Here is a 54,184-nt window from a genome sequence, read left to right on the forward strand (position 1 = left end):
CCCCCCCCCCCCCCCCCCCCCCCCCCCCCCCCCCCCCCCCCCCCCCCCCCCCCCCCCCCCCCCCCCCGCCCCCCCCCCCCCCCCCCCCCCCCCCCCCCCACTCCACTAGGGACGCACGTGGCGCAGCGCGAAGTCCAGGGCCAGCTCGACCTGCCGGATCGTCTCCTCGATGACCAGCGAGCCGTGGCCGGCGTCGAACCGGTAGACCTCGTGCGGCTTCTCCAGCCGCGCCAGCTCGCCGAGGTAGTTGTCGATCTGCCGGATCGGGCAGCGCGGGTCGTTGGCGCCGGCCACCACGAGCACCGGCGCGCGGACCGCCTCGACGTAGGTGATCGGCGACGACGTCACGTACCGGTCGCGGACCTCGTCGGGCGAGCCGCCGAACAGCGCGCGGTCGTAGGCCCGCAGGCCCTCCATCTCGTCCTCGTAGGCGGCCAGGTAGTCGGCCACCGGGACCTCGGCGATGCCGGCCGCCCAGCGCTCCGGCTGCGTGCCCAGGCCCAGCAGGGTGAGGAAGCCGCCCCAGGAGCCGCCGCTGATGAGGGCGCGGGAGGGGTCCAGGAACCCCTCGGCGACCAGCGCGTCGTACACGGCGGCGACGTCCTCCAGCTCCGTGGGGCCCGGGCGGCCGGTCAGCGCGTCCCGCCAGGCGCTGCCGTAGCCGGTGGAGCCGCGGTAGTTCACGTGCACCACCGCGTAGCCGGCGTCGACGTAGGCCGCCCGACGGGCGCGGTAGGAGTCGTCGTCGGCGGCCTCCGGCCCGCCGTGCACCAGGAACGCGGTCGCGTACGGCGGTTCGCCCGCGGGGCGCACCAGCAGCGCGTGCACGTCCCCGCCCGGCCCGGGCACCCAGCGGTCCTCGACCGGGTAGGCCGCCGGCGGCTCCTCGCCGGGAGCGGCCAGCACGACCGGCCCGTCGGCCCGCCGGATCACCGGCGGCCGCTCCGCGGACGACCAGGCCAGCTCCACGGTGCCGTCCGGCCGTGCGGTGGCCCCGCGGACGACGCCGCGCGGGGTGTCCAGCTGTTCGAGGGTCCCGTCGGCCAGGTCGTAGCGGTACAGCTCGCTGCGGGCCGCGTGGTCGTGGCCGACCAGGAGCGCCGACCCGTCGGGGTACCAGCCGGCCGTCACGTCGCCGGGCAGGTCCAGCACGATCTCGGTCTCGGCGCCGGTCGCCAGGTCCCAGACCAGCAGCTCCTCGCGCCCGCGCCGCTCGTGCCCGACGAGCAGCCGGCGGTCCCCGGTGAGCGGGGCGAACTCCAGGGCGTGCAGGCCGCGCCCTTCGCCGTCCCACTTCTCCGCGACGACCGCCGGCTCCTCGAGGGTGGTGTCGGCCGTCCGCAGGACCCGCAGGGCCGGGTAGCGCGGATCGCCGTGCTCGGAGTGCGACACCACCAGCAGGTCCTCGTCGTAGGTCAGCGCGTCGACCGAGGCCGGGTCGGGATGCCGGTAGACCACGCGGGCCGGGCCGCCGGCCGGCGCCAGCCACAGCTCGCTGCCGTCGTCGGTGGAGCGGCCGACCGCCACCACGGTGCCGCCGATCTCCAGCCCCGCCGGGTAGGCCGGGCCGACGTCGGGGAGCGCGACCCGGTCCTCGCCCCCGGCGAAGGGCTGCACCATCCAGACGCCGAACTCGTCGCCGTCGGTGTCGGCGAACCACCAGATCGCCTCGCCGTCGGGTGAGAGCGTCGCGATCAGCGTGCCGTTGGGCCGGTCGGTGACCTGTCGGTGGGCGTCGGTGCCGCGGTCCCACGCGTACTGCTCGACGACCCCGCTGACGTCGGAGGAGTACAGGCTGCGGTGCGGGGCCTCCAGCGCCCAGTCGGGCAGGCTCACCCGCGGGGCGCGGAAGCGCGCCTGCCAGCGGGCGGTGACCTCCGGGGAGAGGGCGGGGGCGGTGGCTTCGGCTGTCACCGGGTCATCTTCCCCCGGCGCCGGCCCCTGCCTCCGCGCCGGCCCGGGGCCGTGCGGCCGGGGCGTCGACCGGACTCACGACGCCGCGCCGACCGGACCCCGGGGGGAGAGACGAGTCAGGGGCCGCCTTCCGGCGGCCCCTGATCTGGTCGGGGTGACAGGATTTGAACCTGCGGCCTCGTCGTCCCGAACGACGCGCGCTACCAAGCTGCGCCACACCCCGAGGCGTGCGGCGACCACTCTACCGCCCGCCCCCCGTGCCCCCTCTGCTGGGTCTCGCTCAGGCCGGGCGGGCGGCGAGCGTCAGCAGCGTCGCCTCCGGCGGGCAGGCGAAGCGGACGGGCGCGTAGGGACTGGTCCCGAGGCCGGCGGAGACGTGCAGCCAGGTGCCGTCGGGCCGCTGCGGCGTCGGCTCGGTCCACCGGCTGACCCAGCGCACCCGGGCGCGGTCCAGGCCGCAGTTGGTGACCAGGGCGCCGTAGCCCGGTACCCGGAGCTGGCCGCCGTGGGTGTGGCCGCACAGCAGCAGGTCGTAGCCGTCGGCGGCGAACCGGTCCAGCACCCGCGGCTCGGGGGCGTGCACCAGCCCGATGCGCAGGTCGGCGCCCGGATCGGCCGGCCCGGCCACCTGGTCGTAGCGGTCACGCTTCAGGTGCGGGTCGTCCACGCCGGCGACGACGATCCGCCGGCCGCCGACGGTGAGCTCCCCGCGGCGGTTGGTCAGGTCCAGCCACCCGCGGCGGGTGAAGCCGTCGCGCAGGTCCCGCCAGGGGAGCGGGTCGCCGAGCACGCGCTTGTGCTTCTTCTTGAAGTACTTGAGCGGGTTCTTCGGCTTGGGGGCGTAGTAGTCGTTGGACGACGTCACGAAGACCCCGGGCAGGTCGAGCAGCCCGTCCAGCGCCCGCAGCGTCGGGGGGACGGCGTCGGCCCCGGCGAGGTTGTCGCCGGTGTTCACGACCAGGTCCGGGCGCAGCCCGGCCAGCCCGGCGAGCCACTCCTGCTTGGACCGCTGGCCGGCGGTCATGTGGACGTCGGAGACGTGCAGCAGCCGCAGCGGTGCCGATCCCGGGGCGAGCACGGGCACCTCGAAGCGGCGCAGCGTCCAGCGGGTCCGTTCGTAGAGGCCGGCGTAGCCCAGGGTGGCCGCTCCGCCGGCGAGGGCCACGGCGGGGGCGGCGGTGTACCAGCGCATGTCCAGCCAGGGTACGGGCCGGGCAGGTGGCCCGGCCGTGTCAGGCTGGGCACGTGCCCGATGCCTCCTCTCCCGCCGCGACCGACCTGAAGAAGCGGCTCCGCGCCGACCTCACGACCGCGATGAAGGCCCGCGACGAGCTGCGCACCGCGACCCTGCGCATGGTGCTGGCCGCGGTCAGCGCGGAGGAGGTCAGCGGGAAGGAGGCGCGGGAGCTCTCCGACGCCGAGGTGCAGGCCGTCGTCCGCCGCGAGGCCAAGAAGCGGCGCGAGGCGGCCGAGGCGTTCGCCGGGGCGGGCCGCGCCCAGCAGGCCGAGCGTGAGCGGGCCGAGGAGGGCGTGCTGGCCGGCTACCTGCCCGCGCAGCTCGACGACGCCGACCTCGCCGCCCTGGTGGCCGACGTCGTCACGACGACCGGTGCCGCCGGCATGAAGGACATGGGCCGCGTCATGGGCGCCGCCACCGCCGCGGTCGCGGGCCGGGCCGAGGGCGCGCGCGTGGCCGCCGAGGTCCGCCGCCAGCTGGCCTGAACGCACCGCGCGCCCCGCCGGGAGCCGGCGGGGCGCGCGAGATCGAGCAGCGGGGGAGGCGTCAGCCCCCGCCGGGACCGGGGCCACCGCCTCCGGGACCGCCACCACCCGGACCGCCGCCACCCGGACCGCCGCCACCCGGACCGCCTCCTGGCCCACCGCCCGGGCCGCCGGTGCCGTTGCCGCCGCCGGGCTGGCCGCCACCGTTCGGCGCGGTGGTGGTGGGCGTGGACTGCGTCGGCTCGGGCTCCGGCTCGACGTAGGCCGAGCCGTTGCTGACCTGGATCGTCACGACCTGGTCCTCGACGGCGCGCGAGCCGGCCGAGGGGCTGGTGCCGACCACGGTGCCGGCGGGCTGGTCGCTGTCGGCCTGCTCGACCTGGAACCGGAACCCGGCCGAGGTGAGCGCCGACTGGCAGCCGCTCACCGTCGAGCAGCTCGGCACCGCGCGGGTGTTGCCGTTCTGCACCACCGGGTCGGCCTCCGGGAAGGGCACCACCGGCTGGCCGCCGAGGACGGGCTGCATCGCGTCGTGCCAGATCGTCGCGCCCTTGCCGCCACCGAAGCCGCCGACGTTCTGGTTCCGCTTCGGGTTCAGCACCATGACGCTCGCGGCGTACTGCGGCGTGTAGCCCACGAAGGCCACGGAGAAGTTGCTCTGCGAGGTCCCGGTCTTGCCGGCGATCTGGTGGCCCGGGATGTACGCGCGGGCACCGGTCTGGCCGCTGTGGCCCGGCTCGACGTCCTTGCGCAGCATCTGGTTCAGGGTCGTGGCCACGCCCGGCGGGATGGCCTGGGCGGTGCAGTTGTCGGTGCGCACCACCGGCTCGCCGTCGTCGCCGAGCAGCGGCTCGCCGTTGCGGTCGAGCACCTGCTCGACCGGCCGCGGGTCGCACTGCGTGCCGTTGGCGGCCAGCGTCGAGTAGGCGCTGGCGAGGTCCAGCGGGCTGGTCGCCTCGGCGCCCAGGGTGAACGAGCCGCGGTTCTCGTCGATGATCTGGTCGGCCGGCGTCGCGGCGAAGTTCATCCCCATGCGCTCGGCCATCCGCACCGGGGCCTCGACGCTGCCCAGCGCGTCCTCCAGGGCGAGGAAGTAGGTGTTCGAGGACATGTAGAGCGCCCGCTCCATGTCCAGCGTGTTCGGGTAGTTGCCCGCGTTGCCGACGGAGTACGGCCGGCCGCCGTTCCGGTACACCCGCGAGACGTAGGGGTCGCTGGTGGTGATCGTGTAGTACTGCGAGTAGCCCTGCTCCAGCGCGGCGGCCGCGGTGAACGTCTTGTACGTCGACCCCGCGCCCTGGCTGTAGGCGGTGTTCAGCACCACCGACTCGCACTCGGGCTGGTCGCAGCCGAACCGCCGGTTGACGCTCATCGCCAGCACGCGCCCGGTCCCCGGCTCGACGGCGGTGTACATGCCGGCGAGCTCGTCGCCCATCGGCAGCGTGTTGAGCACGGCCTGGTCGCCGGCGACCTGCATGTCCGGCCGCAGCGTCGTCTGGATGGTCAGCCCGCCGTTCTGCAGCAGGTCCTGGCTGATGCCGAGCGTGCCGGTCAGGTACTGCTCGAGGTAGGCGCAGAAGAACCCGCCGATCGCGGCGTCGATGCAGCCGTTGGGCGGCGCCTGGCCGGGCACCACGGCGACCGGCGTGCCCGCGATCGCGTCGTGGTCCGCCTGCCCGATCAGCCCCTGACCGAGCATCCGGTTGAGCACCTGGTCCCGGCGGGCCTGGGCCCGCTCCGGGTTGTTGATCGGGTCGTCCTTGGCCGGGCTCTGCACCAGCCCGGCGAGCATCGCCGCCTGCGGGAGGGTCAGGTCGGCGGCGCTGACGCTGAAGTACCGCTGCGCGGCGGCCTGGATGCCGTAGGCGCCGTTGCCGAAGTACACGATGTTCAGGTATCGGGTGAGGATCTCGTCCTTGGAGTAGGTCTCCTCCAGGGCGAGCGCCAGCCGCGCCTCGCGCAGCTTGCGGGAGACACCCGCGGTGCCCTCCTGCTGGATCGCCGCCGTCCGCTCCTCGGCGCTGCTCGCGGTCTGCAGCAGCGTCTGCTTCACCAGCTGCTGGGTGATCGTCGAGCCGCCCTCGCGCACGCCGCCGGCGGCGACGTTGGTCACCAGCGCGCGCACCGTGCCCTGCACGTCGAGACCGTTGTGCTCGTAGAAGCGCGAGTCCTCGACGGCGACCAGGGCCTCCTTCATGACCGGCGCGATCTGCTCGCTGGTGACCACGGTCCGGTTGTTCGCGTAGAACATCGTGATCAGCGAGCCGTCCGCGGCGAGCACCCGGCTGTTGCCGGCGGGCGTCGCGTCGGTGAGCTCGACCGGCAGGGCGTCCAGCAGGGACGCGGAGTTGCGGGCGGCGAGGCCGGTGCCGCCCACGAAGGGCAGCAGCATGCCGGCCAGCAGGGCGCCGGCCAGGACGATGGACCCCGCGAGCTTCGCCATCACGACGGAGCGCTGGGGGGCAGCTGAAGTCGACATCGCCGACGAATGTACGGTGCCGCGCCGCGGCGACCCCCGGATCAGCCGCGGCGCGCGGGCAGCACCCTCGTCCTCGGCACCCCGGTCGGCGTGTCGCCGTCGGGACCGGTCAGCTCGGCGGCCATCTCCCGCAGCCCGTCGAGGTCGTGGACGTCGCCGGCGGCGGCCGGGACGGTGCGCACCGGCACCTCGGGGTGGGCGCTGGTGAAGCGGTCGGCGAGCCGCTGCTCCCGCGTGGCCAGCTGCATCCGCTCGGCGTGCACGCGCAGCGCCCCGGCGGCCAGCTCGGCCCCCTCGCCGCCGGCCTCGGCGACCTCCTCGGCCGCCGCCTCGGCGCGGGTGGCGCTGAGCGCGCTGGTGGCCGGCGGGTGCGTGCGGTTGAGCACCAGCCCGGCCAGCGGCATGCCCTCGGCCGACAGCCGGTCGACGAAGTAGGAGGCCTCGCGCAGCGCGTCGGGCTCCGGCGTGGCGACCACGACGAAGTACGTGCCGGGTCGGCGCAGCAGCTCGTAGGTGGCGGTCGCCCGCTCCCGGAACCCGCCGAACATCGTGTCCAGCGCCGAGACGAACGCGGAGATGTCGCGCAGCAGCTGGCCGCCCAGGATCTTGCTGATGATCCGGCTGAACACCATGAAGCCCGCGCCGACCAGCCGGATGCCCGCCCGCCCGCCGGCGCGGGCCGGCGCGGTGAGCAGCCGGATCATCGTCCCGTCGAGGAAGCGGCCCATCCGGTTGGGAGCGTCGAGGAAGTCCAGGGCCGACCGCGACGGCGGGGTGTCGACGACGATCAGGTCCCACGTGTCGGTGGCCCGCAGCTGCCCGAGCTTCTCCATCGCCATGTACTCCTGCGTCCCGGCGAAGGACGACGACAGCGACTGGTAGAAGGGGTTGGCCAGGATCTGCTCGGCCCGCTCGGGCGTCGAGTGCGCGGCGACGACGTCGTCGAACGTCCGCTTCATGTCCAGCATCATCGCCGAGAGCTCGCCCGGGGACTCCGGCGTGCCCAGCCCCGGGACCTCGATCCTCCGCGGCTCGTTGTCCAGCTCCGCCAGCCCCAGCGACTGGGCCAGCCGGCGGGCCGGGTCGATGGTGAGGACGACGACGGTGCGGCCGGCCTCGGCCGCGGCCAGCGCCAGCGCCGCCGACGTCGTCGTCTTGCCGACGCCGCCCGCGCCGCAGCACACCAGGATCCGGGTGTCGCGGTCCTCGATCAGCGCCGCGAGGTCCATCGGCAGGGCCGGTCGCGGCGGCGCCTGCCGCCCGGCCGGCCGTGCCGCCGGCTCGGCGCTCACGCGGCGACCTCGGCGTCCAGGTGCCCTTCCAGCCGCTCGGCCAGCTCGTACAGGCAGGACAGGTCGATCGGCCCGGTGAGCATCGGCAGCTCCACGGTCGGGCGGCCGAGCGCGGCGACCTGGCCGCGCAGCGCGTCCTGCGCCGCCCACCGCCGGGCGTGGTCCACGGACTCGGCGGCCAGGGCGTCGGCGAGCGCCGCGCCGTCGGGCAGGTGGGCCGAGGCCAGGGCCGGGGCGAGGTCGGCGCCGGTCAGCCGGCCGGCGGCGACCGCGGCCAGGCTGCCGGCGGGCAGGACCGGCTCGGTGGCCATGTTGACGATGACCGAACCGACCGGCAGACCGGCTGCGGCGAGGTCGGCGATCGCGTCGGCGGTCTCCTGCACCGGCATGTCCTCCAGCAGCGTCACCAGGTGCACGGCCGTCTGCGGCGACTTGAGCACCGCCATGACGCCGTCGCTCTGCGTCTTGATCGGGCCGGACCGGGCCAGGTCGGCCATCTCCCCGGTGACGTTGAGGAACCGGGTGATCCGGCCGGTCGGCGGGGCGTCGACGACGACGGCGTCGTACACCCGGTGCCCGTCGCGGCGGCGGGTGACCGCCTCCTTGATCTTCCCGGTGAGCAGCACGTCGCGCAGGCCCGGGGCGATCGTCGTGGCGAAGTCGATGGCCCCCATCTTGCGCAGCGCCCGGCCCGCCCGGCGGAGGTTGTAGAACATCTCCAGGTACTCGAGGAGGGCCTCCTCGACGTCGATGGCCAGCGCCTTCACCTCGCCGCCACCGCGCGCCACCGCGACCCGGCGCTCCTCGTAGGGCAGCGGCGGGGTGTCGAACAGCTGCGCGATGCCCTGCCGCCCCTCGGTCTCGACGAGCAGCACGTGCCGGCCGTCGGCCGCCAGCGCGAGGGCGAGGGCGGCGGCCACGGTCGTCTTGCCGGTCCCGCCCTTGCCGGACACCACGTGGCAGCGCACGGGGAAGGGATCGGTGGTCACCTGGGCAAGGGTAGGGACCCCCGCGGCCCCCAGCACTCGCACGCACCTGCGCTAGCGTCGCGGCCATGAGCGACGCGGCCCGGCAGCGGTGGGAGTACGCCACCATCCCCCTGCTGATCCACAACACCAAGGCGATCCTCGACTCGTGGGGGGTCGACGGCTGGGAGCTGGTCACCGTGCTGCCCGGTCCCGGCGGCGCCGAGCAGCTCGTCGCCTACCTCAAGCGCCCGGTGAGCTGAGCCCGGCCGTGAGCACACCCCAGGTCGGGAGCTGGACCGCGCGGCTGGCCGAGCTCGGCGTCCGGCTGCCCGCGGTGGCCGCCCCCGTCGCGTCCTACGTGCCCGCCGTCCGCACCGGGCAGCTCGTGTTCACCTCCGGTCAGCTGCCGTTCGTCGACGGCGGGCTGCGGCGCACCGGCAAGGTCGGCGGGTCCGTCGACGTCGAGGACGCCGCCCACGACGCCAAGGTCTGCGCGCTCAACGCGCTGGCCGCCGTCGACGACCTGGTCGGGCTGGACTCGATCGTGCGCGTGGTCCGGGTCGTCGGGTACGTGGCCAGCGCCGAGGGCTTCACCGGCCAGCCGCGCGTCGTCAACGGCGCCAGCGAGCTGCTGGGCAAGGTGTTCGGACCGGCCGGCCAGCACGCCCGCAGCGCCGTCGGCGTCGCCGAGCTGCCCCTCGGGGCGCCGGTCGAGGTCGAGCTCACCGTCGAGATCCGGTGACGGCGCAGCCCGCGACGCCGCGGCAGGCCGCCACCGTCCTGCTGGTGCGCGACGGCACCGCCGGGCTCGAGGTCTACCTGCTGCGGCGCACCAGGGGGATGCCCTTCGCCGGCGGGATGACCGCCTACCCCGGCGGCGGCGTCGACCCGCGCGACGGTGACGTCGACGTCGCCTGGGCCGGCCCTCCGCCGGCCGCCTGGGGCACCGCCCTCGGCTGCGACGAGCGGCTCGCGCGCGAGCTCGTCTGCGCGGCGGTGCGCGAGACCTTCGAGGAGGCCGGCGTCCTGCTCGCCGGGACGGCGGACTCCGTCGTCCCGGACGTGACGGGGGACGACTGGGAGGCGCAGCGGCAGGCCCTGCTGGCCCGCGAGCTCTCCCTGGCCGAGCTGCTCGCCACGCGCGGGCTGGTGCTGCGCTCGGACCTGCTGCGGCCCTACGCGCACTGGATCGCCCCGCCGCGGGAGCCCCGCCGCTACGACACCAAGTTCTTCGCCGCCGCGCTGCCGGTCGGGCAGGACGCCCGGCACGTCTCGGGGGAGGCCGACGAGGCGGTGTGGCTGACGCCGTCGGCGGCGCTGCACGAGGCGTCGGCCGGGCTGCGGCCCATGCTCCCGCCCACCCTGCACACCCTCGGGCAGCTGGAGCGCTACCCGGACGTGGCCGCCCTGCTCGCCGGCGCCCCGCCGGAGCCGCTGCACCCGATCACCCCGCGGTTCGAGAAGACCCCCGACGGGACCTGGGCCGTCCTCCCCGACGGCACGAGGCTCCGGCTGGTCGTGCCCTTGCCTTCGTGACGCTCCGCGTCACACCGCGGCCAGGTGCCGTCCCCGGCCTGCGCTGAGCCTTGCGCGACGGCCGGCGTCCGCAGGACGCCGTCGGCTGCTGAGCGTTGTCCCGCGGGCGGCCACGAGCCGCCCATGAGTGGCCGATGACGGGACGACGCTGATCGCGGGACGCGAGAGGCCGGGCCCCCCGGCGGGGACCCGGCCTCTCCAGGCTCAGGGGTTCAGCGCGCGCGGCGGCGCAGCCGGTCCTCGTCGAGGACGACGACCGACTTGCCCTGCAGCTGGATCCAGCCGCGGTGCACGAAGTCGGCCAGCGCCTTGTTCACGGTCTCGCGCGAGGCGCCGACGAGCTGGGCCAGCTCCTCCTGGGTGAGGTCGTGCTTGACCCGCAGCCCGTCGCTCTCGCGGCTGCCGAACCGGTCGGCCATCTGCAGCAGCGCCTTGGCCACGCGGCCGGGGACGTCGGTGAAGATCAGGTCGGCGACCGAGTCGTTGGTCCGGCGCAGCCGGCGGGCGAGGACCTGCAGCAGCTTCTCGCCGATCTCCGGGTGGCTGTCGATCCACGGGCGCAGCACCGTCTGCGGCATGCGGGCCAGCTTGACGTCGGTGACCGCGGTCGCCGTGGCGGTGCGCGGGCCGGGGTCGAACACCGACAGCTCGCCGAACTGGTCCGACGGGCCCATGACGGCCAGCACGTTCTCGCGGCCGTCGGGGGAGCGCTTGGACAGCTTGATCTTGCCCGACATGACGATGTACAGGCTGTCCCCCGGCTCGCCCTCGTTGAAGACGACCCGGCCCCGGGGCAGCGTGATCGTCTCCAGCCGGCTGATGACCGGTGTCACGGCCTCCTCCGACAGGCCCTGGAAGAGCCCGGACTGGGCCAGCACCTCGTCCACTACGCGTCCTCTCGACCGATCGCTCGGCACACGGCGTTCCGCACCGGCGACGGGCCGCGTACGGGCAGCGGTCGCCGATCTCACCCCGAGTCTAGTGGGGCTGTGCGCGCGGTCACCCGATCGGGGACCGGCGGCGCACCCCCGACGGGTGAGCCGGGCCCGCCCGCACCGGCGCGGACGGGGTCCCTCGTCAGACCAGCGGGGACCGGGCCCGCTTCACGCGCCGCCGCTGCCGCCAGCGGCCCATCGCCCGGCCGACGCCGGAGTTGTGCAGGGTCTCCACCTCGCCCGGCGTGGCGGTGCCGACGAACGCGGCGACCTCGCGCGGGCTGGCCGGGCGCCGCAGCGGCTCCTCGACGCGCTCCATCACCAGCAGGAAGGCGATGAGCAGCGGCGGGAACAGGATCACGACGAGGGCGACCACCGGTACCTCCTCCTCCGGCCCGGGAACGGCGGCGTCCGTGACGCCCTCGCGTTCCGATACCCCCGTGTCGGGCGTCCATGCCCGGGGCGGTGCCGTGGGCGATGATCGCACGCCGGCGCCGTCGGTCCCGCCGCATACCCTCGGTCGCGTGTCCTCGCCGGCCTACGCGCGTCCCGTCCCGCCCCGCTCCGCGCCGGCTCGCCGCACCGCGGCCCGCGGGGGTGTGCCGTACGACCCCGACGAGACGCCGCTGGCGCGCACCCGGCGGGCCCGGCGGATGGCCCGCGAGCTCGCCGTGATCCACCCCGACGCGCACTGCGAGCTCGACTTCACCAACGCCTTCGAGCTGCTCGTCGCGACGGTCCTGTCGGCGCAGACGACGGACAAGATGGTGAACAAGGTGACGCCGCGGCTGTTCGCGCGCTACCCCGACCCGGTCGCCCTCGCCGGCGCCGACCGCGCCGAGCTGGAGGAGATCCTCAAGCCGACCGGGTTCTTCCGGGCCAAGGCCAACTCCGTGCTGGGGCTGGCCGCGGCGCTGGTCGAGCGCTTCGACGGCGAGGTGCCCGGCCGCATGGCCGACCTGGTCACCCTGCCCGGGGTGGGGCGCAAGACGGCCAACGTGGTCCTGGGCAACGCCTTCGACGTCCCCGGCCTCACGGTGGACACCCACTTCGGCCGGCTGGTGCGCCGCTTCGGGTGGACGGCGGAGGAGGACCCGGTCAAGGTCGAGGCCGAGATCGCCGAGCTGATCCCCAAGCGGGAGTGGACCATGTTCAGCCACCGCGTGATCTTCCACGGCCGGCGCGTCTGCCACGCGAAGAAGGCCGCGTGCGGCGCCTGCGGGCTGGCCCGCTGGTGTCCCTCCTACGGCATCGGCCCCACCGATCCGGAGAAGGCGGTGGAGCTGGTGAAGACCCCGGCCGCCTCGGACACCGAGTGAGGCGCGCGATCGCCGCGGCCGCGCTGGCCGCCGTCGTCGTCCTCGCCGGGTGCACCGGGGACGGCGAGGACGCGCCGGGCGGACCGCCGGGGTCCGGCTTCGGCGACACCGTCCTCGGCGCCTGCGCCGAGCAGCCCGACCGGCCCGCCGCGGGCGCGCAGACACTGCCCGACCTGCAGCTCGAGTGCCCCGGCGGCGGCGCCCTCGACCTGGGCCGTGCACTCGGCGAGCCGACCGTGGTGAACCTGTGGGCGAGCTGGTGCGGCCCGTGCCGGGAGGAGCTGCCGCTGGTGCAGGGGCTGGCCGACCGGGCCGGCGACCGGCTGGGCGTGGTGGGCGTCATCAGCCGGGACGGCGCGCCGCAGGCGGAGGCCTTCGCCGAGGAGGCCGGGGCGACCTTCCCCTCCGCGTTCGACGGCGACGGCGATCTGATGGCCGAGCTGGGCATCGGCGCGCTGCCCTACACCTACTTCCTGGATGCCGAGGGCGGGATCGCGCACGTCCAGGTCGGTCCGGTCCGGTCGGTCGACGAGCTGGTGGCGCTCGTCGCCGAGCACCTCGGGGTGCAGCTGTGACCGCCGCGCACCGGGCGGACGACGACGCCGGCCTGCCGGAGTTCCTGCGGCGGCTGATGGCCTCGGCGGGGGACCTCCCGCTGCGCCACCGCATGCAGGAGCGCACCGCCACCGCGCGCCGCTCGGCGGTGCTGGTGCTCTTCGGCGAGGGCCCGCACGGCCCCGACGTCCTGCTCATCGAGAAGTCCGCGCACCTGCGCACCCATGCCGGCCAGCCCGCGTTCCCCGGCGGCGGGGCCGACCCCGGCGACGACTACCCGGTCGGCACGGCGCTGCGCGAGGCGCAGGAGGAGGCGGGCGTCGACCCCGCCGGCGTGCGCGTGCTCGGCACGCTGCCGGAGCTGTTCCTCGGCCCCTCGGACAACCTCGTCGTCCCCGTGGTGGCGTGGTGGGACGAGCCGTCGGAGGTGGTCGTCGGCGACCCGCGGGAGGTCGCCCGCGTCGCGCGTGTGCCGCTGGCCGAGCTCGCCGACCCGGCCAACCGCTACCGGCTCAAGCACCCGGCCGGTTTCCTGGGCCCGGCGTTCGCCGTCGCGGACATGGAGGTCTGGGGGTTCACCGCGGGTGTGCTGGAGGCGATCCTCGAGGCGGCCGGGCTGGCGTTGCCGTGGGACGTCACCGACGTCCGGCCGATCGACCCGGAGAAGATCCGCCCCGGCCGCGTGCCCGGTTCGGTCGACGCGGGTGGGGCCGAGGACGCCGCCGCGCCGACGGTCGCCGATCACGGGCCGGGCGGTGCCGCGGCGCGTACGGTTCCCGGGCGATGAGCGAAGCCGGCCTGCCTCGGCGGCGCACGGCCCGGCGGGGCGCCGTGCTGGCCGCCGGTCTCGTGCTGTCCACGGTCGCCCTCGCCGGCTGCGGTGGGGACGACGGCCAGGGCGGGGGAGCCCCGTCCCCGCCGGCTGCGGCCGCGCCCGGTTCGGTGACCACGGCGCCCGACGGCGTCCAGGAGGTCACCATCGAGACGCCCGCGGGCTACGTGTTCAGCCCCGACGCGTTCACGGTGGCACCTGGACGGGTGCGCTTGACGGTGGTCAACACCGACGAGCAGATGGTGCACAACTTCCGCTTCACCCCGGGTGCCGGCCCGGCGGAGATCGAGGAGCAGATCCCGCTGCTGCAGGCGGGGGAGAGCAGCACCATCGAGTTCGAGGTCAGCGAGGCGGGCGACTACCCCTTCGACTGCAGCTTCCACATCCAGCTGGGCCAGGTCGGCACCATGACGGTCGCGGGGTGACCTGAGGCCGTGTCCCTCGTCGACCTCGTGATCATCGTCCTCGCGCTGGCCTTCGCCTTCTCCGGCTTCCGTCAGGGGTTGCTGGTCTCGGCCGCGTCCTTCCTCGGGTTCTTCGGCGGCGCGGTCGTCGGCGCGCAGCTGTCCGGGGCCGTCGCGGACAGCGTCGACGCCTCCCCGCTGGCCCGGGTGTTCGCCGCGCTGGTCGTCGTCCTGGCCGGCGCGCTGCTCGGGCAGCTCCTGGCCGGGGCGATCGGCCGGGCGGTGCGCAGCCGGGTGACCTGGGAGCCGGCCAAGGTGGTCGACTCCGTCGCCGGCGCCGCGCTGTCGGCCGTCGCCGTGCTGCTCGTGGCCTGGATGGTGGCCACCCCGCTGGCCACCGCCCCGTTCCCCGAGGTGGCCAGCCAGGTACGGCAGTCGGCGCTGGTCAAGGCGGTCGACGCGAGCGTCCCCGACGGCGTGCGGACGGTCTACGACCAGCTGCGGCAGGCGATCGAGCGGCGCGGGCTGCCCGACGTCCTCGACCCCCTGACCCCCACCGAGGTGCGCGACGTGCCGGCACCGGACCCCGCGCTGCGGGACAGCCCGGTGGTGGCGAGCGTGCAGGGGTCGGTCGTGCAGATCCGCGGCGTGGCCGGCTCCTGCTCCCGGCAGATCGACGGCTCCGGCTTCGTCTACGCGCCCGAGCGGGTGATGACCAATGCACACGTGCTGGCCGGGGTGGGCGAGCCGGTGGTCACCGCCGAGGGCGAGCAGTACGAGGCGGTCCCGGTGTTCGTGGATCCGGCGGTCGACGTCGCCGTCCTCGCCGTGCCGGGTCTGCCGCAGCTGCCGCTGACCTTCGCCGCCGATCCCGTGGACTTCGGCGCCGACGCCATCATCATGGGCTACCCCGGAGGCGGCGGGCTGTTCGTCGGGCCGGCGCGGGTCCGCGACCGCGGGGAGATCAGCGGGCCGGACTTCCGCGACGAGCGGACGGTCCGGCGCGACGTCTACGCGCTCTTCGGCGAGGTGCGGGCCGGTAACTCCGGCGGGCCGCTGTTCGACGGCACCGGGCAGGTGCTCGGGGTGGTCTTCGCCTCGGCGATCACCGATCCGACGACGGGCTACGCGCTGACCGCCCAGCAGGTCGCCCAGGCCGCGCAGGTCGGCCGGACGGCCACCGCCGCCGTCGACACCGGGCCGTGCGAATGACATCGAATCCGCGGAGCGCATTCGATGTCGTTCGGCCGGAGGCCGCCCCAGGGGTGTGACAGCCCGGCGGAGCCGGTCGGGTGCTGGAGACGAATCCGCGGAGCGCATTCGATGTCGTTCGGCCGGAGGCCGCCCCAGGGGTGTGACAGCCCGGCGGCCGCCCCGGGAGGTGCTCGACGGCCCGGCGCAGCCGGTCGGGTCCCCAGCGGAGCTGCGTGCGTCAGGTGGCCCAGGAGAGGAGGGCCTCGGTGACGCCGGCGGGCGCCTCCTCCTGCGGGAAGTGGCCGATCCCGGGCAGCTCCCGCAGCTCGTAGGCGCCGGCCACGTACCGGCCCGAGCCGGCCACGGTGGCGGGCAGCACGCAGGCGTCGGCGTCGCCGTGCAGCTGCAGCGTGGGTGCGGTGATCGGCGCGGACATCCTGCGGGCGAAGCGCAGCCCGTCGGGGCGCAGCTGGGAGCGGCCGGCCCACCGGAAGTACTCCATCGAGCCGTAGGCCGCCTGCGGGATGCGGGCCGCGGAGCGGTACCGGTCGACCGCCTCGGCGAAGTCGGTGGTGTGCGTCCAGCCCGGCCCGGACCAGCGGCGCATCAGGTCGGCCACCGGGTCGTCGTCGGCCCGGGTGAGCCGCCGCTCGGGCAGCCGCGGCAGCTGGGCGCCGAGGAAGTACCGGAACACGCGTCGCTGCGCGGGGTCGGCCATGCCGGCCCGCAGCCGCCGCGGGTGCGCCATGGAGAGGACGACGAGGCGGCGGACGCTGCGCGGGTGCAGGGCGGCCACCGTCCAGGCGACCAGCGCGCCCCAGTCGTGGCCGACCAGCACCGCGTCCCGCTCGCCCAGTGCGCGGACCAGCGCGGCGACGTCGTCGGCCGCCGTGGGCAGGTCGTAGCCGCGGGGCGGCTTGTCGCTGGCGCCGTAGCCGCGCAGGTCGGGGGCGACGGCGTGCAGGCCGGCCTCGGCGAGGGCGGGCAGCTGCGCGCGCCAGGTCCACCAGAACTGCGGGAAGCCGTGCAGGAGCACCACGAGGGGGCCGCTGCCGGCCTCGGCCACGTGCAGGCGCACGCCGTTGGCCGAGAGGTCCCGGTGCGACCACGGGCCCGGGAGCAGGACGCTGGTGGCGTCGGGCAGCTCCTCGCCGGGAGGGCTCACGTTCGCCGCGCGCGTCAGACCAGGTAGGTGTCGGGGTCGCGGCGCGTGACCTGCCCGCCTGGGCCGACGACCGGCAGGTCGCGGCGGCGTCGGCCCGGGGCCTCCCGGTGCATCACGTCCGGCAGCTCCTTGAGCGACTCGATCGTCCGCTCCGGCTTCTCGATCTTCTTGATGAAGCGCCGGCCCAGCAGGGCGGCGATCGCCGCGACGACCAGCAGTGCCACCCACACGATCAGGTAGGAGACCCACCGCGGGAGGCCCAGCGCGGTGAGCGCCTCGGCGACGGCGATGAAGAGGAAGAAGAACGAGAAGCCCGCGACGACGGCCGCGGCACCGAACGCCCCGGCGCCGATGCCGGCCTTCTTCGCCGACTTGCCCATCTCGGCCTTGGCCAGCTCGATCTCGCTGCGGATCAGCGTGGAGACGTCGGCCATCGCGCTCTGCACGAGGGTGCCGATCGAGGGCTCCTCGGCGCCGGCGGGCCGGCCGCCGGACGGGGTCGTGGATGCGCTGTGGGCCACGAGGGGCTCCTCCTCGGTCGGGCGGCGGCCGGCCGGCCACCGCGGTCTCTCTGCGGTGATCGTGCCGGATGCCCGCCGGCCGCGCGTCCCGGTGTCCCCCGACCGGAGTGCGGGAGCGCAGGTTTCCTGCACTCCCGCACTCCACTCAGTCTTCCGAGGACGACGCGGGGAGCTTCTCCTTGATGAGGTTCATGACCGAGGAGTCCGTCAGCGTCGTGACGTCGCCAAGCTCCCGGTTCTCCGCCACGTCCCGCAGCAGCCGCCGCATGATCTTGCCGGAGCGGGTCTTGGGCAGCTCCTGCACGACCATGATCTGGCGGGGCTTGGCGATGGGGCCGATGTCGCGGCCGACGTGGTTGCGCAGCGTCTGCACGAGGTCGTCCCCGGAGTCCGTGCCGCTCTCGCGGAGGATCACGAAGGCCACGATGCCCTGCCCGGTGGTCGGGTCGCTGGCCCCGACGACGGCGGCCTCGGCGACCGCGGGGTGGCCCACCAGCGAGGACTCCACCTCGGTCGTGGAGATGCGGTGGCCGGAGACGTTCATGACGTCGTCCACCCGGCCGAGCAGCCAGATGTCGCCGTCGGCGTCCTTCTTGGCGCCGTCCCCGGCGAAGTAGACCTCCGTGCCGAACCGCGACCAGTAGGTGTCGACGTAGCGGTCGTCGTCGCCCCAGATGGTGCGCAGCATCGACGGCCACGGGGCGGTGAGCACGAGCAGTCCGGTGGAGTCGTCGCCGAGCTCGTTGCCCTCGTCGTCGACGACCTTCGCGCTGATGCCGGGGAACGGCGTCTGCGCCGAGCCGGGCTTCAGCGCGGTCACGCCGGGCAGCGGGGTGATCATGTGCGCGCCGGTCTCGGTCTGCCACCACGTGTCCACGATCGGGCAGCGACCGCCGCCGATGTGCTCGTGGTACCAGAGCCACGCCTCGGGGTTGATCGGCTCGCCGACCGAGCCGAGCAGCCGCAGCGAGGTGAGGTCGAAGCCGGCCGGGATGTCCTCGCCCCACTTCATGAACGTCCGGATGACCGTCGGCGCGGTGTAGAGGATCGAGACGCGGTACTTCTCGACGAGCTCGAACCAGCGGCCGCGGTGCGGCGTCTCCGGCGTCCCCTCGTACATCACGCTGGTGGCCCGGTTGGCCAGCGGCCCGTAGACGATGTAGCTGTGGCCGGTCACCCAGCCGACGTCGGCCGCCGTCCAGTACACGTCGGTGTCGGGCTTCAGGTCGAAGGTGGCCCAGTGCGTGTAGGCGACCTGGGTGAGGTAGCCGCCGGAGGTGTGCAGGATGCCCTTCGGCTTCGCCGTCGTCCCCGACGTGTACATGATGTAGAGCGGGTGCTCGGCGTCGAACGCCTCCGGTTCGTGCTGGTCGGACTGCCGGTCGACGACGTCGTGCCACCACAGGTCGCGGCCCTCGGTCCAGTCGACGTCGGACTCGGTGCGGCGGACGACGAGCACGTTGCGCACCGCGGGGCTGCGGCCGACGGCGTCGTCCACCGCGGGCTTGAGGGCGCTGGGCGCACCGCGGCGGTAGCCGCCGTCGGCGGTGATCACCAGGACGGCGCCGGCGTCGTCCAGCCGGCTGGCCAGCGCGTCGGCGGAGAAGCCGCCGAAGACCACCATGTGGACGGCGCCGATGCGGGCGCAGGCGAGCATCGCGACGATGGTCTCGGGGATCATCGGCATGTAGATGGCGACCCGGTCACCGGCGGTCACGCCCAGCTCGGTCAGGGCGTTGGCCGCCTTGCAGACCTCGCGGGTGAGGTCGGCGTAGGTGAGGGTCCGGGTGTCGCCGGGCTCGCCCTCCCAGTGGTAGGCGACCTGGTCGCCGTGGCCGGCCTCGACGTGCCGGTCCAGGCAGTTGTAGGCGACGTTCAGCTTCCCGCCGACGAACCACTTCGCGAAGGGCGGGTTGCTCCAGTCGAGCACCTCGTCCCACTCCTGCGCCCACGTCAGCCGGCGGGCCTGGGTGGCCCAGAACGCCAGCCGGTCGCGCTCGGCCTCGGCGTAGGCGTCCGGGCCCACGTTGGCCCGGGCGGCCAGCTGCTCGGGCACCGCGAAGCGGCGGCCCTCCACCTCGGTCGACTCGCTCATCGATCCCTCCCTCTCGGCGGCGCGTGCTCCGGGGCACACCGTATGGCTCCGGGAGGTGCGGCGTCTCCCCGCTGCAGCGGTGCTGCAACGCCGCCGGTCAGACTGTGGGTGTGACGGACGGCGGGCAGGCGGCGGTGGCCGCCCGGGTGCCGGGTGCGGGGGCGCTCGGCCTGGTGGCCCCGCCGGTGGGCACCGCCGTGCCCGGTCTGCTGCTGGCCGACCCGGGGTGGACGGCGGAGCGCCTCGCCGAGCTCGGGGTCCGGTACCGCAGCGACGACCGCCGGGTCCTGGCCACCGTGTGGTGGTACTCGCTGTCGGCCGTCCTCGTGACGCCGCCGCTGGCCGGGCTGGCCACCGGCGTCCCGCTGTCGGTGCGGCTGCCCGACCTCTCGGTGACGCTCCTGGCCGGCGGCACCCCGGTGGCGGCGGTGTCGGCCGGCCGCGGCGGGGACGTCGCCGCGGACCTGCGGGAGACGCTGGGCGCGGTCGTCGGCGCGGTGGCGGAGGCCGGTGGGGTGCGGCCGGCGCCGCTGTGGGCGGTGGCCACCGACTCGATCGCCAACCGGCTGCTGGCGCTGGGGCGGGCGCTGGGCGACGTCGGCGCGGTCACCGCCCTGGCCGGGCCGCTGGCGGCGGCGGTGGGGGCGCCGCTGCCGCCGCCGCGCTACGTCGACGTCGGCCCGCGGGGGGTGCGCTTCACCCGGCGGGCCTCCTGCTGCCTGCTGTACCGGTTGCCGCACGAGGCGACCTGCACCTCGTGCCCGCGCCGCACCCCGTTCGAGCGCCAGGTGCTCCTCGAGGACGCCGCCGACCGCATCTGAGCGGAGGGGGGGGGGGGGGGGGGGGGGGGGGGGGGGGGGGGGGGCGGGGGGGGGGGGGGCGCCGCCCCCACTCCACCTCATGGCAGGAAGAGCATGGAGTCGCCGTACTCGTGCCACAGGTAGCGCCCGGCGACCGCGGCCGCGTAGCCCCGCGCGACGAGCTCCGCGCCGGCCACCGCCTCGAGCAGCCGCAGGTGCGAGGCCTCCGGCGCGTGCAGCCCGGTGACCAGGCCGGTCACCGCCCGGGCCGGCCGGTCGGGGCCCAGCACCAGGTCGGTCCAGCCGGTGGCCGGGCGGACGACGCCGTCCGGCCCCGTCGCCGACTCCAGCGCCCGGGTCACGGTGGTGCCGACGGCGACCACCCGACCGCCGGCCGCGCGGGTGGCGGTGACCGACCGGGCGGTGACCTCCGGGACCGCGAAGCGCTCCGGCGCCGGGGGCTCGTGCAGCTCCGGGCTGGACACCCCCGCGTGCAGCACGACCGGCACGACCGGCACCCCGCGGGCCACCAGCCGCACCAGCAGCCGGTCGGTGAACGGCCGGCCGGCGCTGGCGTTCTCCGCGCTGCCGGGCTCGGTGGCGTAGACGTTCTGCGCGTCGGCCAGCCGGACGGGGGCGCGCAGGTATCCGTAGGTGACCGGCCGGCCGTGCGCGGCGAGCACGGTGCGGGCGGGGACCGGCGGCTCGGGCAGGGCCCGCCACAGCCGGGAGCCGCGGTCGGGGTGCGGGTGGCCCGCGAGCAGCCGCAGCACGCCCCCGCCGGGCAGGTCCACGGTGCTGCCGGGCTCCGCGCCGAGGTCCGGGCCGTCGTTGCCGGGTCGGCGCAGCTCCACCACCCAGTCGCCGTCGTCCAGGGTGGTGGAGACGTGCAGCGGCGCCACCACGCCGTCCCGCCGCCGGACGTCGAGCCGGGCGGGCAGCGTCGCCGAGGTGTTCACCACGAGCAGGTCGCCCGGGGCCAGCAGGTCGGGCAGGTCGCGGAAGACGTGGTGGGTGGGGCCGCCGGGCCGGACGGCCATCAGCCGCACGCCGTCGCGGGGCAGGCCGCGGCGCTCCGGTGGCGCCGTCGCCTCGCTGCCGGGCGGCAGGGTGAACGCGGCGGTCACCGGGCCACCGCCGGCAGATCCGCGGCGCGGTACCGGCCGGAGGGGGCGTCGTCCTCCAGCAGCCGCAGCAGCGCCGGCACCACCGTCTCCGGAGCCGGCAGTCCCTCGTCCTCGGGCGCCGCGGCGCGGTGCATGTCGGTGGCCATGTCGCCGGGGTCGACCGCGTAGACCCGCAGACCCGGCTCCTCGGCCGCCAGGACGGCGGTGAGCCGGTCGAGCGCGGCCTTGCTCGCGCCGTAACCGCCCCAGCCGGGGTAGGCCTCGACGGCGGCGTCGCTGCTCACGTCGAGCACCGCGCCGCCGGCGGCGCGCAGCGCGGGCAGCACCGCCTGCACCAGGGCCAGCGGCGCCACCGCGTTGACCTCGAACAGCTGCCGCAGGTCGTCGGGGGCCAGGTCGGCGAGGTGGGGGAGCGGGACGGGGCCGAGGGCGCCGGCGTTGTTGACCAGGACGTCGAGCCGGTCGCCGGCCGCGGCCGCGAGCGCGGCCCGGTGCGCCGGATCGGCGACGTCCCCGGGGACGGCGGTGACCCGGCCGGGACGCGGCAGGGCGGCGACGACGGCGGCGAGCCGGGCGGCGTCGCGGCCGTCGACGACGAGGCGCCAGCCGCGGTCGGCCAGGGCGGCGGCCAGCGCGCGGCCCAGGCCGCGGGAGGCGCCGGTGACGAGTGCGGTGCGGATCTCCATGGCGGTACGGTCTTGCCTCAAGTCCACTCGAGGTCAAGAGGATGCCGACGTGGAACTCATGTCCATCGGCGAGGTCGCGGCCCGGTCGGGGGTGGCCGTCTCGGCGCTGCGCTACTACGAGGCCGAGGGGCTGGTCAGCTGCGAGCGGACGTCCGGCGGTGCCCGCCGCTTCCCGCGCTCGGTGCTGCGCCGGCTGGCGTTCGTCCGCGCGGCGCAGAACGTGGGCCTGTCCCTGCCGGAGATCCGCGCGGCACTGGCCACCCTCCCCGACGGGCGGACGCCGACGGCGCGGGACTGGGCGCGGTTGTCGCAGGGCTGGCGGGCACGGCTGGACGAGCAGATCGCCGCGCTGACCCAGCTGCGGGACGGGCTGACCGCCTGCATCGGCTGCGGCTGCCTGTCGCTGTCCCGGTGCGCGCTGTCCAACCCCGGCGACGCCGCCGCCGCGTACGGCACGGGGGCGCGCTGGCTGTCCCCGGCGCTGCGTCGCGTGCCGCCGGCCTCGAACAGCGGCCGCGCCCGCGGCGACGTGCGGATGCCGGGGGGTCCGGGGTAGGACCGGGGCGTCGACGCAGCAGGGGAGGCGCCATGACACCGATGCCCGCCGCCTTCATCGGGCACGGCAACCCGATGAACGCCCTGGAACGCAACCGGTACACCGAGGCCTGGCGGGCGTTCGGCCGCTCGGTGCCGCGGCCGCGCGCGGTGCTGGTGGTCTCGGCCCACTGGTACGTGCACGCCACGGCGGTGACCGCGATGCCGCGGCCGCGCACCATCCACGACTTCTTCGGCTTCCCGCCGGAGCTGTTCGACGTGGAGTACCCCGCGCCCGGCCTCCCCGAGCTGTACGAGCAGGTCGCCGACGTGGTGAAGCCGACCTGGGTGGGCGCCGACCTGGACAGCTGGGGCATCGACCACGGCGCCTGGTCGGTGCTGCGGCACGTGTTCCCCGACGCCGACGTCCCGGTCGTGCAGCTGTCGATCAACGCGCTGAAGCCCGCCGGCTACCACCTGCAGCTCGGTGCCGACCTCGCCCCGCTGCGGGAGGACGGCGTCCTCGTGGTGGCCAGCGGCAACGTCGTGCACAACCTCGGCGGGGTCAGCCGGGCGCTGCCCGACGCCGGCTTCGACTGGGCGCGGCGCTTCGACGAGGCCGCGCGCGAACTGATGCTCGACGACCCGTCCGCGGTCGGCCGGCTCGACGGGCACCGCGACTTCGACCTCGCCGTCCCGACACCCGACCACTTCCTGCCGCTGCTCTACCTGGCGGGCATGGCCGCGGCCACCGGGACGGCGGCGGAGGTGCTCGTCGACGGCTACGCGTACGGCTCGCTGTCGATGACCTCCTACACCGTCGGTGCCCGCGTGCCCGAGACCGGAGGGAGCGGTTTCGCAGCGCCGCTGCCGGAGGACCCGCCGGCCGACGGTGCCAACATCTAGCCCGCCGCGGCCGTCGGGTCGCCCGTCGGGTCGGCCGTCGCCGGCCGCGTGGCGTCGCTGATCCGCGGGAAGGGGCGGGTGGAGAAGACGACCTCCACCGGCAGCCGGAAGAACTCCGCGATCCGCAGCGCGAGGTGCAGGCTCGGGTTGTACTCGCCGCGCTCCAGGTAGCCGACGGTCTGGTAGTGGACGCCGAGCGCCTCGGCCAGGTCCCGCCGGCTCACGCCCTGCTCGGCGCGCAGCAGCGCGATCCGGTTGAACACCGCGTCGCCGCCACGGTCGGAACTCACCGGACCCACTGCAGCGCCGCCTCCCGCGCCGACTGCACCTGCGAGCCGGACTGGCGCCGGGCCATCCGCCGCAGGACCGCCGGGGTGACCAGCAGGCCGGCGACCGCCCAGGCCAGCAGCACCAGCACGGTCGGCAGCGTGCGCCAGGTGCCGGTGAGCTCGACGACGGCGGCGCTGTCGGGCAGGAAGGCCGAGCGCATGCCGATGCCGATCCAGTAGGTCGGGAACACCTGGGCGACCGCCTGCACCCAGCCCCACATCGCCTGGATCGGGACGAAGATCCCGGAGATCGCGGTGAGCAGGAGGATCGGCAGCATCCCCCACGTGCCGACCTTCTGCACGCTCGGCACCAGGGAGCCGATGACCATGCCGATCGGCAGCGTGGCGAGCAGGCCGAGGACGATCACCCACAGCACGGTGAGCCACCCCTGCGCGCCCCGGTCCATGACGCCGTCGAAGAGCAGGAAGCTCGGCACGAGGACGACCAGCAGCATGGGCAGCAGCCCGAGCGAGTGGTACAGCAGCTGCCCGGTCACGTAGCCCGGCATGCCGTGCGGCAGCGCCTTGTGCCGCAGCAGGGTGCCGTCCTCGCGCTCCATCGCCAGCGCGTACGCCGGGCCGATGATCACGCCGAAGGCCAGCAGCGCGGCCAGGACGCCGGGCAGCGTGTAGGCCACCAGCGGGACGGTCTCGCCCGCGGCGGTGATCTCGCCGTCCCGGTTGAACCACAGGTAGAGCAGCGTGCCGCCGCCCATGAACAGGTAGAAGCCCTGGTCCTGCGGGCTGCGGACGCTGAGCAGGAACTCCGTCCAGCCCCGCCGCACCCCCAGTCCGATCGCGTGCCGCGTCGCGTTCACCGGGTCACCTCCGCCAGCGCCGGGGCGGCCGTGCGGTCGCCGGACTCGAACGTCTGGACCATCGCCAGGTAGGTGTCCTCGAGGCTGGCCCGGCGTACCTCGAGGTCGGAGACCGCGTCCCCGTGCTGCTCGAACAGCCGGCGCACGAACGCCGTGGCGTCGTCGCTGGCGTGGACGAACCGCTGGCCGTCGCACGCCCAGCGCACCTCGGCCGTGCCCGCCACCCGGCGGGCCAGCTCGTCGGCGCTGCCGTCGGCGACGATCCGCCCGCCGGTGAGGATGAGGATGCGGTCGGCGAGCTTCTCGGCCTCGTCGAGGTCGTGCGTGGTCAGCAGGATCGTGGTGCCCTCCAGGTCGGCCAGCCGGTGCACCAGGTCGTGGAAGTCGCGGCGTGCCTGCGGGTCGAAGCCCGCGGTCGGCTCGTCGAGGAAGAGCAGCTCCGGGCGGCCGATGATGCCGACGGCGACGTCCAGCCGCCGTCGCTGGCCGCCGGACAGCGTGACGACCTTGCGGTCGGCGTGCTCGGTGAGGCCGACGACCGCGAGCAGGTCGTCCACCGGCCACGGCCGCGGGTGCTGCGCGGTGGCGTAGGGCGCGTAGTAGCCGCCGAGCTGGGTGAGCAGGCGGCGCGGCGTCCACCGTGCGTGGTCGCGCCAGGACTGGAGGACGACGCCGACGCGTGCCCGCCAGGCGTCGCCGGCGCTCGCCGGTTCCTCGCCGAGCACCCGGACGCGGCCGGCCGAGGGCAGGCGGAAGCCCTCGAGGATCTCGACCGTGGTCGTCTTGCCCGCGCCGTTCGGGCCCAGGAGGCAGACCACCTCGCCGGGCAGCACCCGGAAGTCGACGCCGGTCAGGACCTCGTGGGCGCCGTAGGTCATCCGCAGGTCCTGGACCTCGATCACGGCGCCGGGGGACGGCTGGGCAGGCAGCGTCATGCGGACCTCCGCGGGTCGCCGGTGCGATGCCGTCGATAGTAGGACTGCTACATCGGCAGCACCACTACCTCAGGCGGAGGACGTCGCCGTCCCGGCGCCGAGGGCGACGACCTCGCCCACGACCCACACCGCCGGCGGCCGGATCCCCTCCTCGGCCAGCGTGCCCGCCAGCCCGGCCAGGGTGGTCCGCACGACCCGCTGGCCCGGCGTCGAGCCGTCGGCGACGACGGCGACCGGGGTGCCGGGCGCCCGGCCGTGCTCCACGAGGGTGGCGGCGATCTGCGGGGCGGTGTCCACGCCCATGAGCACGACGAGCGTGCCGCGCAGCCGGCCCAGCGCCGCCCAGTCGACCAGGGAGGCCGGGTGGCCCGGCGGCACGTGCCCGGAGACGACGACGAACTCGTGGGTGAGCCCGCGGTGGGTGACCGGGATCCCGGCCAGCGCCGGGACGCCGATCGCCGACGTCACGCCCGGCACGACCTCGACCGGCACCCCCGCGGCGACGCAGGCCTCGACCTCCTCCATGCCGCGGCCGAAGACGAACGGGTCGCCGCCCTTCAGCCGCACCACCCGCTTGCCGGCCAGGGCCCGCTCGACGAGCAGCTCGTTGATCTGCTCCTGGGCCATGTACCGGCCGCGGGGGAGCTTGGCGGCGTCGATCACCTCGACGTCGGGTGGCAGCGAGGCCAGCAGCGACTGCGGCGCGAGGTGGTCGGCGACCACGACGTCGGCCTGGGCCACGGCGTTGCGGCCGCGGACGGTGATGAGCTCGGGGTCCCCGGGGCCCCCGCCGACGAGGACGACGGTGCCGGCGGGCTGCCCGTCGGTGGCCCGCCGTGCCGTGTCGCGGAGGCTCCCGTCGGACAGGCCGGCGAGGACGGCGTCCCGGACGCCGACGGCCCGCTGCGGGTCGCCGCCCCCGTGCACGCCGATCACCAGATCGCCGTGCCGGCCCACGGCGGGGGTCCACACGCTGGAGGCGGCCCGGTCGTCGGCGCGCGCGCAGAAGATGCGCGCCGCCTCGGCCTCGGCGGCCACCGCGGCGTTCACCTCGCGGTCGTCGGTGGCGGCCACCGCGTACCAGGCACCGGCGAGGTCGCCCCGCTCGTACCGGCGCGGGAGCCAGGTGACCTGGCCGGGGGCGACCAGCGCCTCCAGCGCCGGGGTGACCTCCGGGCTGACCAGGACGACGTCGGCGCGGGCGGCCAGCAGCCCGGCCACCCGCCGGTGGGCGACCTGGCCGCCGCCGACGACGACGACGCGGCGACCGAGCAGCCGCAGGCCGACCGGGTAGACCACACCGGTGCTCGGGTGGACGGGGGTCTCGGGCATCAGTGCTTCTCGGTCACGCCGGCGGAGTCGAAGGTCGCCACGTCCTGCAGCGCCCGCGCGGCGGAGGCCACCAGCGGCAGCGCCAGCAGCGCGCCGGTGCCCTCGCCCAGCCGCAGGTCCAGGCCCAGCAGCGGCCGCAGGTCCAGGGCCTGCAGGGCGAGCGCGTGCCCCGGCTCGGCGGAGCTGTGCCCGGCCAGCGCGTACTGCAGCGCCGTCGGGCAGAGGGCGGCGGCGACGAGGGCGGCCGAGCCGGCGATGACGCCGTCGAGGAGCACCGGGACCCGCGCGGCGGCGGCGCCCAGGACGAAGCCGGCGATCGCGGCGTGCTCCAGCCCGCCCACCTCGGCGAGGGCGGCCAGCGCCTGCTCCGGCGTCGCCGGGCGCCCGGGGAGCCGGCCGACCGCGCGCTCGACGACGGCGACCTTGCGGGCCAGGGTCGGGTCGTCGACACCGGTGCCCCGGCCGGTCGCCGTAACCGCGGGCGCGCCGGTGAACGCGCAGACCAGCGCCGCGGACGCGGTGGTGTTGGCGATGCCCATGTCGCCGGTCACCAGGCAGGCGTGCTCGGCGGCCATCACGGTGGCGACGTGGATGCCGGTCTCCACCGCGCGGCGGGCCTCGTCGAGGGTCATGGCCGGGCCGACGGCGAGGTCGGCGGTACCGGGGCGGACCTTGCGGGCGACCAGCCCGTCGGCGGGCTCCAGCGGCGTGGCCACCCCGACGTCCACCACCACGACGTCGGCACCGAGCTGCGCGGCGAAGGCGTTGACCACCGCGCCGCCGGCCAGGAAGTTGGCGACCATCTGCGCGGTCACCTCCTGCGGCCACGGCGTGACGCCCTGGGCGTGCACGCCGTGGTCGGCGGCGAAGACCGCGACCCCGGCCGGCGCGGGCAGCGGCGCGGGGCACGCCCCGGCGATCCCGGCCAGCTGCGCGGCGACGTCCTCGAGCACCCCCAGCGAGCCCGGCGGCTTGGTCATGCGGTCCAGCCGCTCGCGGGCGGCGCGCTCGGCGGCGGCGTCCCGCGGGGAGACGGCGGCGATCGTCTCGCCCAGCAGCGTGCCGGGGAACGGGGTCGGGTCGGTGGTCAGCGGATCTCCTCCGGGACAGGGGGTGCGGTCCGCGACGGCGGGGACGGGACACCCAGGATCGCAGCGAGGTCTCCCGCGAACGCACGGGAGGTCCCCGGGTCGCGGACGGCGACCCGCAGGTGGTCGGCGTCCAGGCCGGGGAAGGTGTCGCCGCGGCGGACCGCCCAGCCGCGGTCCCGCAGCTGCGCGCGCACCCGCGGGCCGTCGGGGACGTGCAGCAGCACGAACGACGAGCGGGGCGCGGCGACCACCCGGGCGCCGGCCGGCAGGGCGGCCAGCAGCACCTCCCGGTGCGCGGCCAGCTCGACGGCGGCGGCGCGGGCCTCGGCGCGGGCGGCCGGCGTGGTGCACGCGGCCAGCGCGGCCAGGGCGGGGGTGGAGACCGGCCAGTGCGGCTGTGCGGCGGCCAGCGCGGCGACCAGGCCGGCCGGGCCCAGCGCGTAGCCGACCCGCAGGCCGGCCAGCCCCCAGGTCTTGGTCAGGCTGCGGACGACCAGCAGCCCGGGCAGGTCCCGCCGGCCCGCCAGCGACCCGGGCTCGCCGGGAACCGTGTCGGCGAACGCCTCGTCGACCACCAGCACCCGGCCGGGACGGGCCAGCGCGGCGACGTCGTCCGCCGGGTGCAGCACCGAGGTGGGGTTGGTCGGGTTGCCCAGCACGACCAGATCGGCGTCGGCGGGAACAGCGGCCGGGTCGAGCCGGTAGCCCGGCGCGTCGAGGACCAGCCGCTCCACCGGGTGCCCGGCGGCCCGCAGGGCGGCCTCCGGTTCGGTGAACGACGGGTGGACGACGACGGCGCGGCGCGGCGCGAGCGCCCGGGCGGCCAGCACGAACACCTCGGCGGCCCCCGCGGCCGGCAGCACCTCCTCCGGCGGGCGGCCGTGCGCGGCGGCGACGGCGGCACGGGCGGGGCCGGCGTCGGGATAGGCCGCGGCGTCGTCCAGCGCGCGGTGCAGCACCTCGCGCAGCCAGGCCGGCGGGGTGCCGGAGCGGACGTTGACCGCCAGGTCGACGAGCCCCGGGGCGAGCTCGGCGTCCCCGTGGAAGTCCAGGGTCACGAGGCCACCGCCACCGTGACCCGGCCGAGCACCGTGCGGCCCACGAGCAGCCGGCCGCCCCCGAGCAGCGCCGCCGCCTCCGCGACCGACGGCGTCCCGACCGCCGCGGCGACCCGTGCCGAGACGGTCTCGACCGGCACGCGGGCCAGCTCCGCGGCCGGGTGACCGGTCAGCGGCCAGCCGCGGGCGGCCGCGGCCGCGGCGATCCCCGGCTCGGCGGCCCGCACGTCGAGGGTGGCCAGCCGCACGTCCGACGCGCCGGGCGGCAGCACCGCGTCGACCGCGGCGAGCACCTCCTCGGCGCTGACGCCGGGGCGCGCGCCGATACCGACCCGGCAGGGTCGGCGGCGGCGGCTCTCGGGCTCGGTCACGTGACCACGCCCGGCCGGTCGGGGAGCGCGGCGAGCAGCCCGGCGACGTCGCGGGGGAGGGCCCCGCCGGGGAGCAGCCCGAGCTCCTGCAGCCGCGCGCCGACGGTGAGCGCCCACGGGCGGTCGAGCCGGGCGCGGGCCAGCAGGCCGCCGTCGCCGAGCACGGTCGCCGGGTCGCCCTGCACCACCCGCCGGTCCACCACGACGGCGACCTCGTCGGCCCAGCGCAGCGCGAGGTCGACGTCGTGGGTGCTCATGACCACCGTGGTCCCCGTGGCCTGCAGCCGGGCCAGCGCCGCGAGGGCCTCGGCGACGGCGGAGGGGTCGAGGCCGGCGGTCGGCTCGTCCAGCAGCAGCACGCACGGGCGCATCGCCACGGCGCCGGCGATGGCCACCCGCTTGCGCTCGCCGTAGGAGAGCTGGTGGGTCGGACGGGCGGCGAGGCCGTCGACGGCGAGCAGCGCCAGCGCCTCGGCGACCCGCGCGCGGACGGCGTCCTCGTCGAGCCCGAGGTTGAGCGGCCCGAACGAGACGTCCTGGGCGACCGACGCGCTGAACAGCTGGTCGTCGGGGTCCTGCAGGACCAGCTGCACCTCCTGGCGGTGGGCCCGCAGCCCGCGGCGGGTGTGCCGCAGCTCGTGGCCGTCCAGGCGGACCGTGCCGGCGGAGGGCTCCAGCGCGCCGGACAGGCAGCGCAGCAACGTCGTCTTGCCCGAGCCGTTGGCGCCGAGCAGGGCCAGGCGGCGTCCGGCGGGCACGGTCAGCGACGCGCCGTCGAGCACCCGGCGGCCGCGCTCGTAGCCGACGACCAGCCCGTCGGCGGCCAGGGACCGGTGACTCATCGGTGCGACCTCATGCGACCGCCAGCGAGGCCGACACGATGCCGGCGAGGCCGAGCACCGAGCAGACCACGAACGCGCGGGACGACGGCAGCACATCCGGCAGCACCCGCAGGCCGCTCTCCAGCCCGCGGCCGGCCAGACCCTCCTGCATGCGGCGGGCGCGGTCCCAGGACCGGGTCAGCACCGCGGCCGCCAGCAGCCCCGACGAGCGCCACGACCGCCGCCACGTCGAGTGGCCCATGCGCGCGGTCTGCGCCTCCCGGATGGTGTGCAGGCTCTCCAGCAGCACGAACAGCAGGCGGTAGACCACCCCCGCCACCTCCACCACGGCCGCCGGCACCCGCAGCCGCTGCAGCGCGGGGAGCAGGTCGGCCATCGGTGTGGTGGTGGCCAGCAGCATCATCGCCGCGCCGCCGGCGAGCGCGTGCCCGACCAGCGAGCCGGCGCGGGTGGCGGCATCGGGCGCCCAGCCGAGCCCGCCGTCGAGGGAGACCACCGCGGTGAGCGCGCCGACGGCGACGAACGCCAGCGGCCAGCGCACCGCGCGCGCGAAGGTGGCGGCCGGCACCCGGGCCGGGCCCAGCGCCAGGACGACGGCGACGGCGGCCACCAGCACGCTGCCCGGCCAGGCCGGCAGCACGAGCGCGCAGACGACCAGGCCGACGCAGAGGAGCAGCTTGTCGCCGGGAGAGCGGCGGCGCCACGCGCTGGCCCAGGCGGCGTCGTCGACGGCCAGGCCGGTCACGGTGTGCCGGTGGGTTCCTGGGTCGGGACCGGGGAGCGGCGGCCGCGGAGCCGCCCGAGCACGTAGCCCAGCACCCCGCCACCGAGGCCGGCCTGCAGGGCGAACAAGCCCGACTCGGTCTCGCCCGCGGGGCTGAAGAAGGACTCGAACCAGGGCTCGTAGCCCTCGGCCTCGAGTTCCTCGGTGACCTGGCCGTCGGCCCCGCCGTACTCGGCGCCGGGGTCGATCACCAGCGGGATCGCGAAGATCGCGACGACGGCGACGACGATGAGGGCGTTGACCCAGGTGGAGCGCTTCACGCGGGGCTCCCGGTCGTGGTGGCGGTGGTGGCCGGCGGAGCGGGGCGCAGCACGCCGAGCCGCTCGAGCTCGGGGCGGGCGTTGCGGGTCAGCACGCGGAACAGCAGGACGCCGAGCAGCCCCTCGCCGATGGCCAGCGGGATCTGGGTGAGCGCGAAGACGCCGAGGAACTTCGCCAGTGCGCCGACGAAGCCGCTGGTGGCGTCGGGGAACGCCAGCGCCAGCTGCAGCGACGTCGTCAGGTAGGTCGCCAGGTCGGCGAGGGCGACGCCGACGAACACCGCCGGCAGCAGGCCGGCGCCCGCGGCGCGGGTGGCCCGGTAGGCGCCGTACCCCGCCCACGGGCCGACGACGGCGAAGGCGACGGCGTTCGCGCCGAGCGTGGTCAGCCCGCCGTGCGCGAGCAGCAGGGCCTGGAACAGCAGCACGACCGTGCCCAGCAGCGCCATGACCGGTGGCCGGAAGAGGATCGCGCCCACGCCGGTGCCGGTCGGGTGGCTCGAGCTGCCGGTGACCGAGGGCAGCTTGATCGCGCTCAGCACCAGGGTGAACGCCCCGGCCGCGCCGAGCAGCAGGGTCGACTCGGGGTTCTCGCGCACCTCCTTGACGACGGCGCGGGCACCGTGGACGACGAAGGGTGCCGCGGCGATCGTCCAGGCGATGGCGTGCGGCGCGGGGAGGAACCCCTCAGCGATGTGCATGGTGCTCCGATCGGTCGATCGCGCGTGCGGTCCGGGAGGCGGCCGCGCAGGAGGCGACGAAACGGGCGGCGAGCTGCGGGCTGCCGGCCCAGTGCAGGTGCAGGTAGGACGCGTGCACGGACCCGGTCGCGAAGCCCTCGGCGGTGGCGCCGTCCGGCCCCGACCACTGCCAGGCAGGGGTCGCGCCGGCGCCGGGGGTCGCGGTGGTCCGGTGGAACTCGTGGCCGCGCACCCGGGTGCCGGCGGGGGCCAGCACGGAGTCGGCCGGGGCGACGGCCGCGCGGTAGCCCAGGGTCAGCCGCGGCGCCATCGCCGTGACCGCGTCCAGCACGCCGCACATCGGGTGCCCGTCGAGCTCACGGGCCAGGTAGAGCAGGCCGGCGCACTCGGCGGCCACCGGTCCGCCGCGGGCGGCGAGCGCGGAGACCTCGGCGCGCAGTGCGGCGTTGGCCGACAGCTCCGCGGCGTAGACTTCGGGGAACCCACCACCGACGACGAGGCCGGCGGTGCCCTCGGGCAGCGCCTCGTCCCGCAGCGGGTCGACGGTCACCACCTCGGCGCCGGCCGCGGCGAGCAGCTCGGCGTTCTCCGCGTAGCCGAACGTGAAGGCCGGGCCACCGGCCACCGCGATCCGCGGCCGGCCGGGCACCCGCTCCACCTCGGTGGCCGGGTCCCAGGGGACGGCGGTGAGCTCCGGCGCCGTCCGGGCCAGGGCGAGCACGGCGTCCAGGTCGACCCCGGCCGCGACGACCTCGCCGAGCCGGCGGACCGTGGCCAGCGCCTCGGCCGCCCGCTCGGCGGCGGGCACCAGGCCGAGGTGCCGCGACGGGGTGCCGGCGGCGTCGGTCCGCGGGACCGCACCCAGGACGGGGACCCCGGCGGCGTCGAGCGCCTCGCGCAGGATGGCCTCGTGCCGGGGGCTGCCCACCCGGTTGAGCACGACGCCGCCCAGCCGCACCGTGGGGTCGAAGGTCGCGAAGCCGTGCACCAGCGCCGCCACGCTCTGGGCCTGGGCGCTCGCGTCGACGACGAGCACCACCGGCGCCCGCAGCAGCCCGGCGACCTGCGCGGTGGAGCCGAAGCCCGCGGGCACGTGCGGGTGGCTGGCGCCGTCGAACAGCCCCATGACGCCCTCGACCACGGCGACGTCCGCCCCGCGCGAGCCGTGCAGGAACAGCGGGGCGATCCGCTCCTCGCCGGCCAGCCACGGGTCGAGGTTGCGGCCCGGGCGCCCGGCGGCCAGGCCCGCGTAGCCGGGGTCGATGTAGTCGGGACCGACCTTGTGCGGGCTCACCGTCAGCCCGCGCGCGGTCAGCGCCGCGACCAGCCCGGTCGTGACCGACGTCTTGCCCGCACCGCTGGTGGGGGCCGCGACCACGAGTCTGGGGACCCGGCCCGCCCCGCTCACCACGGCGTCCTCCCCCTGTTGATCATCGTCAGGTGGTCGTCCGACACGCCGGCGGGTCCAGCCACCCGCCGATGATCGCGGCCGAGGGAGCCCGGCGCGCTCACCACTCGATCCCCCGCTGGCCCTTCTGGCCGGCGTCCATCGGGTGCTTGACCTTGGTCATCTCGACGACCAGGTCGGCGGCCTCGACCAGCGCGGGGGGCGCGTCGCGGCCGGTGATGACGACGTGCTGGGTGCCGGGGCGGTCCGTGAGCGTCTGCACCACGTCGTCGACGTCCACCCAGCCCCACTTGAGCGGGTAGGTGAACTCGTCGAGCACGTAGAAACGGTGCGCCTCGGCGGCGAGGTCGCGCTTGATCTGCGCCCAGCCCTCGGCGGCATCGGCGGCGTGGTCGACGTCGGTGCCCTGCCGCCGCGACCAGCTCCAGCCGCTGCCCATCTTGTGCCAGACCACCGGCCCGCCCTCGCCGGTCTGCTCGTGCAGCCTGCCCAGCGCGGTGAGCGCGTTCTCCTCGCCCACGCGCCACTTGGCGCTCTTGACGAACTGGTAGACCGCGACCGGCCAGCCCTGGTTCCACGCCCGCATGGCCATGCCGAACGCGGCGGTGGACTTGCCCTTCATCACGCCGGTGTGCACGACCAGCAGCGGCCGGTTGCGGCGCTGCCGGGTCGTCAGCCCGTCGTCCGGCGTGACGGCGACCTTTCCCTGGGGCACGTCAGGCCGCCTCTCGCACGGCGCGGACGGTGCCGGCCAGGGTGTCGGCGGCCAGCTCCTCCAGCCGCAGGGTCTGCGCGCCGAGGTGGACGCCGAGCCGCGCGGCGAGCCCGAGCCGGACCGGCCCGGCCTCGCAGTCGACGACGACGCTCGCCGTCCCGGTCGCGGCGAGCAGCTGCGCCGCCCGGGCGGCCTGCCCGAGGGCGTCGGTCCCGCGGGCGGCGGTCGCCCGCCCGTCGGTGACGACGACGAGCAGCGGACGGCGCTGCGGCTCGCGCACCCGCTCGACCCGCAGCACCTCGTGCGCGCGCAGCAGCCCGGCGGCCAGCGGGGTGCGGCCACCGGTGGGCAGGTCGCGCAGCCGGGCGGCGGCGGCCTCGACCGACCAGGTGGGCGGCAGGGCGAGCTCGGCGTCCCCGCCGCGGAAGGTGACCAGCCCGACCTTGTCGCGCCGCTGGTAGGCGTCCAGCAGCAGCGAGAGGACGGCGCCCTTGACCGCGCCCATGCGGGCCCGCGACCCCATCGAGCCGCTGGCGTCGACGACGAAGAGCACGAGGTTGCCCTCGCGGCCCTCGAGCGTGGCCTGGCGCAGGTCCTCCCGGGCCAGGCGCAGGCCCGGGCCGCTGCGACCGCGGGCGGCCTGGTGCGGGGCGGCGGCGAGCACCGTGTCGACCAGGTGCAGCCGGCTGACAGCCCCGGCCGGCCGGACCGAGCCGACGACCCGGCCGCGCTCGGACCGTGCCCGCGACCGCCGGCCGGCCGCGCCCGCGCCGATGCCGGGCACCTCGAGCCGGCGGGTGCGGAACGGGTCGGCCGCCTCGACCGCGGCCCGCTCGGGCGCCGGAGCGGAGTCCCCGCCGCCGTCCCCGCCGGAGTGGCCACTTCGGTGGTCCTCCGGGCCGGCGTCCCCGCCGGAGTGGCCACTTCGGTGGTCCTCCGGGCCGGCGCCGTCGCCGTCGCCGTCGCCGTCGGGATCGGGGTCGGGGTCGGTCGGGTCCTGCGGGTCGGGATCGGGGTCGTCGGGGCGGGCGTCGGACAGCGCCCGGTCCAGGGTGTCCTCGTCGAGGCCGGGCGCGTCGAAGGGGTTGCGCCGCCGGCGGTGCGGGAGGGCCAGGCGGGCGGCGACCCGGACGTCGTCCTCGGTGACGGCGTCCCGGCCGCTCCACGCGGCGTGCGCGATCGCGGCGCGGGCGGTGACCAGATCGGCGCGCAACCCGTCGACGTCGAAGGCGGCGCAGACCGAGGTCACCTGGCGCAGCGCGTCGTCCCCGAGGACGACGTGCGGCAGGCGGGCCCGCGCGTCGGCGATCCGGGTGGCCAGGTCCGCCTCGTCGACGGCCCAGGCGTCGGCGAAGCCGGCCGGGTCGGCGTCGGCGGCGAACCGACGGCGGACCACCTCCGCGCGCTCGGCCGGATCGCGCGGGGCGGCGACCTCGACGGTCAGCCCGAACCGGTCGAGCAGCTGGGGGCGGAGCTCGCCCTCCTCCGGGTTCATGGTGCCGACCAGGAGGAACCGCGCCGCGTGCCGCACGGAGACGCCCTCGCGCTCGACGTAGGCGGTGCCCATGGCCGCGGCGTCGAGCAGCAGGTCGACCAGGTGGTCGTGCAGGAGGTTGACCTCGTCGACGTAGAGGACGCCGCGGTGGGCGGCGGCCAGCAGGCCGGGCTCGAAGGCCTTGACCCCCTCGGTCAGCGCACGCTCGAGGTCCAGGGACCCGACGACGCGGTCCTCCGAGGCCCCCACCGGCAGCTCGACGAGCCGGGCCGGGCGGGTGCTCGCCGGGGTGCCGGGGTCGTGCGGGCCGTCGGGGCAGGCCGGGTCGGGGGCGCCGGGGTCGCAGGCGAAGCGGCAACCGGCGACGACGCCGACCGGCGGCAGCACGGCGGTGAGGGCGCGCACCGCCGTCGACTTCGCCGTGCCCTTCTCGCCGCGGACGAGCACCCCGCCGACGGCGGGGGAGACGGCGTTGAGCAGCAGCGCAAGCCGCATGTCGGCCATGCCGACGACGGCGCTGAAGGGGAAGGTCATGACGCGGGGAACCGCATCGCAGTGGTCCTCTCCCCGGGTGTCCACGCCCGGAGGTGGCAGGGACGACGGCGGGAGTCTCCTGGCTCCCGGATCAGCGCCCGGCCCCGGCCTTCCCGCCCCGGAGGGCAGTGGCACGCGAGGGGGTCGGACTCCCCGGTCACAGTGGCGGGACCGCGCCGGAGTCGCACCGGGCTTCCTCCACTGCCGTCGCTGTGGCGCCGTCATCTCACCACGGGGACCCGGCGCGCCGACAGGCAGGCCGTGACTTGACGGAGTGGAAAGCGAGGGGGCACTCTTTCCGACATGGAAAGCAACGGGATCGACCGCGAGACCGCCGCCGCCCAGCTGGCGGTGCTGCGGGCCGACCGCGTGGCGCTGGCCGAGCGGGTCCGGGCGCCGTGGTGGTACGACCTCGCGCTCGGCCTGCTGCTGTTCGGCTTCCTGGCCTCCTACGCCCTCGACTCGCTGTGGGTCACCTTCCCGGCGCTGGTCGTCTTCGCGGCCGGCCTCGGCGCCCTGGTGTCGGCCTACCGGCGGATCACCGGCATCTGGGTGACCGTGACCTGGGGCGCCCTGGCCGCGTGGGGCGCGGTGGCCGTGCCCGTCCTCGTCGCGGCGTTCGTGCTGGCGGAGGGGTACGACCAGCGCTGGGCCATGGTGGTCGCGGGCGCCGTGCTGGGGGTCGCCGTCGTCGTCTTCGGCCGGGTCTGGAGCCGCAGGCTCGCCGCCGAGCTGCGGACGTCGCTGTGACGGGCGCGCACGCCGCGACGGTCCCGCGCTTCGACCCGGTCATCCACCCGCCGCCCAGGCTGCAGATCTGCGGCCTGCTGGCGGCCGTCGACACGATGGAGTTCGCCGCCGTGCGCGATCGGGTGGGGGTGAGCGACTCCGTCCTCTCCAAGCACGTCCGGCAGCTCGAGGAGGCCGGCTACGTGCGGGTGTCGAAGGCGACGATCGCCTCCCGGCAGCGGACCAGCCTGTCGCTCACGGTGGCCGGCCGGCGGGCCTTCGGCGCGCACGTCGCCGAGCTGCGCCGCATCACCGGGGGGTGAGCGCCCGCCTCGCCGACGTCCTGCTCGTGGCGGCGGCGGCGGTGGGTGCCGCCGTCGTCCTCGGGTTGCTGGGCCTGCCGTCGCCGGCGTTGTTCGGTGGGCTGGTCGTGGGCCTGGTCCGTGGCCTGGCCGGCCGCCGGCGGCTGGCGCTCCCGCGGCCCGCCGTCGTGGCCGCGCAGGCCGCCCTCGGCGTCTCGATCGGCTCGCTCGTCGACCCGGCCACCCTCGCCGCGCTCGGGGAGGACTGGCTGCCAGTCCTGCTCGTGGTGCTCGGGACGCTGGCGCTGAGCGTGGTCGCGGGCCTCCTGCTGCGGCTGCTGCCGGGGATCAGCCCGGTGACCGGCGCCTTCGCCATGATCGCCGGCGGCGCCTCCGGCATCACCGCGATGGCCCGCGACCTCGGTGCCGACGACCGGATGGTCGCCGTCCTGCAGTACCTGCGCGTCCTGCTCATCGTCGCGCTGATGCCCGTGGTGGCGACGGCGGCGTACGGCGCCTCCCCGGGTGCGGCTCCCGTCGTGGCGGACGGCGGGGGGCCCGGCTGGCCGCTCGGGCTGGTGTTCACCGCCGGCTGCGCGGTGGCCGGGTTCCTCCTGGCCCGGTTGCTGCACGTGCCGGTGCCCGCGCTGCTCGGCCCGCTCGTGGTGGCCGCCGCGCTGGACCTGTCCGGTCTGTCCGGAGGAGCGGAGGTGCCCGCGCCGGTGGGTGCGGCCGCCTTCGTGGTGATCGGCCTCAACGTCGGCGTCACCATGGACCGGGCCGGGCTGCGCACCATCGGCCGGGCGCTGCCGGTGGCGCTGGCCGTCATCGTCGGCCTCGTGGTCGCCTGCGCCGGGCTGGGTGCGGTGCTGGCCGCGGCCACCGGTGCCGGCGAGCTCGACGCCTACCTCGCCACGACGCCCGGCGGGCTCTACGCCGTCCTGGCGACGGCGACCGGGAGCGGTGCGGACGCGACGTTCGTGCTCGCCGTCCAGGTGCTGCGGCTGTTCGTGATGCTGGGCGCGGCGCCGCTGATCGCCCGCCGGCTGCGCCCGCGCCCCGGGTGAGCCCCCGCCCCGGCGGTGTGGACGGACCCCGGCGGGGGCGGAGCGCGCCTACCCTCGACCGGGTGCCCGACGAGCGGAGGGGGAGCGAGCTGTCCGAGCAGGTGGAGGCCGACGACACCGTGCTGCTGTTCGTCGGTGGCCCGCTGGACGGCCGCGTCGAGGTGCGCCCGGCGCGGCACGGCGACCCGCTGCCCACGGTGACCCACGTGCACCTGCACGACGGGCCCAAGGTCGTCAGCCGCTACGACCTGCAGGAGCTGCCCGGCGCGGCCGGCGTCTACCACCTGCGCCCGCCGGCCCGACCCCGCAGCCGGGACGAGGCCGCACGCGGTCGCGAGGACTCCGCCGGCTGAGCCGGGGCGGCGGACGACGTGGCCACTCCTACTGCCGTGTTGACTTCCTAATGGTTTTAGGTCGATGCTGGGGGGCATGACCGAGGCCGCGCCCCTCGACCGCCGGCAGCGCCGGCGGCGGGAGACGATCGAGCAGGTGCTCGACGTCGCCGCCGAGGTGATGGCCGAGCAGGGCGTCGCCGGGCTGACGCTGGGCGAGGTCGCCCGGCGCATGGGGATCCGCCCACCGTCGCTGTACGTCTACTTCGACGGGAAGAACGCCCTCTACGACGCGCTGTTCGAACGCGGCTGGCGGCTGCTCCTCGAGGCGATGGCGTCGCTGCCGCCGCCCACCGGGGAGGACGCCGCCGCCGAGGTCCGGCGCTTCGGCGGCGCCTTCGTCCGCTGGGCCGTCGAGCACCCCGCGTACGCGCCGCTGATGTTCTGGCGGCCGGTACCCGGCTTCACGCCCTCGGCCGGGGCCTATGCCCCGGCCGTCGAGATGGCGCTGCGGGGACGGGCGTTCGTCCGCATGCTGCGCGACGGCGGAGCGCTGGCGGCCGACACCGACGTCGACCTCGCCTTCCGGACCTGGACCGCGGTCGTCGTCGGGGTCATCAGCCAGCAGCTGTCCAACGCGCCGGACGAGCCGTTCGAGACCGGGGCGTTCACCGTCGTGCTCCCGCACGTCCTGGCGATGTGGCTCGCCCACCACAGCGCCCGGGGAGTTCCGTCGTCCGACTGAGAGGCCGCCGCCGTGACCACGAGTTCCGCCGTCCGTCCCCCCGCCGCTCTGCGCGCCGCGGCGATCCCCCGCGACGCCGCGCTCCGGCTGGCGGCCACCGAGTACACCCGCTTCGCCGCGTTGCTGGCGGCTCTGGAGCCCGACGAGTGGACCCGCCCGACCGACTGCACCGGGTGGGACGTCCGGGCCATGAGCGCCCACGTGCTCGGCATGGCCCGGATGGTGGCCTCGCCGCTGCAGTTCGTCCGGCAGAACGCGATCACCGCGCGCTCGGGTGGCGGCATCGACGCGCTGACGGCGCTGCAGGTCCGCGACTCCGCGGAGCTCTCGACGGCGGAGCTGGCCGATCGCACGGCCGCCGTGGGCCCCGCCGCCGTCCGCGGCAGGCGCCGGCTGGCGCGCGTCCTGGGCCGGCTGCCGCTCCTCGAGCGGCAGGTGGTCGGCGAGGAGCGCGAGTGGTGGTCCTTCGGCTTCCTGTTCGACGTGATCCTCACCCGGGACACGTGGATGCACCGGGTCGACGTCTGCCGCGCCACCGGCCGCGAGCCGGAGCTGACGGCCGGGCACGACGGCGTCCTGGTGGCCGACGTCGTCGCCGAGTGGGCCGGCCGGCACGCCCGCCCGTACCGGCTGCGCCTGACCGGGCCGGCCGGCGGCGCGTGGAGCTCGGGCGAGCCCCCGGCCGGCGACGACCTGGAGCTCGACGCGGTCGAGTTCTGCCGGCTGCTGTCCGGCCGCGGGACCGGCACGGGCCTGCTCGCCCAGCAGGTCCCCTTCTGAGATCCGCCCCGAGGAGGCACCAGATGAACGTCCTGCGCCCGCTGCCCGACGTGACCGTGCTGTCCGATCCGCAGGAGGTGCCCACGATCGGTCACCTCGCGGTCAACGCGTTCGTGCTGCACGCCGAGGAACCGGTGGTCGTGGACACGGGCGTGGGCCTGGCCGACCGGCGCTTCGTCGAGGACCTCGCCGCCGTGGTCGATCCCACCGACGTCCGCTGGATCTGGCTCACCCACCCCGACCGGGACCACACCGGCGGCCTGTACGACCTGCTCGAGGCCGCGCCCCGTGCGCGGGTGGTGACGACCTTCCTGTCGGTCGGGATCCTGTCCACCGAGCGGCCCCTGCCGATGGAGCGGGTGCACCTGCTCAACCCCGGTCAGGCGCTGTCCGTGGGCGACCGCGACCTGCTGGCCCTGCGGCCGCCGCTGTACGACAGCCCGGCCACCACCGGCTTCCTGGACTCCCGCAGCGGCGTCCTCGTCACGTCGGACTGCTTCGGTGCCCCGCTGGCCGACGCCGAGCTGGCCGGCGCCGACGACGTCCGCGCGGTCGAGGCGGACGAGCTCCGCGCGGCGCAGCTGTTGTGGGCGACGGTCGACAGTCCCTGGGTGCACCGCGTCGATCGGGCGGCCTACGCCGACGAGGTGCAGGCGCTGCGGGCCCTCGCCCCGTCGGCGGTGCTGAGCACGCACCTGCCGCCGGCCGTCGGCGCGCTGGAGGGCCTCTTCGACACGCTGCTGCTGGCGCCGGAGGCCGCGCCGTTCACCGGCCCGGACCAGGCGGCCCTGGAGGCCATGCTCGCCGGGTTCGCCCCCCTCCCCACGCCGGCGTGAGCGGCCTCACCACCCCTGCACCCGCCGGGCGGCGGTGACGACCTCCTCGAACAGCGCGCGGCCCAGCGCGGCACCCTCGCGGCGGACGTCGCCCGGCTCGAGCAGCAGGAGGCGGTCCAGCCGCACCTCGCTGGGCCGGCCGCGGCTGTCCCAGCCGCCGCTGCCGACGTCCATCCACACCCGGCCGTGGCGGGCCTCGTCGGCGGCGTCGCGGTCGTGGTCCTTGCTGGTGAGCATCAACCCGAGCAAGGACCGGCCCCGGCGGCCCAGCACCAGGACGGGGCGGTCCTTGCCCCGGCCGTCGCCCTCGTCGTAGGGGACCCAGGCCCACACCACCTCCCCGGGGTCGGGGCGCCCGTCGTCGCGCGGCCGGTAGACGAGGTCCACGTCGCCCGGGTCCTGGACCCGCCCGGCCGCGGCCGGACGCGGAGCCGGCGACGCCCCCGGGGACGCGCGGGGGGACGGCGGAGGAGTGCGGCGGGCGGAGCGGGTCGCGGGTTCGAGGACGGTGCGCAGCAGGTCGGTGAGCCGCCGCCCGAGAGACGCCATGCGGGCACCGTACGCAGGCACACGGTCGCCCCACGGGTAACTCGTGACACATCGACATCATTCGGTCACGGAAGCGGTTGGGAACGCCGATAAGGGGGCACCATGTGTCGCGGAGCGGTCGGGGGGCCGTTCTGCGAGAGGAGAGCCCATGTCCTCGGCCGAGCCCGTGCCGCCGTCCGTCCTCCGTCCCCGCGACGTGAAGGCCAGCGTGCTGGCCGCCTTCCAGTTGGTGGAGGACGCGCGCTACTCCGGAACGGGGCGGCGGAGCAGACGGGACCGGCACCGGGCCGCGGCCGAGCGCACGGTGGCCTCCCGCCGCCTGGCGCGCGACCTCAGGGCCGGCTGAACGGGACCTCCGCAGGCGACCTAGGCGACGCAGAACTCGTTGCCCTCGGGGTCGGCCAGCGTCGCCCACTGCATCGGGCCCTGGCTCGCCCGCCACAGCTGCGTCGCGCCCATGCCGAGCAACCGGGCGACCTCGTCCTCACGCCGGTCGGCGCCCACGTGCAGGTCCAGGTGGACGCGGTTCTTGCCGGCCTTCGCCTCGGTCGAGCGCTGGAACAGCACGCGCGGCCGGCCCGGGTCGGGCGAGCGCAGCGCGGTGCCCAGCCGCCAGACGAGCGCGCCCCGGTGGGTCGTCGTCTCGTCCTCGGTCGCGTGTCCCTCGGCCACCATGCGGCGGATGAAGTCCGCGTCCTGCGGCTCCACCTCCCAGCCCAGCGCCTCGGCCCACCAGTCGGCCAGCACGTGGGGGTCGGCGGAGTCGATCGTCACCTGGATCTCGGTCGCCATGCCCGCGCAGGCTAGGGCAGCCGACCGACAGCGGGCGTCCTCACAGCTCGGGGAGCAGCCCGGCCCGCAGGACGTCGTCCGGCGGCAGCGGCACGGGCAGCCGGCAGTGGTCGCGGAAGACCGTGCCGATCGCCGGGAAGTCGCCGCGGTCCCCCCAGGTCTCCGGGGCCCACAGGCCCGAGCGGATCAGCGACTTCGCGCACTGGAAGTACGCCCGCTGCACGTCCACGACGAGCACCGACAGCGGCGCCCTGCCGAACTCGGTCAGGTCGAGGCCGAGGTCGTCGGGGCCCACGATCGTCGCCGTCCCGTAGACCCGCAGCACCTCCTCGATCCGCGGCACCACGAACATCAGCGCCACCTTCGGGTTGGCGGCCACGTTCCGCAGGCTGTCGATCCGGTTGTTGCCGGGCCGGTCGGGCAGCGCGAGGCGGTGCTCGTCGAGCACCTTGACGAACCCGCGCTCGCCGCCGCGCGGCGAGACGTCGGGCCAGCCGTCGGCGTCGGCGGTGGCCAGCGTCGCCCACGGGGAGATCTCGATGAACGCCCGGCAGTGCGGGTCGATCCGGTCGATCACCTTGTCCAGGGGGATCCGGTTCGGCGCGCGGTAGAGGGCCAGGGGCTCCTGGGGAGGACCGGTCACGCCGCCGACGGTAGACCGCCCCACCCGCGCGGTCGGTAGCGTCCGGCCCGTGACCGCGGTGTGGAGCGCGCCCGTCCGGTTCGTCGAGTGCGACCAGCAGGGCATCGTCTTCAACGCCCACTACCTGGTCTACGCCGACGAGGCGGTCAACGCCTGGTGGGCGGCCCGCGGGCTGCCCTGGCAGGACCTGACCGGGCGAGGTCTCGAGTACGTCGTCGTCGCCAGCGCGCAGCAGTGGCGCTCGCCGGCCCGCTACGGCGACACGGTCGAGGTCGACGTCGAGCCCGACCGGATCGGCCGCAGCAGCCTCACCCTCCGCTTCGCGATCCGGGTCGGCGAGCGGGTGTGCTGCGAGGTCGCCACCACGTACGTGTGCACCGTCGGGGGCGCGTCGGCGCCGTGGCCGGACGACGTCCGGGAACTGCTGGGCGCGCCGGAACCGGACGGGGCGGCGCAGGGCGGGTCAGCGCCGGGCTGACGCCCCCGGCGGCAGCAGCGGCAGGTCCGCCGGCGCGCCGGACTCGACCAGCCGCCACAGCGCCCCGGTGTCCGCGTGCTCGGCGACCAGGTCGCCGAGGGCATCCAGCCGCGCCTCGCGCACCGCGGCGAAGGAGGTGTCCGGCGCGGGTGCGAAGCGGCGGCCGGCCACGGCCGCGACCTCGGCCAGGAACGCCCGCCGGAAGTCGTCGTCCTCCAGCGTGCCGTGCCAGGTGGTGCCCCACACAGACCCGGCGCGGGCGCCGTCCAGGAACGGCTCGGCCGAGCCGTCGACGGTCACGACCCCGTGGTGGATCTCGTAGCCGCGCACCGGGCGCCCGTACGCCGTCCCGGCCGGGCGGCCGAGGGTCTTCTCCCGGGCGAACACCACGTCGGCCGGGAGCAGGCCCAGCCCGGGGACCGCCCCCGACCGCGACTCGACCTCGTCGGTGATGGTCCGGGCCAGCATCTGGTGGCCCCCGCAGATGCCCAGCACCGGCCGCCCCTCGGCGGCGCGGCGCAGCACGGCCCCGGCCAGGCCGGTCTCGCGCAGCCAGCGCAGGTCGGCCACGGTCGACCGGGTGCCCGGCAGCACGACGAGGTCGGCGTCGGCCAGTTCCTCGGGCCGGGTGGCGTAGCGGACGAGGACGCCGGGCTCGGCGGCCAGCGCGTCGAGGTCGGTGAAGTTCGACAGCCGGGGCAGCCGGGCCACCGACACCCGCAGCACGTCCTCCCCGTGCGGCGGGCCGGCCGACGAGACGCCGGCGGGCACGCCGAGCGAGTCCTCGACGTCGAGGGCCGCCCCGGGCAGCCACGGGAGCACGCCCAGGGTCGGCCGGCCGGTGAGCCGGGTGAGCTCGTCGACGCCGGGGGAGAGCAGCCGCGCGTCGCCGCGGAACTTGTTGACCAGGAAGCCCGCGACCAGCCGCTGGTCGGCCGGTGGCATGAGCGCGACGGTGCCGTACAGGGCGGCGAACACCCCACCCCGGTCGATGTCGCCGACCACGACGACGGGCAGCTGCGCGGCGGTGGCCAGCCCCATGTTGGCGATGTCGTCGGCCCGCAGGTTGATCTCGGTGGGGGAGCCGGCGCCCTCGCAGACGACGACGTCGAACCGGGACCGCAGGTCGGCCAGCGAGGCCAGCACCTGGTCCAGCAGCGCCGCCTTCATGGGCCGGTAGGACAGCGCCGTCACGTCGGCGACCGGCCGGCCCAGCACGACGACCTGCGAGGAGTCCTCGCCGCCGGGCTTGAGCAGCACCGGGTTCATCGCGGCCTCGGGCTCCACCCGCGCGGCGGCGGCCTGCATCACCTGGGCCCGCCCGATCTCGGCGCCGTCGGGCGTCACCATCGAGTTGTTGCTCATGTTCTGCGCCTTGAACGGCGCCACCGACACGCCCTGGCGCACCAGCCACCGGCAGATCCCGGCGGTGACCACGGACTTGCCCGCGTCGGAGGTGGTCCCTGCCACCAGGAGGGCGCCGCCGGGCCGGGCGGAGCCGCCGCTCACGCCGCCTCGCGCGGGTCGCTCCACCCGGCCTTCTCCTGCCCGGAGAGGTCGGCGATGGCCAGCATGATCCGATCGGTCACCTCGCGGCGGGCCCGGCCGTTGCGCGCCATCCCGCGGTGCTCGGGGAAGGTGAGCGGCGCACCGAACGTCACGGTGACGCGGTGCGGGCGCGGCCAGGTGGCCCCGACCGGCTGCACCCGGTCGGTCCCGCTGACCGCGACCGGGACGACGGGGCAGTCCGCCGTCAGCGCGAGCCAGGCGACGCCGGTCTTCCCCCGCCCCAGGCGGCCGTCACGGGAGCGGGTGCCCTCGGGGTAGATGCCGAAGGCGTCGCCGTCGTGCAGCACCCCGAGCGCGGTGTCGAGGGCGGCCTGGGCCGCGCGCGAGGTCTCCCGTTCCACCGGCAGCGCGCCCAGTGCGGTGAACAGCGTCCGGGTGAGCCAGCCACCGAGGCCCGGCGTGGTGAAGTACTCGGCCTTGGCCAGGTAGCGCACCCGCCGCGGCGCCGAGAGCGGGATGACCATGCTGTCGATGAAGGACAGGTGGTTGCTGGCCAGGATGACCGCGCCCGTGGCCGGCACGTTCTCCTGGCCGGTCACGCGCGCGCGCAGCACCAGGCGGGCCAGCGGTCGCAGCAGGAACCTCAGGACCGCGTAGAGCACGCCCGCGCCTCCCCCTCGTCGCCCTGTTCCCGGCCGGCGGCCGAGGGGCACCCGGCATCCTGCCGGGTGCCCGTCCGGCCGCGTCGCAGGGGTTCGCCGCGAGGCTGCGGGCGGCGGAGGGCGGTCGGGGTCCCCGTCAGCCGCTGTAGTGCGGGGGCGGGCAGACGTCGCGGATGGCCTCCCGCACGTCGGCCGGCAGCGGCGACCGGCCGCAGGCGGAGTCGGTGATCGCCACCGCGAGCTCGCGCACCTTGCGGTGCGTGGTGCTCGAGATGTGGGTCAGCACGTCGAAGGCCACCTGGTCGGAGCACCCGGCCAGCAGCATGAGGATGCCCTTGGCCTGCTCGATGACCGCGCGGCTGGCCATCGCCGTGCGCATCTGCGCGACCTCGGTCTCGAGCGCGCGCACCCGGTCGAGGTGGGCCGGGGGCGGGGCCTGGAGCGTGGACGGCGACGGGCTCCGGGGCGGGACCGTCGACGTGCGGGAACGGGACGGTGCGACAGCGGGGACGGTGCTCATGACATCTCCACGGGGCGACCGCCGAGGCTCGGCGGGAACTCGCACGGCCGTGGTTTCGACCTCTGCGCCGCGGCCACCGCCCAGCGGTGGACCGCACCAGCACCGTAACCACTCCCCGGCCGGTCTGCACGCCCGGCGGGGAGTCACACGACGGCGGCGTGCAGCGGACGCAGCACGCCGCCGTCGCCCCCGCGAACGGCCGCCTCCGCCTGGGCCAGGAGGCGCACCGCCCGGCGCAGCTGGTCGGCCGGTCGGGTGAAGGGCAGGCGCAGGTGGTCGTCGAAGGCGTGCCCGGTGCCGAACGCCCGGCCCTCGGCCAGGAGCAGCCCGAGCGGTGCCGCCGCGGCGACCAGGGCCGCCGAGCTGGTCCCCGGCGGGAGCGTGCACCACAGCGACAACCCGCCGGCCGGGCGCGGGACCGTCCAGTGCGGCAGCTCCCGCGCCAGCTCCGCACGCAGCAGGTCGCGGCGCTCCCGCAGCACGGCCCTCCGCTGCTCCAGGACGGCGTCCAGGCCGCGCACGAGGGTGGTGGCGGCCAGCTGGTCCAGCGCCCCCACCGAGAGCTGCCGGCGGCGCAGGACCTCGCCCAGCTGCGCCACCAGGGCGGCGTCGGCCCGCACCCACCCGATCCGCAGGCCGCCCCACACCGTCTTGGACAGCCCGCCCACGGTGACCGTGGCCGTGTCGGGCAGCCCCGCGGCGAAGGGCGGCAGGGGGCCGTCGTCCAGGTGCAGCTCCGCGGTGACCTCGTCGACCACGCTGAGCACCCCCTGCTGCCACAGCGTCGCGGCCAGCCGCCGCCGGCCGGCCGCGCTCAGCCGCGCGCCGGTGGGGTTGGAGAAGTCGGGCATCAGGAAGGCCAGCCGGGGGCTGCTCTGCCGAGCGGCCAGGTGCGCAGCGGCGATGACGGCGTCCGGGTCCGCGGCGTCCACCGGCACGGGCAGGCAGCGCCCGCCGTGCGCCTCCACGGCGCCCAGCGCCCCGGGGTAGGTCGGGTGCTCGACGAGCACCCGGTCACCAGGCTGCAGCAGGCACTGCAGGACGACGTCGGTGGCGTCGCCGGTCCCGGCCGTCACGAGGACCTGCTCGGGGTCGGTGGGCAGGCCGCGCGCGGTGTACCGGTCGGCGATCGCCGACCGCAGCTCCGGCAGGCCGCCGCTGGCGTACCCGTGGCCGGCCGCGACCACGGGGAACGCCTCCAGCGCCTGCCGGTAGGCCGCCGTCAGCTGCGGTGCGGCCTCCAGGGCCGCGTGCGCGAGGTCGAGCACCTCCGGGTCGGTGCTCGGCGCTCCCCACACCGCCACCCCGTACCCCGCCCCCGGCAGCTCGGTGACGGTTCCGGAGCCGTGCCGCGTCGCCGCGTGCCCGGACCCGCGCAGCTCCCGGTAGGCGGAGGCGACCGTGACCCGGGAGAGGCCGAGGGCGGCGGCCAGCTCCCGCTCGGCGGGCAGCCGGCTGCCCGCGGCCAGCCGGCCGGTGGCCAGCAGCTCCTGCACCCGGCGGGCCAGGGCGGCGTACCGGGGGCCGGTGCCCGAGTCGAGCGGGCCGACGAGAGTGGCCAGCTCCGCAGCCGGAGTGGACTGCCCTGCACGCGGTGGCATGCAGGCCACCATGCCGGAATGGTCTGGGAAAGACCAGGCCATTCGGTGCCAGCCTGCTGGACATGACAACCACCGGCATCCTCCTGCTCGTCGTCCTCCCGGGTCTGGCCGCGCTCGCCGCGACCACCCTCGCGGTCGCGGTGCGCGGCGGCCGGGGCCCGGCCGACCCACCGGCCAGCCACGCCCGCACCGACCTCGGCGGTTTCCCCGTGCTCCCCGCACCGCGCGGCGTCCTGCCCGTCCGCCGGCCCCGGGCGCGTCCGCGACCGGACCACCCGGGCCCGCGGAACGGAGCCGTCCGTCGCCGTCGTCCGGCGTTCCGCTTCAGGTCGGCCCCGGGGATGCCGATGCACCGGTGAGGTGGAGCCCCCGCTCCGCCGCTCGCGTGCCCGCGTCCGGAGGAGGGGTCGGTGGCCCACGGCAGCGCTCGGCCCGAAGGCCGGCCGTTCGTCCTCCTGGCCTACGTGGTCGCCGTCACCGCCGCCTGCCTCTCCTTCGGCGTGGACCCCGTCCTCGGGGTGATCGCCGGCGCGCTCAACGTCGTCTTCGGCATCTACTTCTGCCGGCACCTCGCCTTCGCCGTCGCCGCCGCCCGCTGGGCCGAGCGCGACCTGCTCGCCGCCGACGTCGGGCTGGAGGGCTACACGCCGCAGGTCGCCGTCTTCGTCGGCTGCAAGAACGAGGAACTCGTCGTCGACGGGATGGTGGCGGCGCTCCTGGCGCTGGACTACCCGGCCGACCGGCTGACCCTCGTCGTGGTGGACGACGGCTCCGAGGACTCCACCGGCGCCAAGCTCGACGCGTGGGCCGCCGTCGAGCCGCGGCTGCGCGTGCTGCACCGCGCGGCCGGCTCCGGCGGCGGCAAGTCCGGAGCCCTCAACGACGCCCTCGGCCTGGTCGAGGCCGAGATCGTCCTCGTCTTCGACGCCGACCACGAGCCGGAGCCGACGGCCCTGCGCCGGCTGGTCCGCCACTTCCGCGACCCCTCCGTCGGCGCGGTGATGGGCCGCTGCGTGATCCGCAACGGCAAGGACTCGACGATGGCCGCCACGGTCTTCGTCGACTACCTCTCCGGCTACCTGGTCAACGAGTACGGCCGCCAGGCGCTGTTCGAGCTGCCCGCCTACGGCGGTGCCAACTGCGCGGTGCGGATGTCCACGCTGCGGGCGCTCGGCGGCTGGAACCCCGAGACGGTCACCGAGGACACCGACCTGACGCTGCGGATCGTCATGCGCGGCCAGCGCGTCCGCTACGACGTCTCGGCCATCGACTACGAGGAAGCGGTCGTCACCGCGCAGCGGTTCTGGAAGCAGCGCTACCGCTGGGCGCGCGGCCACCAGAAGTGCCTGCGCGACTACTGGCGGCCGCTGATGCGCGTGCCGCACCTCTCCCTGCTGGAGAAAGTCGAGACGACGCTGTTCCTGCTCGTCTACCACGTGCCGGTGCTCGCCGGGCTGGGCCTGGTCCTCACCGTGCTGCGTGCCTTCGGCATCGGTGACCTGCCGGCCGTGGCGCTCCTGCCGCTGTCGATGCTGCTGTTCGTGGGCCCGCTGGCCGAGCTGTGCGTGGGCCTGCTCATCGGCCGGGTCGAGCGCCGGTCGGCGTGGCGGCTGCTCGGTTTCCTGCCGGCCTTCGCGCTGTCGGTCTGGATCACCAGCCGGGCCTACGTCGACGGCATGCTCGGCCGGCCCTACACCTGGGTGAAGACCACCCGCTCCGGCGCGACCTCGACCGTGCGAGCGGCCGCGGCCGGGCCCGCGTCCGCGGCCGGGCCCGCGCCCGCGGCCGGGCCCGCGCCCGCGCCCGGGCCCGCCGCCCCGATCCCGGCCGCCGTCCGGCACCCCCGGTCCTTCGCCCTCGCCGCCCCCACCCGCGAGGAGGGGGACCGGTGACCGTCCTCCCCGTGCCGGCCGCCCACCGCTCGCCCGGCCTCATCCGGCGGGGGAGCGGCCGCCGGCTGCTGCCCGTCGCGCTGGACCTCGCGCTCGCCGCGGCCATCTGCCTGGTCGGCTTCCGGTACGTCACCGGCCCGCTGCGGGAGCTCGAGGCCTGGGGCCTCGCGCAGGTGCTCGCGCTCTTCTACCCGGGCCGGGTCGCCTCCGTGGTCCCCGGACAGGTCCTGATGTTCCCGGGGGACGGCGTCATCATCGACGCCGTCGTCACGGCGTCCTGCTCGTCGATCCTGTCGGTGCTGGGCCTCACGGCGCTGACCGCGGTGGTGCTCCGCGGGCGCAAGCTGCACGCGCTGGGCGGGTTGCTGTTCGCCGTCGCGGTGCTGCTCGTCCTCAACCACGTGCGGCTGCTGCTGTCGGCCCTGGCCGGCATGTGGTGGGGCGACGGCGCGCTCGTGCTCTTCCACGACTGGATCGGCACGCTGTGGAACCTGGCCGCCACGCTGGGCGGCTTCCTCCTCATGGTCTGGATCACCCTGCCGACGCTGGAGCGGGCCGAGCAGGACGTCGAGGGCCGGCACACCGCCCGCCGACCCGACAGCTGGGCACGCCCCGGGCTGGGCTACCGGGCCCCCGAGGGCGAGGCCCGCCAGGCGCCCGGCCGGCGCACCACCGTCACCGGGCTGCTGCACCGCTACGTCCTCCCGGCCCGGCTGTCGCGGCGGCTGGCCGCCCGGCGCGAGGCCGGGCGCATCGACTACCGCATCGGCCACCTCCCGGCCTCCGGGCGCATCGCGCGCGTCCGCGAGCTGGCCGCCAACGGGCTGGGCGCGCACAGCGCCTCCCTGGTCGCCGTCGCCACCTACGACGAGGACCCGCTCGTCCTCGACTGCCTCGCCCAGGAGATCGCCGCGCGTCAGTGGGAGCCGGTCACCCACCAGCGGGTCGCGGCGCTGCGGCTCTGGGCCCGCGGCTGGCTGCTGGCCCGCGGCCCGGCCGACGACGACGCCCTCCCGGACGCCGGCGAGGACCCCGTGCCCGACGGCACCGCCCGGATCGCCGCCGTGGCCCGGATGGCCGTGCCGCCCCCGCCGCCCCCCGCCCCGGCCGGCCGGCACAGCCGCCCGCCGTCGCGGCAGCTCAGCTTCGCCCGCCCGTCCGCACCGCCCCGGAACCAGGAGATGCCCCGGTGACCTCCACCCTCGACGCTCCGCCGGCCGTGTCCGGCCCGGTCCGTCCCGTGGCCCCCGCCGTCCTCGTCACCGGGGCGGGCGGGCCGGCCGGCATCGCCGTCATCCGCCGGCTGATGGCGCTCGGCCACCGGGTGGTGGCCGCCGACGCCGATCCGCGGGCCACCGGCTGCGCGCTGGCCGACGTCGGCGTGCTGGTGCCCCGTGCCGACCACGCCCACTTCGTCGACGCCCTCATCGGCGTGGCCCTCACCCACGGGGCGGACGCGCTGATCGGCACGGTCGCCGAGGAACTGCCCGCGCTGGCCGCGGGGGAGGAGCGCTTCGCCGCCGCCGGCGTCGGCACCTGGCTCTCCGACCCGGTGAGCGTCGAGCTGTGCTGCGACAAGTCGGCCTTCGCCCGGGCCCTGAGGCTGGCCGGCGTCCCGCACCCGGCGACCACGGACACCCCGGCGGGCCTGGTCGAGGTGCCCGGCCCGTGGATCGTCAAGCCGCGCGCGGGGCGGGGGAGCCGGGGGGTGCGGCTGCTCGACACCCGCTCGGCCGTGGTCGAGGCGCTGCGGGCCGACCTGTCGCTCATCGCCCAGACCCGGCTGCGCGGGCGCGAGTTCACCGCCGACGCCCTGGTGGCCCGCTCCGGTGAGCTGCTGACCGTCGTCCCGCGGTGGCGGGAGGAGACGAAGGCGGGCATCTCGGTCAAGGGCTCGACCTTCGACTCGCCGGCGGTGACCGACGTCGTCGCCGGTGCGCTGGAGGCCGTCGGGCTGACCGGGCCGGCCAACGTGCAGGGCTTCGTCGGCGACGACGGCCGGGTCGCCGTGGTCGAGATCAACCCGCGCTTCTCCGGCGGCCTGCCGCTGACCCTGGCCGCCGGCGCCGACGTGGTGAGCGCCTACCTGACCGGCATCCGGGAGCCGCACCGCCAGCCGCAGCACCTGTGGTTCACCCCCGGGGTGAGCATGCGCCGCTACTTCGCGGAGGTCTTCACGGCCGAGGACGGCAGCCCGGTGCCCGACCCGTCGGCGCCGTTCGGGGTGCGGGCATGACCCGCCGCCGCGCGGTGCTGGTGCCCTTCGGCACCCGCCCGGAGGTGGTCAAGCTCGTTCCCGTCGTGACGGCGCTGGCGGCGGCCGGCCACCGGGTCGACGTGGTCGACACCGGTCAGCACACCGACCCGGCGCTCGCCGGCGAGCTGCAGCGGACGCTCGGCCTCGCCCCGACGCACCGCTTCGCCCTGCCCACCGACTCCCCGGAGAGCCGGCTCGGCGCGCTGCACGCCGACGCCGCCCGCGCGGTCGCCCGCTTCGCCCCCGACGTCGTCCTGGCGCTCGGCGACACCAACACGGTGCCGGCCTACGCGCTGGCCGCCCGCGGCGCCGGCGTCCCCTTCGCGCACCTCGAGGCCGGGCTGCGCAGCCTCAACCCGCGCAGCGTGGAAGAGGTCAACCGGCGGGTCGCGGCCGCCGTCGCGGCGCTGCACCTGGCCCCGACCCGCCGCGCCGCGGCCTTCCTCGCCGCCGAGGGCGTGCCGGCCGAGCGGGTGTTCGTGGTCGGCAACCCGGTGGTGGACACCCTCGTGGCCCGCGGCGTCCGCCCGGTGCCGGTCGGGGAGCGGGACGGCGTCCTGGTGACCGCGCACCGGCCGACCAACGTCGACGACCCGGTGCGGCTCAAGCGGCTGGTCGGCGTCGTCCGCGCCCTCGCCGACCAGATCGGCCCGGTCACCTTCCCGGTGCATCCGCGCACCGCCGCCCGGCTGGCCGCCACGGGGCTGGACGCCGAGCTCGACCACCCGCGGATCGCGCTGAGCGGACCGGTCGGCTACGACGAGCTGCTCGGGTCGCTGGCCTCGGCGCGGCTGGCCGTCACCGACTCCGGCGGCATCCAGGAGGAGGCCGCCTTCCTCGGCGTCCCCGTCGTCGTGCTGCGCGGCTCGACCCCGCGGTGGGAGGGCGTCGAGGCCGGCACCACCACGCTGGCCGGCCTCGCCGACGACTCCGCCGCCGACGCGGTCCTGGCCGCCGCCGCACGGCACACCACGCCCGAGGGCCAGGCGCTGGCCGCCTCGCTGCCGTGCCCCTACGGGGACGGGACGACGGGGCCGCAGGTGGCCGGGCTCCTCGCCGACCCGGACACCGACGCGCTGCTCGCGATCGAGGAGCCCGACTTCACCGACGGCAGCCTGCCGTGGTGAGCCCGCCGCTGGGCGTCGTCGTCGACCTCGACGACACGCTCTACCCGCAGGCCGCCTACCTGGCCGGCGCCGCGGCGGCAGTGGGGGCGGCCGCGTCGGTGGCCGGGCTGGACGGCGACCGGGTGCACGCGGCCCTCGTCCGCGAGCTCGCGGCCGGCTCGGACGCCGGCGGCACCATCGACCGGGCGCTGCTGGCCGCCGGGGTGCCCGCCGGCGAGCTGGCCGACCTGGTGCCCCCGCTCGTGGCCGCATTCACCTCCCACAGCCCGGCGTCCCTGCCCACCTACCCGGGTGTGCCCGAGGCGCTGGCCGCGCTCGCCGCGGTCGCGCCGCTGGCCTGCCTGACCGACGGCAACCCGGTCATCCAGGCCGCCAAGCTGGCGGCCACCGGGCTGGGACCGCTGCTCCCGGTCGTCCTCGTCACCGACACCCTCGGCGGCCGTGCGGCGCGCAAGCCGGCCCCGGCCGGCCTGCTCGCCCTCGCCGGCCGCCTCGGCGTGCCCGCCGAGCGGCTGCTCGTCATCGGCGACCGGCCCGGCAAGGACGTCGCGGTGGCCGCGGCCGTCGGGGCCTCGGCGATCCGGATCCGGCAGGGGGAGTACGCCGCGGCGCCCGACGAGCCGCGGGCCGCCGCGGTGGTCGACTCGTTTCCCGCCGCGACCGCCCTGGCGCTGGGTCTGCTGGACGCCGCCGTCCCCGCCTGACTCCCTCGATGGGGTGATCTGCGGCCGCAGACCCTCCAGCCGGGGCGCCGATCGTCCGATGCCACCCGGGTGGAGCGGGCAGGCCGCTCCGGAGCTCGAGGGACGACGCCATGGCAGGCAGCAGCAGGACGACCGGTTCGCGCATCGGCGCACGGTTCGCGCGACTCGGTGCGATCGGCGTGATCGCCGCGCTGATGATGATCTTCACTCCCGGCACGGCGTCTGCCTCCGGGACGGTCACCCCGATCGTCGACTGCTACCGGTACAACGGCGACGGCACGTACTGGATCGTGCTCGGCTACAGCAACACCACCGGTTCGCAGAAGACCTACCCGTACGGGACGGCGAACCAGGTCTACCCGACCCGCCTGCAGGGTCAGCAGCCCCGGCAGTTCGCCGCCGGCACCGTGCACGGCACGTGGCGGGTGCTGCTGACCCACTCCGAGATCTTCTACCAGGACGCGCGCTGGATCCTGAACGGCCAGACGCTGCGCTACTCGTACTACGTCCAGTACGCGACCGTCTGCCCGCCGACCACGGTCCTGCCCGCCGACGGCAACGGCACGGGCACCGCGGTGGCGCTCGGCGCCGCCGGTGCGGTCGGCGCGGCGGTGCTCTACCGCTTCCGCCGCAAGCTGGCCCGCCTCGAGGCCGGCCCGCCGGCGGCCGGGGCGGCCTGACCGCGGTGCGCAGCGTCCTCGCGATCGGGGCGCACCCCGACGACGTCGAGCTCGGCTGCGGCGCCACCCTGCTGGCCCACGCGGCGGCCGGGGACACCGTCACGGTGCTCGTGGTGACCGGCGGAGAGGCCGGCCCGGGGGAACCCGCCCGCCGGCTCGAGCAGGAGGCCGCCGCCCGGATGCTCGGCGCCCGGCTGGTCTGGGGCGGGCTGCACGACTGCCTGCTCACTGCGGACGCGTCCCTGGTCGGGGGGGTCGCCCGGGGGGTCGGCGCGGCCGGCGCCGGCCTCGGCTACCTGCACCCCCCCCCCCACACCCACCC

General features: G+C 76.3%; 62 protein-coding genes, 1 tRNA gene and 1 riboswitch. Of the genes, 29 read left to right on the forward strand and 34 right to left on the reverse strand.

Annotated features, from left to right (window positions below; all coding sequences use genetic code 11):
- Positions 1-105: 105 nt before the first annotated feature.
- The 3 genes from ACK586_RS13835 to ACK586_RS13845 all read right to left on the reverse strand — a co-directional run bounded on the left by ACK586_RS13835 (position 106) and on the right by ACK586_RS13845 (position 3,106).
- Positions 106-1,914: a S9 family peptidase gene (locus tag ACK586_RS13835; protein WP_409331069.1), complete on the reverse strand. Its 1,809-nt coding sequence runs from the start codon at positions 1,912-1,914 to the stop codon at positions 106-108.
- Between the two features lie 146 nt (positions 1,915-2,060).
- Positions 2,061-2,137 (reverse strand) — tRNA-Pro (locus ACK586_RS13840).
- 57 nt (positions 2,138-2,194) lie between these two features.
- Positions 2,195-3,106, reverse strand: a complete 912-nt coding sequence (locus ACK586_RS13845; protein WP_409331070.1) for a metallophosphoesterase — start codon at positions 3,104-3,106, stop codon at positions 2,195-2,197.
- 53 nt (positions 3,107-3,159) lie between these two features.
- On the opposite strand from ACK586_RS13845, the gene ACK586_RS13850 reads away from it, so the two are divergent.
- Positions 3,160-3,636, forward strand: a complete 477-nt coding sequence (locus ACK586_RS13850; protein WP_409331071.1) for a GatB/YqeY domain-containing protein — start codon at positions 3,160-3,162, stop codon at positions 3,634-3,636.
- Between the two features lie 61 nt (positions 3,637-3,697).
- Here the strand turns inward: ACK586_RS13850 and ACK586_RS13855 are convergent, their stop codons facing one another.
- From ACK586_RS13855 to bagA, 3 genes are read right to left on the reverse strand one after another with little or no spacing between them, the layout of a single operon-like run.
- Positions 3,698-6,115: a penicillin-binding protein gene (locus tag ACK586_RS13855; RefSeq protein ID WP_409331072.1), complete on the reverse strand. Its 2,418-nt coding sequence runs from the start codon at positions 6,113-6,115 to the stop codon at positions 3,698-3,700.
- Between the two features lie 41 nt (positions 6,116-6,156).
- On the reverse strand, positions 6,157-7,407 hold the full coding sequence (bagB, locus tag ACK586_RS13860) for an ATPase BagB (RefSeq protein WP_409331073.1): 1,251 nt from the start codon (positions 7,405-7,407) through the stop codon (positions 6,157-6,159).
- Entirely contained in the window at positions 7,404-8,396 is a 993-nt protein-coding gene (gene bagA / locus ACK586_RS13865; RefSeq protein ID WP_409331074.1) for an ATPase BagA, read from the reverse strand. The genes bagB and bagA overlap by 4 nt, the downstream gene beginning before the upstream one ends.
- A gap of 65 nt (positions 8,397-8,461) precedes the next feature.
- Between bagA and sp36 the strand changes: the two genes are divergently transcribed.
- From sp36 to ACK586_RS13880, 3 genes are read left to right on the forward strand one after another with little or no spacing between them, the layout of a single operon-like run.
- Positions 8,462-8,635 carry a Sp36 family protein gene (sp36, locus tag ACK586_RS13870; RefSeq protein WP_409331075.1) on the forward strand — a complete coding sequence of 58 codons (174 nt, stop codon included), beginning with the start codon at positions 8,462-8,464 and terminating at the stop codon, positions 8,633-8,635.
- Between the two features lie 8 nt (positions 8,636-8,643).
- The gene (locus tag ACK586_RS13875; RefSeq protein ID WP_409331076.1) at positions 8,644-9,117 is read left to right on the forward strand and encodes a RidA family protein; all 474 of its coding nucleotides are present in this window, start codon (positions 8,644-8,646) and stop codon (positions 9,115-9,117) included.
- A complete protein-coding gene (locus ACK586_RS13880; RefSeq protein ID WP_409331077.1) occupies positions 9,114-9,911 on the forward strand; it encodes an NUDIX hydrolase in 798 nt (265 codons plus the stop codon). Before ACK586_RS13875 ends, ACK586_RS13880 begins: the two co-directional genes overlap by 4 nt.
- A 212-nt stretch (positions 9,912-10,123) precedes the next feature.
- Here the strand turns inward: ACK586_RS13880 and ACK586_RS13885 are convergent, their stop codons facing one another.
- Positions 10,124-10,798 (reverse strand): Crp/Fnr family transcriptional regulator, encoded by a 675-nt coding sequence (locus ACK586_RS13885; RefSeq protein ID WP_409331078.1) that lies wholly within the window; start codon positions 10,796-10,798, stop codon positions 10,124-10,126.
- 190 nt (positions 10,799-10,988) lie between these two features.
- Positions 10,989-11,222: a hypothetical protein gene (locus ACK586_RS13890; protein ID WP_409331079.1), complete on the reverse strand. Its 234-nt coding sequence runs from the start codon at positions 11,220-11,222 to the stop codon at positions 10,989-10,991.
- Positions 11,223-11,370: 148 nt separating this feature from the next.
- On the opposite strand from ACK586_RS13890, the gene nth reads away from it, so the two are divergent.
- The 5 genes from nth to ACK586_RS13915 are packed head-to-tail and all read left to right on the forward strand — an operon-like array spanning position 11,371 to position 15,168.
- Positions 11,371-12,165: an endonuclease III gene (gene nth / locus ACK586_RS13895; protein WP_409331080.1), complete on the forward strand. Its 795-nt coding sequence runs from the start codon at positions 11,371-11,373 to the stop codon at positions 12,163-12,165.
- On the forward strand, positions 12,162-12,740 hold the full coding sequence (locus ACK586_RS13900; RefSeq protein ID WP_409331081.1) for a TlpA family protein disulfide reductase: 579 nt from the start codon (positions 12,162-12,164) through the stop codon (positions 12,738-12,740). The genes nth and ACK586_RS13900 overlap by 4 nt, the downstream gene beginning before the upstream one ends.
- Positions 12,737-13,507: an NUDIX hydrolase gene (locus ACK586_RS13905; protein WP_409331082.1), complete on the forward strand. Its 771-nt coding sequence runs from the start codon at positions 12,737-12,739 to the stop codon at positions 13,505-13,507. Before ACK586_RS13900 ends, ACK586_RS13905 begins: the two co-directional genes overlap by 4 nt.
- Positions 13,504-13,977: a cupredoxin domain-containing protein gene (locus ACK586_RS13910; protein WP_409331083.1), complete on the forward strand. Its 474-nt coding sequence runs from the start codon at positions 13,504-13,506 to the stop codon at positions 13,975-13,977. Before ACK586_RS13905 ends, ACK586_RS13910 begins: the two co-directional genes overlap by 4 nt.
- 9 nt (positions 13,978-13,986) lie before the next feature.
- On the forward strand, positions 13,987-15,168 hold the full coding sequence (locus tag ACK586_RS13915; protein WP_409331084.1) for a MarP family serine protease: 1,182 nt from the start codon (positions 13,987-13,989) through the stop codon (positions 15,166-15,168).
- Positions 15,169-15,388: 220 nt separating this feature from the next.
- On the opposite strand, the gene ACK586_RS13920 is transcribed toward ACK586_RS13915, so the two are convergent.
- From ACK586_RS13920 to acs, 3 genes are all read right to left on the reverse strand, one after another.
- Positions 15,389-16,315 (reverse strand): alpha/beta fold hydrolase, encoded by a 927-nt coding sequence (locus ACK586_RS13920; protein ID WP_409331085.1) that lies wholly within the window; start codon positions 16,313-16,315, stop codon positions 15,389-15,391.
- A 14-nt stretch (positions 16,316-16,329) separates the two neighbouring features.
- Positions 16,330-16,836 carry a phage holin family protein gene (locus ACK586_RS13925; RefSeq protein ID WP_409331086.1) on the reverse strand — a complete coding sequence of 169 codons (507 nt, stop codon included), beginning with the start codon at positions 16,834-16,836 and terminating at the stop codon, positions 16,330-16,332.
- A 145-nt stretch (positions 16,837-16,981) separates the two neighbouring features.
- Positions 16,982-18,931, reverse strand: coding sequence for an acetate--CoA ligase (gene acs, locus ACK586_RS13930; RefSeq protein WP_409331087.1), 1,950 nt, complete (start codon positions 18,929-18,931; stop codon positions 16,982-16,984).
- Between the two features lie 110 nt (positions 18,932-19,041).
- Between acs and ACK586_RS13935 the strand changes: the two genes are divergently transcribed.
- Complete coding sequence (locus tag ACK586_RS13935; protein WP_409331088.1) at positions 19,042-19,752, forward strand: (2Fe-2S)-binding protein; 711 nt, start codon at positions 19,042-19,044, stop codon at positions 19,750-19,752.
- Positions 19,753-19,829: 77 nt separating this feature from the next.
- Here the strand turns inward: ACK586_RS13935 and ACK586_RS13940 are convergent, their stop codons facing one another.
- Both ACK586_RS13940 and ACK586_RS13945 read right to left on the reverse strand, forming a co-directional pair.
- Positions 19,830-20,858 carry an S-adenosylmethionine:tRNA ribosyltransferase-isomerase gene (locus ACK586_RS13940; RefSeq protein ID WP_409331089.1) on the reverse strand — a complete coding sequence of 343 codons (1,029 nt, stop codon included), beginning with the start codon at positions 20,856-20,858 and terminating at the stop codon, positions 19,830-19,832.
- Complete coding sequence (locus tag ACK586_RS13945) at positions 20,855-21,544, reverse strand: SDR family NAD(P)-dependent oxidoreductase (protein WP_409331090.1); 690 nt, start codon at positions 21,542-21,544, stop codon at positions 20,855-20,857. The genes ACK586_RS13940 and ACK586_RS13945 overlap by 4 nt, the downstream gene beginning before the upstream one ends.
- Positions 21,545-21,602: 58 nt before the next feature.
- Between ACK586_RS13945 and soxR the strand changes: the two genes are divergently transcribed.
- Positions 21,603-22,100: a redox-sensitive transcriptional activator SoxR gene (gene soxR, locus ACK586_RS13950; protein ID WP_409331133.1), complete on the forward strand. Its 498-nt coding sequence runs from the start codon at positions 21,603-21,605 to the stop codon at positions 22,098-22,100.
- A gap of 32 nt (positions 22,101-22,132) precedes the next feature.
- Entirely contained in the window at positions 22,133-22,984 is an 852-nt protein-coding gene (gene ygiD, locus ACK586_RS13955) for a 4,5-DOPA-extradiol-dioxygenase (protein WP_409331091.1), read from the forward strand.
- Here ygiD and ACK586_RS13960 read toward each other — a convergent pair.
- From ACK586_RS13960 to ACK586_RS14025, 14 genes are all read right to left on the reverse strand, one after another.
- Positions 22,981-23,274 carry a helix-turn-helix transcriptional regulator gene (locus ACK586_RS13960; RefSeq protein ID WP_409331092.1) on the reverse strand — a complete coding sequence of 98 codons (294 nt, stop codon included), beginning with the start codon at positions 23,272-23,274 and terminating at the stop codon, positions 22,981-22,983. The genes ygiD and ACK586_RS13960 overlap by 4 nt on opposite strands.
- Entirely contained in the window at positions 23,271-24,131 is an 861-nt protein-coding gene (locus tag ACK586_RS13965) for an ABC transporter permease (RefSeq protein ID WP_409331093.1), read from the reverse strand. The genes ACK586_RS13960 and ACK586_RS13965 overlap by 4 nt, the downstream gene beginning before the upstream one ends.
- Positions 24,128-25,066, reverse strand: a complete 939-nt coding sequence (locus ACK586_RS13970; RefSeq protein ID WP_409331094.1) for an ABC transporter ATP-binding protein — start codon at positions 25,064-25,066, stop codon at positions 24,128-24,130. The genes ACK586_RS13965 and ACK586_RS13970 overlap by 4 nt, the downstream gene beginning before the upstream one ends.
- Positions 25,067-25,135: 69 nt before the next feature.
- A complete protein-coding gene (gene cobA / locus ACK586_RS13975) occupies positions 25,136-26,398 on the reverse strand; it encodes a uroporphyrinogen-III C-methyltransferase (RefSeq protein ID WP_409331095.1) in 1,263 nt (420 codons plus the stop codon).
- The gene (gene cobT / locus ACK586_RS13980; protein WP_409331134.1) at positions 26,398-27,489 is read right to left on the reverse strand and encodes a nicotinate-nucleotide--dimethylbenzimidazole phosphoribosyltransferase; all 1,092 of its coding nucleotides are present in this window, start codon (positions 27,487-27,489) and stop codon (positions 26,398-26,400) included. Before cobT ends, cobA begins: the two co-directional genes overlap by 1 nt.
- Complete coding sequence (gene cobC / locus ACK586_RS13985) at positions 27,486-28,547, reverse strand: Rv2231c family histidinol phosphate aminotransferase CobC (protein WP_409331096.1); 1,062 nt, start codon at positions 28,545-28,547, stop codon at positions 27,486-27,488. The genes cobT and cobC overlap by 4 nt, the downstream gene beginning before the upstream one ends.
- Positions 28,544-28,918: a cobalamin biosynthesis protein gene (locus ACK586_RS13990; RefSeq protein WP_409331097.1), complete on the reverse strand. Its 375-nt coding sequence runs from the start codon at positions 28,916-28,918 to the stop codon at positions 28,544-28,546. The genes cobC and ACK586_RS13990 overlap by 4 nt, the downstream gene beginning before the upstream one ends.
- The gene (locus tag ACK586_RS13995; RefSeq protein WP_409331098.1) at positions 28,915-29,760 is read right to left on the reverse strand and encodes an energy-coupling factor ABC transporter ATP-binding protein; all 846 of its coding nucleotides are present in this window, start codon (positions 29,758-29,760) and stop codon (positions 28,915-28,917) included. Before ACK586_RS13995 ends, ACK586_RS13990 begins: the two co-directional genes overlap by 4 nt.
- Before the next feature lie 10 nt (positions 29,761-29,770).
- Entirely contained in the window at positions 29,771-30,505 is a 735-nt protein-coding gene (gene cbiQ, locus ACK586_RS14000) for a cobalt ECF transporter T component CbiQ (protein ID WP_409331099.1), read from the reverse strand.
- A complete protein-coding gene (locus ACK586_RS14005) occupies positions 30,502-30,804 on the reverse strand; it encodes an energy-coupling factor ABC transporter substrate-binding protein (protein WP_409331100.1) in 303 nt (100 codons plus the stop codon). Before ACK586_RS14005 ends, cbiQ begins: the two co-directional genes overlap by 4 nt.
- Positions 30,801-31,505 carry an energy-coupling factor ABC transporter permease gene (locus tag ACK586_RS14010; protein ID WP_409331101.1) on the reverse strand — a complete coding sequence of 235 codons (705 nt, stop codon included), beginning with the start codon at positions 31,503-31,505 and terminating at the stop codon, positions 30,801-30,803. The genes ACK586_RS14005 and ACK586_RS14010 overlap by 4 nt, the downstream gene beginning before the upstream one ends.
- On the reverse strand, positions 31,492-32,913 hold the full coding sequence (locus ACK586_RS14015; protein ID WP_409331102.1) for a cobyrinic acid a,c-diamide synthase CobB: 1,422 nt from the start codon (positions 32,911-32,913) through the stop codon (positions 31,492-31,494). The genes ACK586_RS14010 and ACK586_RS14015 overlap by 14 nt, the downstream gene beginning before the upstream one ends.
- A 100-nt stretch (positions 32,914-33,013) precedes the next feature.
- Positions 33,014-33,628, reverse strand: a complete 615-nt coding sequence (cobO, locus tag ACK586_RS14020) for a cob(I)yrinic acid a,c-diamide adenosyltransferase (protein WP_409331103.1) — start codon at positions 33,626-33,628, stop codon at positions 33,014-33,016.
- Between the two features lies 1 nt (position 33,629).
- Positions 33,630-35,657 carry a putative cobaltochelatase gene (locus ACK586_RS14025; RefSeq protein WP_409331104.1) on the reverse strand — a complete coding sequence of 676 codons (2,028 nt, stop codon included), beginning with the start codon at positions 35,655-35,657 and terminating at the stop codon, positions 33,630-33,632.
- A 50-nt stretch (positions 35,658-35,707) separates the two neighbouring features.
- Positions 35,708-35,895: riboswitch (cobalamin riboswitch) on the reverse strand.
- A 65-nt stretch (positions 35,896-35,960) separates the two neighbouring features.
- Here ACK586_RS14025 and ACK586_RS14030 point away from each other — a divergent pair.
- The 7 genes from ACK586_RS14030 (at position 35,961) to ACK586_RS14060 (ending at position 40,448) form a co-directional block, all read left to right on the forward strand.
- Complete coding sequence (locus ACK586_RS14030) at positions 35,961-36,407, forward strand: hypothetical protein (protein ID WP_409331105.1); 447 nt, start codon at positions 35,961-35,963, stop codon at positions 36,405-36,407.
- Positions 36,404-36,709 carry a transcriptional regulator gene (locus tag ACK586_RS14035; RefSeq protein ID WP_409331106.1) on the forward strand — a complete coding sequence of 102 codons (306 nt, stop codon included), beginning with the start codon at positions 36,404-36,406 and terminating at the stop codon, positions 36,707-36,709. Before ACK586_RS14030 ends, ACK586_RS14035 begins: the two co-directional genes overlap by 4 nt.
- Positions 36,706-37,755, forward strand: a complete 1,050-nt coding sequence (locus ACK586_RS14040) for an AbrB family transcriptional regulator (RefSeq protein ID WP_409331107.1) — start codon at positions 36,706-36,708, stop codon at positions 37,753-37,755. Before ACK586_RS14035 ends, ACK586_RS14040 begins: the two co-directional genes overlap by 4 nt.
- A gap of 62 nt (positions 37,756-37,817) precedes the next feature.
- Positions 37,818-38,108, forward strand: a complete 291-nt coding sequence (locus tag ACK586_RS14045; RefSeq protein WP_409331108.1) for a hypothetical protein — start codon at positions 37,818-37,820, stop codon at positions 38,106-38,108.
- A 76-nt stretch (positions 38,109-38,184) separates the two neighbouring features.
- Positions 38,185-38,832 carry a TetR/AcrR family transcriptional regulator gene (locus tag ACK586_RS14050; protein WP_409331109.1) on the forward strand — a complete coding sequence of 216 codons (648 nt, stop codon included), beginning with the start codon at positions 38,185-38,187 and terminating at the stop codon, positions 38,830-38,832.
- Between the two features lie 12 nt (positions 38,833-38,844).
- Positions 38,845-39,612 carry a maleylpyruvate isomerase family mycothiol-dependent enzyme gene (locus ACK586_RS14055; protein ID WP_409331110.1) on the forward strand — a complete coding sequence of 256 codons (768 nt, stop codon included), beginning with the start codon at positions 38,845-38,847 and terminating at the stop codon, positions 39,610-39,612.
- A 23-nt stretch (positions 39,613-39,635) separates the two neighbouring features.
- Complete coding sequence (locus ACK586_RS14060) at positions 39,636-40,448, forward strand: MBL fold metallo-hydrolase (RefSeq protein ID WP_409331111.1); 813 nt, start codon at positions 39,636-39,638, stop codon at positions 40,446-40,448.
- A gap of 6 nt (positions 40,449-40,454) precedes the next feature.
- On the opposite strand, the gene ACK586_RS14065 is transcribed toward ACK586_RS14060, so the two are convergent.
- Complete coding sequence (locus tag ACK586_RS14065; RefSeq protein ID WP_409331112.1) at positions 40,455-40,997, reverse strand: type II toxin-antitoxin system PemK/MazF family toxin; 543 nt, start codon at positions 40,995-40,997, stop codon at positions 40,455-40,457.
- A gap of 148 nt (positions 40,998-41,145) precedes the next feature.
- Between ACK586_RS14065 and ACK586_RS14070 the strand changes: the two genes are divergently transcribed.
- Positions 41,146-41,343, forward strand: coding sequence for a hypothetical protein (locus ACK586_RS14070; RefSeq protein ID WP_409331113.1), 198 nt, complete (start codon positions 41,146-41,148; stop codon positions 41,341-41,343).
- A 20-nt stretch (positions 41,344-41,363) separates the two neighbouring features.
- Here the strand turns inward: ACK586_RS14070 and ACK586_RS14075 are convergent, their stop codons facing one another.
- Together ACK586_RS14075 and ACK586_RS14080 are read right to left on the reverse strand one after the other, a co-directional pair.
- Positions 41,364-41,789 carry a VOC family protein gene (locus ACK586_RS14075; protein WP_409331114.1) on the reverse strand — a complete coding sequence of 142 codons (426 nt, stop codon included), beginning with the start codon at positions 41,787-41,789 and terminating at the stop codon, positions 41,364-41,366.
- Between the two features lie 40 nt (positions 41,790-41,829).
- A complete protein-coding gene (locus ACK586_RS14080) occupies positions 41,830-42,432 on the reverse strand; it encodes an MSMEG_1061 family FMN-dependent PPOX-type flavoprotein (protein ID WP_409331115.1) in 603 nt (200 codons plus the stop codon).
- Positions 42,433-42,481: 49 nt separating this feature from the next.
- On the opposite strand from ACK586_RS14080, the gene ACK586_RS14085 reads away from it, so the two are divergent.
- Positions 42,482-42,910 carry an acyl-CoA thioesterase gene (locus ACK586_RS14085; RefSeq protein ID WP_409331116.1) on the forward strand — a complete coding sequence of 143 codons (429 nt, stop codon included), beginning with the start codon at positions 42,482-42,484 and terminating at the stop codon, positions 42,908-42,910.
- Here ACK586_RS14085 and ACK586_RS14090 read toward each other — a convergent pair.
- The 4 genes from ACK586_RS14090 to yczR form a co-directional block, all read right to left on the reverse strand.
- The gene (locus tag ACK586_RS14090) at positions 42,896-44,419 is read right to left on the reverse strand and encodes a cobyric acid synthase (protein WP_409331117.1); all 1,524 of its coding nucleotides are present in this window, start codon (positions 44,417-44,419) and stop codon (positions 42,896-42,898) included. The genes ACK586_RS14085 and ACK586_RS14090 overlap by 15 nt on opposite strands.
- A complete protein-coding gene (locus tag ACK586_RS14095; protein ID WP_409331118.1) occupies positions 44,416-45,081 on the reverse strand; it encodes a lysophospholipid acyltransferase family protein in 666 nt (221 codons plus the stop codon). The genes ACK586_RS14090 and ACK586_RS14095 overlap by 4 nt, the downstream gene beginning before the upstream one ends.
- Before the next feature lie 136 nt (positions 45,082-45,217).
- Positions 45,218-45,601, reverse strand: coding sequence for an ANTAR domain-containing protein (locus tag ACK586_RS14100; protein WP_409331119.1), 384 nt, complete (start codon positions 45,599-45,601; stop codon positions 45,218-45,220).
- A 143-nt stretch (positions 45,602-45,744) separates the two neighbouring features.
- A complete protein-coding gene (gene yczR, locus ACK586_RS14105) occupies positions 45,745-47,202 on the reverse strand; it encodes a MocR-like transcription factor YczR (protein ID WP_409331120.1) in 1,458 nt (485 codons plus the stop codon).
- Positions 47,203-47,264: 62 nt separating this feature from the next.
- Here yczR and ACK586_RS14110 point away from each other — a divergent pair, with 62 nt between their 5' ends.
- The 8 genes from ACK586_RS14110 to ACK586_RS14145 all read left to right on the forward strand — a co-directional run.
- Positions 47,265-47,561 (forward strand): hypothetical protein, encoded by a 297-nt coding sequence (locus ACK586_RS14110; protein WP_409331121.1) that lies wholly within the window; start codon positions 47,265-47,267, stop codon positions 47,559-47,561.
- A 51-nt stretch (positions 47,562-47,612) separates the two neighbouring features.
- Positions 47,613-49,094, forward strand: coding sequence for a glycosyltransferase family 2 protein (locus ACK586_RS14115; RefSeq protein WP_409331122.1), 1,482 nt, complete (start codon positions 47,613-47,615; stop codon positions 49,092-49,094).
- The gene (locus ACK586_RS14120) at positions 49,091-50,287 is read left to right on the forward strand and encodes an exosortase/archaeosortase family protein (RefSeq protein ID WP_409331123.1); all 1,197 of its coding nucleotides are present in this window, start codon (positions 49,091-49,093) and stop codon (positions 50,285-50,287) included. The genes ACK586_RS14115 and ACK586_RS14120 overlap by 4 nt, the downstream gene beginning before the upstream one ends.
- Positions 50,284-51,330: an ATP-grasp domain-containing protein gene (locus ACK586_RS14125; RefSeq protein WP_409331124.1), complete on the forward strand. Its 1,047-nt coding sequence runs from the start codon at positions 50,284-50,286 to the stop codon at positions 51,328-51,330. Before ACK586_RS14120 ends, ACK586_RS14125 begins: the two co-directional genes overlap by 4 nt.
- A complete protein-coding gene (gene wecB, locus ACK586_RS14130) occupies positions 51,327-52,478 on the forward strand; it encodes a non-hydrolyzing UDP-N-acetylglucosamine 2-epimerase (RefSeq protein WP_409331125.1) in 1,152 nt (383 codons plus the stop codon). The genes ACK586_RS14125 and wecB overlap by 4 nt, the downstream gene beginning before the upstream one ends.
- Positions 52,475-53,182 carry an HAD family hydrolase gene (locus ACK586_RS14135; RefSeq protein WP_409331126.1) on the forward strand — a complete coding sequence of 236 codons (708 nt, stop codon included), beginning with the start codon at positions 52,475-52,477 and terminating at the stop codon, positions 53,180-53,182. The genes wecB and ACK586_RS14135 overlap by 4 nt, the downstream gene beginning before the upstream one ends.
- A 110-nt stretch (positions 53,183-53,292) precedes the next feature.
- A complete protein-coding gene (locus ACK586_RS14140) occupies positions 53,293-53,862 on the forward strand; it encodes a hypothetical protein (RefSeq protein WP_409331127.1) in 570 nt (189 codons plus the stop codon).
- Positions 53,863-53,867: 5 nt separating this feature from the next.
- A partial coding sequence (locus ACK586_RS14145) for a PIG-L deacetylase family protein (protein ID WP_409331128.1) occupies positions 53,868-54,184 on the forward strand: 317 nt, incomplete at its 3' end.

This window comes from Trujillonella humicola, assembly GCF_046233715.1.
GTDB classification, from domain to species: domain Bacteria; phylum Actinomycetota; class Actinomycetes; order Mycobacteriales; family Geodermatophilaceae; genus Trujillonella; species Trujillonella humicola.

Excerpts from the sequence above, each read along its gene's own strand:
- ACK586_RS13845 (WP_409331070.1), bottom strand. The coding sequence starts at position 3,106 with ATGCGCTGGTACACCGCCGCCCCCGCCGTGGCCCTCGCCGGCGGAGCG.
- ACK586_RS13855 (WP_409331072.1), bottom strand. The coding sequence starts at position 6,115 with ATGTCGACTTCAGCTGCCCCCCAGCGCTCCGTCGTGATGGCGAAGCTC.
- sp36 (WP_409331075.1), top strand. The coding sequence starts at position 8,462 with ATGAGCGACGCGGCCCGGCAGCGGTGGGAGTACGCCACCATCCCCCTG.
- ACK586_RS13910 (WP_409331083.1), top strand. The coding sequence starts at position 13,504 with ATGAGCGAAGCCGGCCTGCCTCGGCGGCGCACGGCCCGGCGGGGCGCC.
- acs (WP_409331087.1), bottom strand. The coding sequence starts at position 18,931 with ATGAGCGAGTCGACCGAGGTGGAGGGCCGCCGCTTCGCGGTGCCCGAG.
- ACK586_RS13945 (WP_409331090.1), bottom strand. The coding sequence starts at position 21,544 with ATGGAGATCCGCACCGCACTCGTCACCGGCGCCTCCCGCGGCCTGGGC.
- soxR (WP_409331133.1), top strand. The coding sequence starts at position 21,603 with ATGTCCATCGGCGAGGTCGCGGCCCGGTCGGGGGTGGCCGTCTCGGCG.
- ygiD (WP_409331091.1), top strand. The coding sequence starts at position 22,133 with ATGACACCGATGCCCGCCGCCTTCATCGGGCACGGCAACCCGATGAAC.
- ACK586_RS13970 (WP_409331094.1), bottom strand. The coding sequence starts at position 25,066 with ATGACGCTGCCTGCCCAGCCGTCCCCCGGCGCCGTGATCGAGGTCCAG.
- cobA (WP_409331095.1), bottom strand. The coding sequence starts at position 26,398 with ATGCCCGAGACCCCCGTCCACCCGAGCACCGGTGTGGTCTACCCGGTC.
- ACK586_RS13995 (WP_409331098.1), bottom strand. The coding sequence starts at position 29,760 with ATGAGTCACCGGTCCCTGGCCGCCGACGGGCTGGTCGTCGGCTACGAG.
- ACK586_RS14010 (WP_409331101.1), bottom strand. The coding sequence starts at position 31,505 with ATGCACATCGCTGAGGGGTTCCTCCCCGCGCCGCACGCCATCGCCTGG.
- ACK586_RS14025 (WP_409331104.1), bottom strand. The coding sequence starts at position 35,657 with ATGACCTTCCCCTTCAGCGCCGTCGTCGGCATGGCCGACATGCGGCTT.
- ACK586_RS14030 (WP_409331105.1), top strand. The coding sequence starts at position 35,961 with ATGGAAAGCAACGGGATCGACCGCGAGACCGCCGCCGCCCAGCTGGCG.
- ACK586_RS14050 (WP_409331109.1), top strand. The coding sequence starts at position 38,185 with ATGACCGAGGCCGCGCCCCTCGACCGCCGGCAGCGCCGGCGGCGGGAG.
- ACK586_RS14060 (WP_409331111.1), top strand. The coding sequence starts at position 39,636 with ATGAACGTCCTGCGCCCGCTGCCCGACGTGACCGTGCTGTCCGATCCG.
- ACK586_RS14065 (WP_409331112.1), bottom strand. The coding sequence starts at position 40,997 with ATGGCGTCTCTCGGGCGGCGGCTCACCGACCTGCTGCGCACCGTCCTC.
- ACK586_RS14070 (WP_409331113.1), top strand. The coding sequence starts at position 41,146 with ATGTCCTCGGCCGAGCCCGTGCCGCCGTCCGTCCTCCGTCCCCGCGAC.
- ACK586_RS14075 (WP_409331114.1), bottom strand. The coding sequence starts at position 41,789 with ATGGCGACCGAGATCCAGGTGACGATCGACTCCGCCGACCCCCACGTG.
- ACK586_RS14100 (WP_409331119.1), bottom strand. The coding sequence starts at position 45,601 with ATGAGCACCGTCCCCGCTGTCGCACCGTCCCGTTCCCGCACGTCGACG.
- yczR (WP_409331120.1), bottom strand. The coding sequence starts at position 47,202 with ATGCCACCGCGTGCAGGGCAGTCCACTCCGGCTGCGGAGCTGGCCACT.
- ACK586_RS14110 (WP_409331121.1), top strand. The coding sequence starts at position 47,265 with ATGACAACCACCGGCATCCTCCTGCTCGTCGTCCTCCCGGGTCTGGCC.
- wecB (WP_409331125.1), top strand. The coding sequence starts at position 51,327 with ATGACCCGCCGCCGCGCGGTGCTGGTGCCCTTCGGCACCCGCCCGGAG.
- ACK586_RS14140 (WP_409331127.1), top strand. The coding sequence starts at position 53,293 with ATGGCAGGCAGCAGCAGGACGACCGGTTCGCGCATCGGCGCACGGTTC.